The organism is Streptomyces sp. NPDC037301, from assembly GCF_055602785.1.
Map to the genome: position 1 here is coordinate 369,063 of NZ_JBVJWD010000002.1, position 56,345 is coordinate 425,407.

The following is a 56,345-nucleotide window of genomic DNA, read 5'->3' on the forward strand; positions in this document are numbered from 1 at the left end:
CGCACCCTCAGTCCGGCTTCGACCAGGGCCACTTGGGGCTGTGCCGCACACGGCCCTCCGGGGCGTACTCGTACACCCAGCCCCGCGGAATCCCCAGCCGTTTGGAGTGACCGGCCGGCACCCGGCGGTACGCGTACACGGTGGCGGGCCCGCCGTCCGCGGCCGGCACCGGGACCTCGTACCACTTGGGCGGATGTCCGGTCGGACCGACGAGCACGGGCAGGACCCGCCCGTCCAGGGGACCGCCGGTGAAGGGGGTGTTCTCGCTTCTCACCGCCCCAGTCTGACCGATCAGCCCTCGGGCAGCAGATGGGCCGCCCCGCCGACCACCGGGATCAGCCGTTCCGCCAGCCGCCCGGCCGGACCTGCGGCGTTCTCCAGAGGCAGCAGCTCCGCCACCGCCGACGCGGTCTCCGGGTCCGTCGCCGCCGTCGCGGCCAGCAGCGCGATCAGCTGGTCGACCAGCCAGTCGCGCAGATCGGCCGCGGCGGGCCGCTTCCCCTCGTCCAGCCATATCAAGGACGCCGCTTCGACGGCCGCGATCCAGGTGCGCACCATCATCCGCAGCCGCGGTCCGGGCTCGGCCCCCGCATCCGCGCCGCCCCGGCCCAGGTGCAGCAGGATCTGCTCGGCCGCCGCCCGCCGCACCTCGTCGACGATCGCGGTCGTACGGGAGGTCTCGACGACGCTCCCGCCGCGCAACAGTGCGCTGAAGCCGGCGTCGTGCTCGTCCACGAAGGCGAGATAGCGGTCGAGCACCCGCAGCACCCGCTCGGTGGGCGGCCCGACGGGCGGCTCGCTGAAGCACAGGATCAGTTTCTCGGCGGCGGACCTCAGCGCCGTCTCGTACAACTGCTGCCGCCCGCCCGGGAAGTAGCGGTACACGAGCGGGCGGGAGACCCCGGCGACCGTCGCCACCTCGTCGAGCGAGACCTCGTCGGGGGCCCGGTGTGCGAACAGAGTGAGCGCCGCACCGAGGAGCTGGGCGCGGCGCTCCTCGACGCTGAGCCTTCGGTACGCACGGGTCGGCGGCGCGGCAGTGGTCATGCCATGAAGCCTAAGCGCTCCGCCCGTACGGGCAACGGGGCGTCGGCTCAGGCGAGCAGGCCGGCGCTCTTCCACAGCCTGCGTCCCACCCCGTTGAGCACCCCGATGTCGTCCAGGAAGTCCGTCAGCCGTTTCGCACCGGTCTGCATGATCTCCGCCCGGTGACCGCTCGCCTTCACCTGGGCGACGGCCTCGCGGCGGTCCAGGCCGACGTTCTCGTACACCATCGGGTTGATGAAGCAGACGGAGAAGACACGGGCCGCCTCGCCGCAGCTCACCCGGGTGAACTCGCGCTCCCAGCGCGGGGCGGTCACCATCTGGCGGCGCAGCTCCTCGCGGGCGTACCGGACGTGCCGCGCCTCCTCGACGACATGGATGCGGGTCACACCGCGCACCAGCGTCTGGACGCGCTCGTCCGGGAACGTCAGCCGCTGCATCCAGTCGAGGATCTCCTCGCCCAGCAGGGTCGCGGCGAACGAACCGGGCGTGGTGGACATGGTCTTCAGCACGCGTGCGAGGTTGTGATAGACGCGCGGTACGGGGTAGTCGGGCGACCCGCTCCACTTGATCATGCGGCCGAACATCATCGAGTGCCGGCACTCGTCGGCTATCTCGGTGAGCGCGTAGCGGACGTGGTTGCTGGTCACCGGCTTGTCGTAGATGTGCCGGACCAGCAGCTGCATGAGGATGATCTCGAACCAGATGCCCAGGGAGGCCAGCGACGCCGCCTCGTGCCTGGCCAGGTCCGACCGCTGCTCCTCGGACATCCTCCGCCACAGCGGGGTGTCGTAGAGCGAGACGAGCTCGGGCGGCCAGAACCACTTGCCTTCCTCGACCGCCGATTCCCAGTCGAGCTCCTTGTCCGGATCGAAGGAGTGCTTGGCCGAGGATTCGAGCAGCCGCTCGGCGATCTGCTCGCGGTCCCGGAGCGGGCCGAGTGCGTCGCGAAGCAACTGCACGTCGCGTTCGGTCACTGTCGTCATGGCTGGAGGCACCTCACACATGGGTTACCGGCGGTCACTTCTTATGAGACTCTCCGTCAGCAAGGCCGTCAATCCCTTGCGTGCGACTTGTTGACCCGGCGTCTAGCAACGTGTGAACCTGCCAACTGACGCAACCGCCAAGGAACTTATCGGAGCACGCAAGGCGAGAAGGAGCCGTCCGTGTCGACACACGACCTCTACACCACTGCCCCCGACACACCGCTGTGGCAGGTGCCCGCCTCCGGCGCCGCCCGCTTCAGCTGGGACTACGACGACGGCCGCGAACGCCTGCTCGCCCTCTACCAGAAGGGAAAGGACAAGCAGTGGGACGGCAACAAGCGCATCGACTGGTCCCTGGAGGTCGACCCCGTCGACCCGCTCGGTACCCCGGACGACGTCCTCACCCTGTACGACACACCGCACTGGGTGAAGATGACCGACAAGGACCGTGGCGAGCTGCGCAAGCACTACACCGCCTGGCAGTTCAGTCAGTTCCTCCACGGTGAGCAGGGCGCCATGGTCTGCGCCGCCAGAATCGTGGAGTCCGTCCCCGACCTGGACGCGAAGTTCTACTCCGCGACCCAGACCATGGACGAGGCCCGGCATGCGGAGATATACAGCCGGTTCCTGCACGAGAAGGTCGGGATGCTCTACCCGGTCAACGACAACCTTCAGGGCCTGCTCGGCGACACCCTGCGCGACTCCCGCTGGGACATGCCCTACCTCGGTATGCAGGTCCTCATAGAGGGCCTCGCCCTAGCCGCGTTCGGCATGATCCGCGACACGACGGCCAAGCCGCTGCCCAAGCAGATCCTCGCGTACGTCATGCAGGACGAGGCCCGGCACGTCGCCTTCGGGCGGATGGCGCTGCGCGACTACTACAAGCAGCTGAGCGACGCCGAACTGCGCGAACGCGAGGAGTTCGTCATCGAGGGCTGCTATCTGATGCGCGACCGGCTCAGGGGCATCGAGGTGCTGGAGAACTTCGGCATCGGCAGGCAGGAGGCCGAACAACTCTCCGAGCAGTCACCGTTTCTGCGGCTCTTCCGCAAGCTGCTGTTCAGCCGGATAGTGCCGTGCGTCAAGGACATCGGCCTGTGGGGCGAACGGCTCCAGAAGGCCTACGTCGACATGGGCGTCTTCGAGCTCGGCGACTCCAACCTGGACCTGCTGATGGCCCAGGACGAGGAACTGGCCGAACAACTGGACAAGGACCGTTTCGCGGCGGAGGAGCAGGCCAGGGTCGCGGAGGTCGAAGAGGCGATAGCGCAGGGCGGGAGCGGCCCGTCCGGAGACTGAGAACAGAGCGATCGTCCGGCGGGGGACCCGGGGGACCCGGGGGACCCGGGGGACTCACAGCCGGGCGACGAATCCCCGCACCAGCTCGGCCACCTGCTCCGGCACCTCCAGCAGCATCGCGTGCGTCGCCCCGATGCCCTGGACCGTGACGCCCGCCCGCTCCGCCGCCAGCTCCGCCAGATCCCGGGCCAGGCCCTGCCCGTACGCCTCCAACAGCTCGTCCAGCCATTCCAGGCCGGGCGTCGGCGGCACCCGGTGCAGGGCCCGTACCAGCAGCAGCGGGCAGGGGACGCGGCGGAACAGCGCGAACAGATCGAGGGCGTCCAGAGCATCCAGCATCTCCAGTGCGCACTCCCGCTCCGGCAGCAACTGCCAGCCGCCGTGGTCGAGTTCCCGCACACTCGCGCGGAACGACGTCTCGGCCCGCTCGTAGGGGATGCCCAGCCCCATGCTGTACGTGGCCTGCTGCTCGACGTAATCCGCAGGCATCCGCTGTCCCGCCGACGCCCGGGCCATGTCCCCGATGTCGGCCAGCCGCCGCGCCACCTCGTCCGGGTTCAGCCCCGGGTACTGCGCGGGCGTGCCCCACCAGAAGCCGTCCAGGTTCACCGCCCCCGGCACCCGGTCCGGCCGCTCGGCGGCGTACAGCGCGGCGACCATCCCGCCCAGCGAATGCCCGACGGGGACCACGGCGCCCGTGACCCCCAGGGTGGCGAGGGTCTCGTCCAGGTCGCCCAGCACCGCGTCGAACGACCACGACGAAGCGGTGCTGAGGCCGTGGCCGGGCAGGTCGACGGCGAGCATCCGGTGGCCGGCGGTGAGGTGCGGGGCGACGGCGTCCCAGTCGGCGAGGGAACGCGAGGCCGCATGGAGCAGAAGAAGGACCGGCCGGCCACCGTCGTCGGGGCCGCCGTGGTCGCGTACGTGAAGAACGGTCATGGAGTCACGGTAGGGCGCGAAAAGCAGCTCAAGATCATTCGACAGCACGACGGAACGGGGCACCTTCCTGGGCCATAATGGATGTACGCCGTCCGCCGGTCCCGGGAGGATGGCGCGCATGACGACTCCGCCCCCGCCCCTCACCGCAGGCTCCGCAGCCGCCCGCCGAAGCCTTGAAGGACTGGCCCTGGGCGATGCGTTCGGCGAGCGGTGGTTTCCTCTCTTCCGCGAGCCCCGGCAAGCATTCGACGAGATCAGGGCGCGTCGCACCCCCGAGGAGCCGGTCTGGCACTGGACCGACGACACCGCCCTGGCCCGCGCCCTGCTGCGCGTCATCGACGAGCACGGCCGGGTCGACCAGGACCGCCTCGCGCTCTGCTTCGCGCTCGCCTTCGAGGCCGACCCGGCCCGCGGCTACGGCCACGGCATGCACATCCTGCTGCCCGAACTGCTGACCTCACCGGCCGACTGGCGCACGCTGGCGCCCGAACTCTTCGAGGGCGGCAGCCTCGGCAACGGTGCCGCGATGAGGGTCGCACCGCTCGGCGCGCACTTCCACGAGGACGTCCCTCACGCCGCCGAGCAGGCCGCGCTGCAGGCCGCCGTCACCCACGCACATCCGGAGGGCATCGCGGGCGCGGTGGCCGTCGCGGTTGCGGCGGCGCTGTCGGTGCGCGGCGAGTTCACCCTGGCCGCGGTCGCCGACCGTACCCCGGAGGGGCTCGTACGCGACGGCCTGCACCGGGCCCTGGACGTGCCCTTCGCCACCGAGCCGTGGAAGGCTGCCGATCTGCTGGGCAACGGACAGCGCATCCGCGCCGACGACACGGTCCCGTTCGCCCTGTGGACCGCGGCCCGGCACCCGGACGACCTGGAAGCGGCCCTCTGGGCAACGGCCGAGGGCTTCGGCGACGTCGACACGACCTGCGCCATCACCGGCGGCGTCGTCGGCGCGGCCACCGGGGTCGACGGAGTGCCCGCACAGTGGCTGCAACGCCGGGAGCCGCTGAACTGAGCCGTCAGCCCTTCGCGGCCGGCGCCGCCCGACCGCCCGGTCAGCCCGTCGCGGCAGGTGCCGGGTAGGACTTCCGCAGAGTGAACGCCCGCTCCGTGGGCCCGTGTTCACGCAGATGGAGCAGGCGCTCCTCGGCGTCCTGCACCGTTGGGCGCACGCCCGCCGGTACCCACCACAGGGCCGTCATGGCCTCCTCCACCCGCTCGAACCACTCGCGCCGCCGCGCCAGCAGCTCGCGGTGCTGCCCTTGGTACATGAACGCCGTCAGTGCGTCCGTGTCGCGCCACACCGACATGTTCACGATCAGCCAGGTGTCCCCGAAGATCGGTACGTCGGTGGCGTTGCCGGTTTCGCTCTGCAGCCGCCAGACGAAGCCGGCGGCCTTGTCGGCGACCGCGTTCACCGGGTCGAGGGCGTCGACGAAGTCGTTCAGCTCGGGGGAGTCCAGGGGGAATCTGAGGCGGGCTGTGTTCACCTGGGCCAGTTCATGGCCGGCCTGTCGGTCGCTGTGTGTCATGGCCGCACGGTAGTCAGCACTTTCTCCACCGCAAGGGCCATTCCGAGCAGTGAGACGTCCGCCCCGCGCTCTGCGGCCAACTGGAGCCCGACCGGGCAGCCGTCCGCCGTGAACCCGGCGGGCACACTCGCGGCGGGATGCCCGCTGAGATTGAACGCCCAGGTCAGCGCGGTCGAGTAGAGATCGCCCGGACCGTCGTGGCCGTGCGGACGGTTGGGGGTGGTCGGGGTGAGCAGCAGAGGGGTACGGGAGAACAGGGCGTCGAGCCGGAGGTCGTTCTCGCGGCGGATCTCCGTGGCGGCCCGGGACGGCTCCCCGCTCCGGACCGCCTGCCATGCCTCTCGCGGGTCGAGCAGCTCGCACGTACGGTCCACGAGCCGCACCACCCCGCCCGCCACGAGCCGCCCCACCGCGCGCCGGACGACCGACTCGACTTCCGGGTCGACCTCCGCGTACCCCAGATCGGGGCTGAAGGCAGCGGGGATCGGAAGGTCCGCCGTCGCCGGTTCGCAGCCGCCCAGGACACAGTGCAGATAGGTCTGGGCCCGGGCCGCCGAACGGGTCAGCACCCCGGCGGAAGCGAGCCCGGACCGGTCGGGGGAGGGCAGCAGGCCGTTCGTCGTCTTCAGGCCGAACACCCCGCACCACGCTGCCGGAATCCGTACCGACCCGGCCCCGTCGCTGCCGGTCGCCAGCTCCACCAGATCCGCCGCGACCGCCACCGCCGAGCCCGCCGAGGAACCGCCGGGTGTGCGCTCGGGGTGCCACGGGTTGACCGTACGGCCGTGGGCGCCCAGCCCCCAGGTCTGCCAGGGCGTGCCGGGGCCGGGCACCGAGGTCGCGCCGACCGGGACGCCACCGGCCGCGACCAGTCGCCGGGCCGCGTACGACCGGATACCGGCCGGCCCCTTGACCGCGAACGGCATACCGGCCAGCGGCAGCTGACGGGCCCGATCCTCGTCGGCGAGCGCCCTCTCGGGCCACACCTCGATGAACGCGCACAGGCGCGGATCCTCCCGCCCGATCCGCTCCAGAGCCCGGCCCACCTCGCCCGCATCCGTCACGCGGTCATTTTCCCAGAGCCGCCTGCATGACGGAACGGGCGATCGGGGCCGCGCTGCCGCCGCCGCTGATGTCGGCCCGGTTCGCGGCCGCGTCCTCGACGACCACGGCGACCGCGACGGCCGGCTGCGCCGAGTCCGGCGCCTGCGCCCAGGAGATGAACCAGGCGTAGGGCCTGCCCGAGTTGTCGATGCCGTGCTGTGCGGTGCCGGTCTTGCCGCCGACCTTCACCCCGTCGATCGCGGCGTTGGACCCCGTGCCCTGCTCCACGACGTCGACCATCATCCGCCGCAACTGCACGGCCGTCCGAGGGCTCATCGCCTGGTGGTAGGTGTGCGAGCCGTTCCGGTGGACGGTCGAGCCGCTTCTCGTGGTCGTACGGTCCACCAGATACGGGTACTTCAGGTCGCCGCCGTTCGCCACTGCCGCAGCGACCATCGCCATCTGGAGTGGTGTCGCCGTCGTGTCGAACTGCCCGATCGACGAGAGCGCCAGCTGGTCGTCGGACATCTCGGTGTCGAAGTTGCTCTTCGCCACCCCCGACGGGATCTTCAGCCCGGTGTCGTTGAAGCCGAACTTCCGCACCGCGTCCACCATGCCCTTCAGCCCGACCCGTACCCCCAGCTCCGCCATCACGGTGTTGCAGGAGACCCGGATCGCTTCGGCGAGCGAGGCGTTCTCGCAGCCTTCCGCCTCATTGGGGAGCGTGGTCGACGTACCCGGCAGCACATAGGGGGACGGGGTGTCGGTCTCGTCGTCGGGGTCGGTGACGACGTCCGCGTCGAGGGCGGCCGCCGCTGTCACGATCTTGAAGGTGGAGCCCGGCGGATAGGTCTGCCGGATCGCCCGGTTGAGCATCGGCTGGCTCTTCGCCGCGTTCAGCTGCTGCCAGGCGTCGGTGACCGGCGAACCGGTGCCGGAGAGCCGCCCGGGATCGTACGAAGGGGTCGAGACCAGCGCCAGGATCCTGCCGGTCGACGGCTCGACGGCGGCGACCGCGCCCCGCCGCCCGCCGAGCCCGTCGTAGGCGGCCCACTGCATCGAGTCCTTGATGGTCGTGACGACATTGCCGCCGGGCTGCTGGCTGCGGGTGATCTCGTTCCACAGGGGGAACGGGGCGAGCATCGAGTCGGTGCCGGAGAGGATGCCGTCCTCGGCGTTCTCGATCAGGGTCGTGCCGTACGTCTGCGAGGCGTAGCCGGTCACAGGTGCGTACAGCGGGCCGTATCTGTACGTGCGCTCGAACTTGAGCTGCTCGCCGGTGTCCTTGGTGCCGGTGACGGACTTGCCGCCGACCAGGATGTTGCCGCGCGGCTGGCTGTAACGGGCGATCGTGAGGCGGCGGTTGGCGGGATTGTTGTCCAGGCTGTCGGCATCGAGGACCTGGATGCGGGCGGCGTTCAGCAGCAGCGCCACGAGCAGCAGCAGACAGAGCGCGGCGGCCCGGCGGATGTAGCGGATCACGGCCTGGCCTCCGGGGCTCGCGGCGGGTACGGGACCACAGTTCGCGGGGGCGGGATCACCGCTCGTCCTCCGCCACCGGCGCGATGACTCCGGTCTCCACATGGCCGGGACGGGGTCTGCGGGCCTGGTCGCTGACCCGGATCAGCAGCGCCACGATGATCCAGTTGGTGACGACGGACGAACCGCCCTGGGCGAGGAACGGCATCGCCATGCCCGTCAGCGGGATCAGCCCCATCACCCCGCCCGCGATCACGAACACCTGGAGCGCCAGGATCGAGGCGAGACCGATCGACAGCAGCCGCCCGAAGGGATCGCGCAGGGCGAGGCCGGCCCGGTAGCCGCGGGCGACGAGCAGCGCGTACAGCAGGAAGACCGCGGTCAGTCCGGTCAGGCCGAGCTCCTCGCCCGCGGTCGCCAGGATGAAGTCGGACTTGGTGGCGAAGCCGATGAGGATGGAGTGGCCGAGCCCGAGCCCGGTGCCGAGCATCCCGCCCGCGGCGAACGCGAACAGCGACTGTGCCAGCTGGCTGGGGCCCCGGCCGGCGTCGATGGATGCGAACGGGTCGAGCCAGTCCTGGACCCGGCTGTGCACATGCGGTTCGAGGGAGCCCACGACGAACGCGCCGACGGCGGCGAGCAGCAGACCCACCGCGATCCAGCCGGTCCGGCCGGTCGCCACGTACAGCATGATCACAAAGAGGCCGAAGAAGAGCAGCGAGGTGCCCAGATCGCGTTCCAGGACCAGCACACCGACGCTGAGCAGCCAGATCGCCACGATCGGGCCGAGCACCCGGCCGGTGGGGAGCTGGAGCTTCCAGATCCTGCGGCCGGTGTGGGCGAGGGCGTTGCGGTTCGCGGCGAGATACGCGGCGAAGAACACGGCGAGCAGGATCTTGGCGAACTCGCCCGGCTGGAAGGAGAATCCGCCGACCCGGATCCAGATCTTGGCGCCGTTCACCGCGGGGAAGAAGATCGGCACGATCATCAGGACCAGGGCGGCGGCGACCGAGAGATAGGCGTATCGCTGGAGCACCCGGTGGTCGCGCAGGAAGACGACCACCGCGATGAAGAGCGCCACGCCGAGCGTGGACCAGATCAGCTGGGTGGGGGCCGCCTGGTCCTTCGGGGTCTCCAGGTCGAGCCGGTAGATCAGCACCAGGCCGAGCCCGTTGAGCAGTACGGCGATGGGCAGCAGCAGCGGATCGGCGAACGGGGCACGGAAGCGGACCGCGAGATGGGCGAGGAGGGCGAGCAGCCCCAGGCCCGCGCCGTAACCGGCCACATCGGGCGGGACCGCGTCGTTCCTGGCCAGGCCGACGGCGGCGTAGCCGTAGACGGAGATGAGGACGGCCCCGACGAGGAGCAGCAGCTCGACTCCGCGCCGCTTGGGCAGACGTAGATCGGGCGGGGGTGCGTCCGCCGTCGTTGCGGTCATGCCACGCAACGTAGCAAGAGGTGGTGTCTATTTCCCTTATGTCATAGCAGGTATGTCCACAGACGTGTTCATGAGAGTCTGCCCGGCGGGCAGGTGTCGGCGGGTGTATGGCTGACGCCCCCTCACTCCTTGTGATGCGGTCCGGATTCCGGATCGTCCCGGCTTTCCCCCACCTCGTCGTCCAGCCGTACGTACTCGGGGAGCGTCAGCCGGGCCACCGCCCCGCCGTCCTGGGCGTTGGAGAAGGTGAGGCCGGCGCCGATCGCCTCCGCCTGCCCGACGGCGATGGTCAGCCCGAGACCGTGTCCCTTGCCGCCCCGCTCGGTACGGAACCGCTGCGGGCCGTCGTCCAGCAGATAGTCCGGAAAACCCGGCCCGTGATCGCGTACGGTCACCACTGGCCCATCGACCGTCAGTACCACCGGGGGGCGGCCGTGCTCGTGCGCATTGGTGATCAGATTGCCCAGCACCCGCTCCAGGCGCCGCTTGTCGGTCTCGACCTGTACGTGCTCCTGCGGTCGCCCTGCGGCGGTTCTTTCGGAATGGATCTCGGTCTCCGTTCCGGATGCGCGCACCACGCGTTCGACGAGCGGCGCCAGTTCGTGGACATCGAGATCGACCTGCTCCGTACGGGCGTCCAGCCGGGAGATCTCCAGCAGATCCTCCGTCAGCCCCCTCATCGTCCGGACCCGGTCCCGTACCAGTTCGGACGGCCGCCCCGGCGGCAGCAGTTCGGCGGCGGCCGAGAGGCCGGTCAGCGGGGTGCGGAGCTCGTGCGCCACATCGGCGGTGAACCGCTGCTCGGTCAGCAGCTTGCGCTGGAGCGTGGACGCCATCGTGTCCAGCGCACCGGCGACGATCGCCACCTCGTCCTGCGGGCGCGAAGGGTCCGCCGTGCGCGGGTCGCCGACGCGGGCGTCGAGGTCGCCCGCACTGATCCGGCGGGCCACCTGGGCCGTCTGGTGCAGCCGCCGGGTGACCCGGGTGACGGCGAACGCGCCGACGAGCAGGGTGGCGCCGGTGGCCAGCAGGGAGGAGCCGACGATCGCCCCGTCGAGATCGTTGATCGTGCGGGCGCTCTGGCTGTAGTCCACCTCCGTGGCCAGCGCGCGGCCGTCGGCCGGAGCCGCCGCCCACATGACCGGATGCCCGTTGTGATGGGCGACGAGCGTGCCGCGGTTGCCGCCCACGGCCAGTGCGCGCAGGGAGGCGGGCAGCCCCGGCGGATCGATGCCGGAACCTGGCGGGAGCGCCTCGCCCGTCTCGTACGCGATGGTGACGTCCTCCAGCCGGGACAGCGCCTGTTCGCGGGCCTGGCGGACGGTCTGACGGGTCACCTCGGTGTGGACCAGCACGCTCAGCAGTGCGGCGAGGGCGCAGCACATCACGGTGATGAAGACGGCCGACTTCCAGGTGAGCGTCGCGGTCCAGGCAGGCGCGCGCAGCCCGCGCCGCTTCGTTCCGTGCCGCCTCATCGGCGCTCCGCGGAGAAGCCGACGGACGGTGTGGCGGTGGGTCCGGCGGTCGTGGATCCGGTTGTCGGACGGGCGGTCGTGGGGTGCGGCTGCGGGGCCCGGGACGCCGGCATCCGCAGGATCTCGTCCCGGGTGGGCAGCATCGCGCGCTGCCTGCCGTCCCAGGACCAGGCGGTGCGGTACTCGTACCCGGTGATGGCCGACGGCACCCGCATGATCAGATCCCGCCCGGCCAGGTCGACGCTGATCACGGCGTCCGCGGTGGACAGGATCCGGGTCAGCCCGCCCGCCTCCGGCATATAGACCCGCACGGAGAGCTGGCGGCCGGGCAACCGGACGCCGAGCACCATCTCGTCCTTGCCGTCGCCCGTCAGATCACGGAAGTAGGGCTGCAGCACGGGACAGGAAGCCGGCTCGGTATGGCACGCGACGATGTGGCGGACTGTGCCGGCGGGGAGGGCGGCCGTGCCGGTGGACCGGTTGGGCCGGGCCTTCAGGCCCGCCTGCACCACCGCCACCGGATCCAGACGGTGCACATCGCCGTCCGGCACCTCGATCCCCGGGATGCGTGCGGTCTCGCCCTCGCCGTAGTCGTACGGAGCGGCGGAGGCGGGCGGCAGCTCGGGCCAGAGCCGGGCGGGCCCGATGGCGGTCGGGGCCGCTCCGGCGCTCCGCAGCCCCCCGCCGGCGCCGCAGCCGGCCAGCAGCACTGCGCCGACGACGGCCCCGAGGGCCGCCGCCGTGCGGCGCTGCACCCGGCGATGCGAACGCATGACACCCTCCCTTCCCGCGGTCTGTGCCTCATAGACCTTATTCGGAAGGAAGTCATTTTTGTCTATTTAGTGCCTGTTGGAGCGCTGTTTGGGATGCTGCTTCAGCGCTGGTAGGGGTTCTGTCCCTGTCCGCCCGGCGCGTATCCCGGCTGTCCCTGTCCCTGCCCCTGTCCCTGCGCCTGCCCGAACGGATTGCCGTCCTGCGAGGCGGCGTGCTGCGCCAGCAGCTGTTCGGCCTGCTCCTTCGGGATCTGCTGCTCCCCGCCGCAGAACGTGCACTGCGTCGCGAACTTCGTCGAGAACGGGAACAGCGGCACGAAGAACAGCGTGAACTTCGTGACCCGCTTGCGCAGCGTGTGCGCGGCCGGATTGCCGCACCAGCCGCAGACCATCGTCAGGATGGCCAGTTGGTACAGATAACCCCGCGTACCGAAAATGATCATGTTGTGGGTCCCTTCCCCGTATTACCCGGAAGCGCCTGCCGGCAGAGCGCCAGCAGCTTTTCGTCCTCGTATGTGTCGTGGCTGCCGTATCCACCGTCCATCGCGTTGTGACGGCGTACGGAGGCGAGCTCGGCGCGCAGCACATGTGCCACGTCCGACCCTGCACCAGCGACACCCGTCCGCGCCAGACATTCCGCCACCCGGACGCGGACATGACGGTTCTTCTCCCAGGCCGCCAGGAGCACGGGTACGGACTCCTCGGCCCGCCCGGACACGTCCCACAGTGCGATCGCCGCGTCCACCCGCAGCCACAGCTCCTCGTGCCCGAGCAGTGCGCGCAGCCGGGGCGCCGTCACCGCCGCCCGCGTCCCGAGCCTGCTCAGCGCGTTCACCGCCGAGCGCCGTTCGTGGGCCCGCTCCGCCTGCAGGCCCTCGATCAGCACCGGCAACACGGCGTCGGCGTCCCCGGCCACCGCCCACAGGGCCTCCGCGACCTCCGTCGCCGAGGTGCTCCCGGGGCGGCGCAGCAGAACACGCAGCTCCGGTATGGCACCCTGCGCCGCGGGCCCGAACGAACCGAGCGCCCGCAGTGCCGCCGTACGCAGCCACTCGCCCCGGTACTCCGGCGCGCCGCGCAGCACCCGCAGCACCTCCGGCATCGCCTCGTCCGCCCGTAGCGCGGTCAGCCCCGTGAGCAGCGGGCTCGCTTGGTCGTACGCCCCCTCGTCGAGACGGACCTCGCCGAGCCTGCGGCGCAGCAGAGCGGTCAGCGGGGCCGCTGCCGCCCCCAGACAGCCGATGGCGAATCCCACATCGTGCGGCACCTCGGGCCGCTCCAGCGCGGCGGCCAGCGCGGGCACGGCACGGGCATCGCCCAGCCTGGCCAGCGCCTTCACCGCGCTGCCGAGCCCCGGAGGCCCGCTCGGCCAGTCCTGAACCCAGGCGCCGGGGTCCGCCGCCACCCGAGCCGCCAGCGCATCGGCGGCGGGCGCGGCGAGCCCGAAGAGCTCCTCCAGCACATGCGCGGCGGCCTCGGCCAGCCGTGGCTCGGGGGTGGCGAGCTGCTCACCCACCAGCCGGACCAGCTCCTCGTACGAGCCGCGCCAGGCCCGGATCAGCCCGCTGCTCATCCGGAGCGCATCGATCCGCTGCTGGTGGTCGGGGCTGCGCAGCTGATACGTCAGCAGCGCCGTCCGCTCGGCGACCCGGTCGTCGAGCCCGACATGCAGCGTCCGCAGCAGGTCCGCCGTCCAGGGGGCGGTGTGACCCGAAGTCTCCTCGTCGGACAGCGCCCGCAACTGCCCCACCAGGGTCACGGGCGCGGCCCGCTCCTCGACGGGCGGCTCCCCGGTCCCGGCCGCCTCGGAGTGAGCGTCGACGGCTGCGACCGCCTCGGCCGGACCGGCCTGCGCATCGACCGCGGGAGTCGCCCCGACCCGGCGCACGGGCTCCGAGCGCAGCTGCCGCAGCAGCCCCGTCACCACTCGTACGACATCGCCCGGCAGCGCATCCGGCGCGCACCGCGCCAGCTGGGCCAGCGCGGCGAGCCGCAACCCCGGCGGGAACCCCTCACCGGTCAGCCGGGTCAGCCAGCCGGCCGCCTGTCCGGCCAGCGCACGATGCCGCAGAGCGACCCGCCCCGCGGCCTCGACCAGCGCGAGCCGTACCTCCTCGGCCGGCTCCACCGGCAGCCGCTCCCGCAGCAGCGCGAGGACCCGCACGGGTTGGCTGTGGAGCGTAGCGAGTGCCAGGGGCGCGGAGAGCCGCGCGCCCGGGTCCTCGTCGGCCATCAGCTCGAAGAACACCCCGGCACCCGCGGTGACGGCGGTCGCCGCCATCGCGTAGTTCGCCGCGCCCTCGATCTCGTCCTCGTCGATCTCGTCCTCGTCGTCCCCGTCCAGATCGATACCGCCGATGCTGGTGAGCAGCTCGACGATGCTGCCCCGGTCCTGAATGCCCGGATCCACGACCAGCTCGAAGAGAAACGGAATGCAGGCCAGCGTGCAGGCGTACACATCACCCTGGTGGTGAACGGCCCCGTACATGCCGTCCAGCGCCGCCTCGCGCTCCGCCGGATCGGCGGATGCGAGACCCCGCAGCATCGCCGGCACATCATCGGCAGGCCCGTAGGCATGCTCCATCGAGGCCCAGTCGACCTCGTCGATTCCTGCGAACACGCCATCGCCTCCCCACACAATTCCACGAAGCAGTGTCTGCGAGGAGTGTGCACCACGGTTCGGACGCTACGCCCTCCGCATGCGGTCTTTTCCTGAGGACATGACAAGATCGTCCGCTATGCGCTATGCGCTCCGGGGCGAATTCCGGACGCGTCGATCGACCGATGAGGGCAGCCCGTCCGGCGATCGAGGACAGGACGGCGGCCATCCCGACCCGGCCCCGCCCCTACCGCGCGGCCGGCAGTCGCCCTGCCCGGTTCGGATCGATGAGCGGCCCCAGCAGATCCCCGTACCGCTCCAGCCGCGCCCCCATGTCACCGGCCAGAAAGACCAGCTTCCCCGGCGCCCGGCACTCCTCGATCTCCGCCCAGGTGACGGGCGCCGAGACAGTCGGTTCGGGCCGGGCGCGCAGCGTATAGGGCGTGGCGGTCGTCTTCGCCGCCGCGTTCTGGCTGAAGTCGACGAACACCTTTCCCGGCCGCAACGCCCGCGTCATCCGGTGCACGACCAGCTCCGCAAGCTCCTGCTCCGCCTCGACGGCCAGCCCTCTCGCGTACGCCGACACCCGATCGGCGGGGGTGGGCTCCAGCGGTACGAGCAGATGCAGCCCCTTCGACCCCGAGGTCTTCCCGTACGCGAGCAACCCGTCCGCCGCCAGCCGCTCGCGCAGCCACAGTGCCACCGTGCAGCACTCCACCACGGTCGCGGGCGCACCGGGGTCCAGGTCGAACACCATCCGGTCGGCGATCCCGGGCGCGTCGGCCTGCCACTGCGGAGTGTGGAATTCCACCACCAGATTGGCCGCCCACATCAGCGAGGCCAGATCCTGCACGACCACCTGTCTGGCCTGCTTGTCCTCACCGTGCGGCACGGCGGTGGTCCGTACCCAGGACGGCGTACCCGGCGGCGGATTCTTGGTGAAGAAGCGCTGCCCGTCCGGCCCGTCCGGATAGCGCAGGAAGGACACGGGCCGGTTGTACAGATGCGCGAGCAGGGCACCCGCCGCGGTGGCCGCGTAGTAGTGGAGCACCTCGCCCTTGGTGGTTCCGGTGGCCGGATACAGCACCTTGTCGAGATTGCTGAGCGCCAGCCGCCGCCCCTCCACCTCTGTGATCGGCGTCATACGATAAGAATCACACGTTTCCCGGATCTATAGGTATCTATATGAACACAAGGGGTGAACAGTGCGGTCCATTTGGAACGGCGCCATCGCCTTCGGGTTGGTCAGCATCCCGATCAAGCTGGTCAACGCCACCGAGAACCATTCGGTCTCCTTCCGTCAGATCCACCTCGCCGACGGTGGCCGGATCCGGTACCGGAAGGTCTGCGAGATCGACGAGCAGGAGGTCACCGCCGCCGACATCGGCAAGGCGTACGAGGACGCCGACGGCTCGGTGATCCCGATCACCGACGAGGACCTCAGCTCCCTCCCGCTCCCCACCGCCAAAACGATCGAGATCGTCGCCTTCGTGCCGGCCGCCTCTATCGACCCGCTCCAGATGGACGCGGCGTACTACCTCTCCGCCGACGGAGTCCCGGCGGCCAAGCCGTACACCCTGCTGCGTGAGGCGCTGAAGCGGAGCCAGAAGGTCGCCGTGGCGAAATACGCGCTGCGCGGCCGCGAACGGCTCGGCATGCTGCGGGTGGTCGACGATGTGATCGCCATGCACGGCCTGCTCTGGCCGGACGAGATCCGCAGCCCCGAGGGCGTCGCCCCACAGGCCGAGGTCACGGTCCGCGATGCCGAACTCGATCTGGCAGACGCGCTGATGGCCACCCTCGGTGAGGTCGACATGGACTCGCTCCACGACGACTACCGCGAGGCGGTCGAGGAACTCATCGCGGCGAAGGCGGACGGCCGGACCCTGGAGCCGGCGGAGGCGGACGCCTCGGGCAGCGGCAAGGTCATCGACCTGATCGCAGCGCTGGAGAACAGTGTCCGGGCCGCGAAGGAGGCCCGTGGCGAGGAGCCGGAGACCGCCGGGGAATCGGCAGGCGCGCCAGTCGCCAAGGTCACCTCGCTCACCGGCCGCAAGAAGTCGGGCGGAACCGGAGCGAAGAAGAAGGCCACGGCGTCAACCAAGAAGACGGCCACGAAGAAGTCGACGCCGAGCAGGGCACCCGCCAAGAAGACCGCCGCGCGGTCGACGGCGAAGTCGTCCGCCAAGACGACGGCGAAGAAGACCACCGCGAAGTCGGACACGAAGTCGACGACGAAGAAGGCGGCCCCTCGCAAGCGCGCCTCGGCCTGAGATACGGGTGCGCGGCACGAACCCGGGCCCACGCACGACCGACGGCCGCCCCGGAGCGGGGGCCCCGGGACGGCCGTCGACGTATACCAACCGCTACGTCAGTGCCGGCGGTACGAGTTCACGTATCCGGCCGCCGGAGTCCCGACACCCGTCACGTCGTCGTACCCCTTCACTGCCTTGAGCGAGGCGTCCTTGCCGAGGCTCCGTACCGACGTCAGCACGCCGTCCGCCGCGTCGACGCTGTTGGCGAAGTCGACCCTGGCCACCGCGAGGTCGCGGTTCGGGCCCAGCGGGTGGTCGGTGACGTCGTGGTACGCCTTCGAGCCGTACCGGGCGTAGATCGCCGGGTTGGCGAAACCGATCGGCAGGCCGTGCCGGGCCTGCTGCGCGAGCGCCTGGACACCGGCGATGACCGGCGCGGCCAGTGACGTACCACCGATGCGGTACTCGTCGTAGCCGAGCGATCCGTCGGGCAGCGTCTGGGTCTGGCCGACCAGGAAGCCGGTGTTCGGGTCGGCGACGGCCGCGATGTCCGGGGCCGTGCGCATCCGCGTCTTCCCGTTCGCCCGCGCGAGCGAGTCCGGGACGACTCCGCGCTGGTAGAACGGCTGCTTCACGGACGAGCTGGTGCCGCCGCCCGCGCCGGAGGTGTACGCGCCCGGGAAGCCGGTCCAGGTCTTGCCGTCGTCGGCGAGGCTCGCCTTCAGCGTGCCCCAGCCGGTCTCCCACTGGTACGTGTCGTTCTTGCCGACGGCCAGCGCGGTGCCGCCGACCGAGGTCACCCAGGCGGAGTTGGACGGGACGTCGATCTGCTTCGTACCCGTGGACGCGACGTTGTCGCCGTCGTCGCCGGACGAGAAGTAGAAGCCGATGCCCTCGATCGCGCCCATCTTGAAGACCTGGTCGTACGCGGCCGCGACGTCCGGGGTCTCATTGGCCTCGATGTCGCCCCAGGAGTTGGAGACGATGTCCGCGAGCCGGTGGTCGACGACCTTGTTCAGCGAGTCCAGCAGATCGGCGTCGTAGCAGGAGGCGCCACCCACGTACACGATGTCGGCGGCGGGCGCGACCGCGTGCACGGCCTCGACGTCGAGGGTCTCCTCGCCGTACCAGCCGGAGGCCCCGCACTCCTCGGTCTTCGTGTAGTCGGCCGGCAGCACCTGGCTGAGCTGCCCACGGCGGTACGGGGCGTCACCATTGCGCCTGGCGTACTCGGCGGCGTCCTTCGCGATGGTCGGCGAGGCGTACGCGTCGGTGATCGCGACGGTGACGCCCTTGCCGGTCCAGTCGCCCGCCCCGTAGGCGGCGCGCAGCTGCTTTCCGGTGTAGCCCTTGACCGCGTACGGCACCTTGGACCCGTAGGCGCTCGGCAGCGTCGACGCGGTCTTCGAGCCGTAGTACGAGGAGAAGGGGCCGGAGTTGCGGAACACCGCGTCCGGCGGCGGCAGCGTCTCGTCGTGGCTCGACTTGTGCGGCGCGTTGTCCAGGCCGGAGACGGCGAGAACGGCATCGCTCAGCCCGGCGGGCACGGAGGCGGTGGAGGCCGGGGCCCGGTAGGTCCGGCTGCCCTTGCGGTAGTTGCGCAGCTGGGTGCCGAACGCCTTCTCGGCGGCGGCGACATCACCGGTGGCCGAGACGTAGTGCCGGTTGGCGCCGGTGACGGTCAGCCCGTTCGACTTCAGCCACCGGCCGACCTGGTCGATCTGCTGCTGAGTGGCCCCGAACCGGGCCTGCGCCTGCTCGGCACTCAGGTACTTCCCGTACGAAGCGGACTGCGGGTTGGACACGGCGGCGGCGTAGGCGGCCAGCCCCTTCGCGTCCCGTCCGGCCAGATGGACCCGGACGCTGACCTTGTTGCTGTCGGACGTGGCCCCCCGGTCGGCCTTGGCGGTCGCCCAGACAGGCTTGGTGCCCTGCAGCGCGTTCCGCCCGCTCGGTGCGGAGTCCGCGCTGGCGTTCGGTATCCCGAGGGCGAGCGCACCGGCAAGCAGCGGCAGCGTCGCTGCCATGCTCAGCGCGGCGCGACTTCTCGCGCGGCTGGTTCTCATGTAACCCCCTGCGATGTGGTTCTTCGCGTGTGGAGCATGCGCCGGATGATGTGCACATGTAATGCGCCACTCTGGCGAGGGACGCCTCATGCAGGGGGCATGCATTCACCAAGAATCGACCAAGTGGCCGTGGTGATGGGGTAGTTCACGGAGAATCTGCGGAAATGCGCCCTCAGGTGTTCGAAGCCGAGTCCGTCGGGCCGGTGCCGAGCGAGGTCGAACTGGTCACATACGTGCAGCCGGTGTACCGATATCCGGGCTGGATCTTCGAACTCGTTGCCGATGGGCGGTCACCTCACGCACGGCTGGGGCGTCTCGGCCACCGGCGCCTGGTTCCGCGGGGTGCAGTACGGCGTACGCCGCGACACCAGCCGCAGCGACCTGGACGAGGTACGCGACCTGGCCCTCGCCGAGCGTCCCGGGCTGATCTTCTGCGGCGGAACGGCCGTGCCCAGGACGATCGACTTCGCGGGCTTCGCCGAGATCGCCGAGAGGTCGGCGCGGTCCTGGTCGCCGATGTCGCCCACATCGCCGGCCTGATCGCAGGAGGCGCACACCCCTCGCCCGCTCCGTACGCCGACGTGGTCTCCACCACCACCCACAAGACCCTGCGAGGCCCGCGCGGCGCGATGCTGCTGAGCAGGGCGGAACACGCACGCGCCATCGACCGCGCCGTCTTCCCCGGCCTCCAGGGCGGCCCCCACAACCAGACGACGGCAGCGATCGCGGTCGCCCTGAAAGAAGCCGCCCGCCCCGACTTCAGCGCCTACGCCCACCAGGTGGTCGCCAACGCCCGGGCCCTGGGTGAGGAGTTGGCCTCCCGCGACTTCGACCTGGTCTCCGGCGGCACGGACAACCACCTCCTGCTGATCGACCTGACCTCCCGCGGCGTCCCGGGCAAGATCGCGGCGAAGGCCCTGGGCCGAGCCGGAATCGTCGTCAACCACAACACCGTCCCCTACGAACCCCGCAAGCCCTTCGACCCCTCCGGCATCCGCATCGGCACCCCGGCCCTGACCTCCCGTTCCATCCCGGCCTCGGAGATGGGAACGGTCGCGGAATGGATCACCCGCGTGGTCGAGGCGGCCCGCACGGGCGACGAGTCGGCCGTCGCGAAGGTGCGCGCGGAGGTGAAGGACCTGATGGACGGGTATCCGGCACCGGGGTTGCCGGTGAGCTGACGCGGGGGCCGGAAGGGCTGCCGGGCTCCCCGACGTTGTCGTCACCGCCGCAGGTGCCGCTAAGCCGCCTCTTGCCCGACAGATCCGATGGCTCGGTCTTCGACGGGCTGAGCCGACGCTGAGGAGAGCGATCCCGGATTCACTCGTTCCTGCGGCCCGAGGACGACGGAGGACAGGGCGGTGACGGCGATGAACAGCGTCAGGGGCCCGAGCGGCATCACGACGTCCGGCCGGTCGCTGAGCTGATCGATGTAATGGCCGACGGTGAAGAACCAGCCGACGGTGCCGACGGCCACGATCAGATACACGCGACGCTCCCGCAGCAGTCGCATGCCCGCCCACAGCACGGCGGGCATGGCCAGCATCGTGTTGACGACCGCCGCCGAGAACGCGGTGCCCCCGGAACCCCCGAGATCACCGCCCACGTTCGTCGCCGCCTGCTGCCACTGGGACAGCGACAGGCCGTCGGACAGCAACAGATGGGACAGGGCGGCGGCGATCACGGTCACGACCAGCGCCTTACCGATCCGTGAAGCTAAATGCGCCATATGCATGGCGTCACGATAGGGCGCGTACGAATCCGGGCCGGAGCGGGGCCCCAAGATGTCTCCCCCGGACACCCCCGACTTCACCGGCCGGCTGAGCTGCCGAGGCCCGCCATCCGGCTCGCGAGCACGGACATCACGCGGCGGCGGACACCCTGGGCTTGCGCAGCGCCAGATAGAGGGCCAGAACCCAGCCCACCAGAGTCGCGCCGAAGACAACATTGATGACCAGGACCAACCACCGGTCCCCGCTGCTCCGGTTGAAGGCGATCAGCGACGGCAGCAGGTAGAACGCTGTGCCGATCACAACGACTATCACGGTCAACACCGAGTCCATGAGGTTCCTTTGATCGAAGTACCGGGGCCGGTCACCGTACAAGGCCGAGGTGCCCTGCAGCCGCGTCCCCTGTACGAGAGCACGCTTGGCCCCTTGCGGTTCCCCGGACCGACCCCGGACCGACCCCGGACCGACCCCGGACCGGCGGAGGCACGAAGGCACGAAAGACCGACCGGCCGCCGGTCGCAGTGGACCGCGCCTATGCTCACTGGATGGAGCAGAGCGAAGTGGTGAAGCGTGTCGTGGGAATCCTCACGGAGGCGGGCGAGATCCGCCGGCTCCTCGAAGAGAACGTGGACCGCGAAGATGTGGAGACCGATCCGAGCGTGGTGACCGCGCTCCTGAACGAGACGATGCCCCGGATCACGATCCCCGAGGACGCCTCGATCGAAGAGGTCGCGGTCCTTGTCGGCCGGGAGGTCGGCGGCGCGGTGGAGCAGCTGGTCGGCGCGTTCACCCTGGCCTTCGCGATGCTGGCCCAGGTGCACGACTCCGGGCAGACGGACGTGACCTCCGCCGACGTACTGCAGGACCTGGCGCTGCGAGCGGAGCAGATCGGTTCCGGCGGTTCGGAGGACATGGACCCGTAGACCGCACGGCCCGAGCCGACCGGCAGTCGTTCGTCCGTCGCATCAGACTGAGGTATGCCGTCCTCCGTGTCCACAGGTGTTCGTGCGGCTGAGGGATCACAAGCCGTGCTGGTCGAGCAGCCGCATGAGATTCCGCTTGCGTCGCTGGGCGGCTCGCAGGGCAGCGACGTACGACTTGAACTCGTCCTCGGTGCCCAGGCGGCGGTGGCAGTCGCGGCTGCTCAACAGCAGGCTGGTCAGCTGCTCGTAGATCGCGTTGCCGGTCTGCTTCGTGAGAGGTTCGGCCAGGCGCAGGTAGACGCGGAGCGCGTCGGAGGGACGAGCGGCGCGTGTCTGGTCGGCGAGGGCGAGCCACTGCCGGTCGTGGGCGCCGGTCTCGGCCGCGGCCTGCCAGGCGGTGGCGATGTCTTCGTCGTCGAGCAGGGCGTCGATCAGGACAGGCCCGCCGTACCAGGACTGCTGCCGCTGTTGCGCATCGGCCCGCAGCAGCGCGAGAGCTCGCTCACGCTCCGCCTGCCAACAGCCGACCGCCTGCGCGGCCGCACGCAGCTGCTGGTATGCGGCCAGGGAACGGCGGGCGGCGAGGGTGTCGCGGCGCAGGGCGACGACGTCGGAGAGCCGATCCGCGCGGGTGTAACGGTCGCAGAGGTAGTCCACCAAGGCGATGTCGGGGGCAACGGGGCCGGACGCTTCCTCGATGCCGCGCTCCGCCCACCGGAGGGACTCGTCGGGACGGCCCGCGGTGTCCAGTTCGCGGGCGATGACCAGGTGGGTGCTGCCGTCAGGTGCGAGGTCTGCCGCGTGAACGGCGACCACGGTGTCCACATCATTGCCCGCCCTGGCCAGCCGCTCCAGCAGGTACTTCTCCGCCCACCCCGTGCGGTTGCCGCGCCACGCCTCGACAGCCAACTGCCGTACGGTGACCATGCCTTGCTCTCCGAGGACATCCGCGTAGTCGAGCGGGTCGATGTCCGTCAGGTCGTCCAGGTCACTGAGCACATGCCGGACGAGCCACCGCCCGGTCTCGTCCGGGTCCGGCCGAGCCGTACGGCACGCGTCGAGATGGGCTTCGGCGAGAGCGGCCCCGACTTCGCTCAGCTGCCCGTCGGAGTCGTCGATGCCGTCCTGCACCTCGCTCAGCAGCCGCATCGCCTCCCGCGACAGGTGGATCGCGTCCTCGGCCCGCCCGGTGGAGGTCAGCGCGGTGATCGCGGACACCGCCTGCGCGGCTTGTTCGCCATACGCGCGGGCATCGGCGTACTCGACGTATCCGTACTGCGCGAAGGGGGTGATATCGAGGAGTTCACGGATCCGGGTACGGACCTCGGCCAGGTCGCCGCGGGCGCTCGCCGCCCGCAGTTCCAGGCGGCGGCGTACCTGCCGGTCCTCGGCGATCTGTTCCCGGACAAGGGCGAGGAGTTCGTCCCTGGAGAGTCCGGCCAGCCACACGTCCAGCTTCTGCCCACGACTCCGGGCTCGGCTGCGCTGCCGCGGCAGCTCAGCCGCCTCGCCGAGCGCGGTCAGGCCGAGTGCGACCAGGTGCTTGCAGAAGTTGCCTTCCACGCCGTACGGGCAGTCGCACTCCCCACCCAGCCTGCCGGGTCCGCCGAGGGACAACTCCACCGCGTACGCGTCCGTCCCATGAACCGTGGCCGTGATCCAGCCGTCGCCCACTTCCATGGCGGTCACCGCATCCACGTATCCCTGGCCTCGCTCGAAGGAGCGCGGACCGGCCAGCGCGCGCAGATCGGTCTCGTCGAATCCCGTGTTCCGTGTCACACGGTCATTCAACCGGAGGGCGGGAGTATCGCTCTGCGGCATCCAGGAATCCCGGTGGTGTTGCCGGTAGAGGTCGGCCTCTTCGCTGGTGGGTGCGCTGAGGCGCTCCGGGGAGGGTGACGCCTCTGTGGCCCATCGGTCTCGGTGGATGTGAGCACAGCAACTGGCAGAGGGCCGACATGTAGCCACACCATGTCGTGGAGAGCGCCGGGTCAGACCTTGATGACGGTGATGCGTCCGCCGCACAGAGCGGTGAGGTCCTCCGGGCCGGATGTGAGCACCGTGACCGACCCCGGGGCGGCGAGCGCGGTAGCGCCGAGCATGGCGTCGATGGCGTACTTGTGGCCGCGCGGACCGGCGTCGGCCAGGAGGGCGGCGGCGTGACGGGCGATCGGCTCGGTGACCGGTTCGACGACGAGGCGCGAAAGGGTCCACTCCAGGGCCGGCCGATTGATCCGGGGATGGACCACCCCCACGAGGGTGGCCGCAGACGTGATCACCCGCAGATCGTCTGCGCGGGCGAGGGCGAGCCATGCGGTAACCGTGCGGTCCCGCAGGACGGCCTTGGCCAGTCCTTCGCTGTCAAGGACGAGAGTGCCGCCCGGAGCGGCGGCGGGGGAACGGGTCACGCGGCGTTCGTCCCGCCCAGTCCGATGCTCCAAGATCCTGTCCACAGCTCGTCCACGGACCTCGGCATACGGCCGCTCCGGGCGGCATACGTCTGCGCATACGCGAAGACCCCGGCTTCAGCGTTTCCGCTGATGACGGGGTCTTTAGGCACTTCAAACGAAGTGCCCCCGGCAGGATTCGAACCTGCGCACACGGCTCCGGAGGCCGATGCTCTATCCCCTGAGCTACGGGGGCGTATCGCTGCGTTACGCGGCGACGGGGGAAACACTACCAGCTTCCGCAGGGTGTCCGTGAACAGGTATTTCCGCGCTGTCGGAGGCGGCGGCACGGGCCGCGCAGAGGGGCCGTAGAGGTGGTCCCGGGTACATTCGGCCACCCCCTGCGCCACTCGTCCGGGGTCGGAAATGGGCAAAACCCGGACGCAGCCCCTACACCCCGCCTACTCTCGGAGTGTGTCAGGGGCGTGTGGCCGCGTGCTTGTTGTCGACGACAACGAGGTCATCCGGCAGTTGATCAGGGTCAATCTTGAGCTTGAGGGCTTCGAGGTCGTGACCGCGGCCGATGGTGTCGAGTGTCTGGATCTGGTGCATCGGGTCTGCCCCGATGTGATCACGCTCGATGTCGTCATGCCCCGGCTGGACGGTCTGCAGACCGCCACCAGATTGCGCTCCGATCCGCGGACCAGACATCTGCCCGTGGCGGTCATCAGTGCGTGTACGCCTTACGAGGTGGACAGCGGGGTCGCCGCAGGCGTCGATGCGTTCCTGGCGAAGCCCTTCGAGCCGAGCGAGCTGGTGCGGCTCGTACGGCAGTTGATGGACAGGGCGGACCCGTCGTCGGTCGACGGCAGACACGGTGCCGGGAGGGCGGAGAGCGCCGCAGGGTGACCGCATGGCGAAACCGGGTCGCGGGGCGCCCCCCTTCCTCCCATACGCTTGTCCTGTGACCCCCGCCGATCTCTCCAGGACCGTGCTGCACGCCGTACGCCGCGCGGTCGACGAGGACGCCTTGCGTGCGCCCGTGCCCGCGCGCGTGCGGGTGGAGCGGACACGGCCGGGCGGGCGTGGGGACTACGCCACTGCCGTCGCCCTCCAGCTGGCCGGGCCCGCCGCGCTGCCGGCCAGGGATGTGGCCGAGATTCTTCGGGAGCGGGTGCAGGGGGCGCCGGGGATCAGTGGTGTCGAGGTCACCGGGCCCGGGTTCCTGAACTTCACCCTGGGCGGTGACGACGGCCTGGCCGCCCTTGTCGGCGCCATCGAGGCGAGCGGTACCGAGTACGGCCACGGGGACGCCCTCGCCGGTGTATCCGCCTCGTTCGTACCCGTCGAGGAGCTGCGCGCCCGTGTCGTCACCGAGACCGTCGAGCGGCTGCTCCGGTCTCAGGGGGCGGAAGTCGGGGCGCGGGCGGCCGGCGGGGAGGCGCTGCATGTGGTGCCCGCGCCCGCCGCGGACCGCGATCTCTTCGCGCGGCTCGGGAGCGACGCCGCGCGCTGGGCACTGCTGCGGGCCGCCCCGCACGACCGGGCCCGGTGCACAGGGAGCGATGAGCTCCTCGTGCAGCAGGAAAGCAATCCGTTGTTCCGGGTGCGGTATGCGTACGCCCGGACCCGGGCCTTGAGCCGGAACGCTCAGCAGCTCGGGTTCTGTGGCGCCTACGAGGAGAGTGTGGACGCGCCCGTGCTCGGTGCACTCCTCGCCGACCATCCCGGTGTGCTCGCCGCCGCCGCCCGCCACCGTCAGCCCGACCGGCTCGCCCGGCAGCTGGAAGCGGTCGCGCAGGCCTTCTTCGACTTCCACGACGGTGCCGCCCCGCTCCCCGTCGGTGACGAGAAACCCTCGGCCGCCCATCGCTCCCGGCTCGCCCTCGCCGAAGCCGCCGGGACGGTGCTGGCAGGCGGCCTGTCCCTGCTCGGCATCAGCGCGCCCGAAGTCCTCTGAGAGACCCGAGAGAGCAGAGCAACACGATGAGCCGATCCGCACACCCCGCCGGGCCCCGTCACGCCGATGTCATGACGGAGGGGCACTACACGGCCCCGCCTGCCGATCTCAACGTCCTGGACGAGAAGGTCTGGGCCCGTACCGTCGCCCGCAACGAGGACGGTGCGGTCACCGTCGGCGGAATCGAAGTGACGCGACTGGCCGAGGAGTTCGGCACCCCCGCCTACTTCCTCGACGAGAGCGACTTCCGGGCCCGCTGCCGGGCCTGGGCCGACGCCTTCGGACGGGACGCCGATGTGTTCTACGCCGGGAAGGCGTTCCTGTCGCGGGCGATCGTGCGCTGGCTCAAGGAAGAGGGGCTCAACCTCGACGTCTGCTCCGGGGGAGAGCTGACCTGCGCACTGGACGCCGGGATGCCCGCCGAGCGCATCGCCTTCCACGGCAACAACAAGACCGTCGCGGAGATCGAGCGGGCGGTCACCGTCGGCGTCGGGCGGATCGTGCTCGACTCCTTCCAGGAAATCGCCCGGGTCGCGCACATCGCGCAGCGGCTCGGCAAGCGGCAGCGCGTACAGATCCGGGTGACCGTCGGCGTCGAGGCGCACACCCACGAGTTCATCGCCACCGCACACGAGGACCAGAAGTTCGGGATCGCGCTGGCCGGGGGACAGGCCGCCGAGGCGGTGCGCCGGGCGCTCACCCTCGACGGGCTCGAACTCATCGGCATCCACTCGCACATCGGCTCGCAGATCTTCGACATGGCCGGCTTCGAGGTCTCCGCCCGGCGCGTGGTGCAGCTGCTCGCCGAGGTGCGCGACGAGCACGGCATCGAGCTGCCCGAGATCGACCTGGGCGGCGGGCTGGGCATCGCCTACACCTCCGAGGACGACCCGCGCGAGCCGCACGAGATCGCCAAGGCGCTCGGCGACATCGTCACCCGTGAGTGCGAGGCGGCCGGGCTCGCCACCCCGCGGATCTCCGTCGAGCCGGGGCGTGCCATCGTCGGCCCCACCGCGTTCACGCTGTACGAGGTCGGCACCATCAAGCCCCTGGAGGGGCTGCGTACGTACGTCAGCGTCGACGGCGGCATGTCGGACAACATCCGCACCGCGCTGTACGACGCCGAGTACAGCGTCGCGCTCGTCTCGCGCACCTCCGACGCCGAGCCGATGCTCGTGCGCGTCGTCGGCAAGCACTGCGAGAGCGGCGACATCGTGGTCAAGGACGCGTTCCTGCCGTCCGACCTGGCGCCCGGCGATCTGATCGCCGTGCCCGCCACCGGTGCGTACTGCCGCTCCATGGCGAGCAACTACAACCATGCCCTGCGCCCGCCCGTCGTCGCCGTGCGCGACGGGGAGGCGCGGGTGATCGTCCGGCGCGAGACGGAGGAAGATCTCCTGCGTCTCGATGTCGGCTGATGAAATAGATGTCTCAGGATCCGGACGAGTGACAGAAACTCCCGTCCGGTGAGTGAGACTGGTCCACACATCAGATGTAAAGGAAACGAGGTCGGATGATGCGTACGCGTCCGCTGAAGGTGGCGCTGCTGGGCTGTGGAGTGGTCGGCTCAGAGGTGGCGCGCATCATGACGACGCACGCCGACGACCTCGCCGCGCGCATCGGCGCGCCCATCGAGCTCGCCGGTGTCGCCGTGCGCCGGCCCTCCAAGGTGCGGGAGGGGATCGACCCCGCACTGATCACCACCGATGCGACAGCCCTGGTCAAACGGGGCGACATCGACGTCGTCATCGAGGTCATCGGCGGCATCGAGCCCGCCCGTACCCTCATCACCACCGCCTTCGAGCATGGCGCGAGCGTCGTCTCCGCCAACAAGGCGCTGCTTGCCGAGGACGGCGCCGCGCTGCATGCCGCCGCCGAGCAGTACGGCCGCGACCTCTACTACGAGGCCGCCGTGGCCGGCGCCATCCCGCTCGTACGGCCGCTGCGCGAGTCCCTCGCCGGTGACAAGGTCAACCGGGTCCTCGGCATCGTGAACGGCACCACCAACTTCATCCTCGACCGGATGGACACCAGCGGCGCCGGTTACTCCGAGGCGCTCGACGAGGCCACCGCCCTCGGATACGCCGAGGCCGACCCGACCGCCGACGTCGAGGGCTTCGACGCCGCCGCCAAGGCCGCGATCCTCGCCGGAATCGCCTTCCACACCCGGGTGAAGATCGGCGAGGTGCACCGCGAGGGCATCACCGAGGTCACCGCCGCCGACATCGCCTCGGCCCGCCGCATGGGCTGCACCGTCAAGCTCCTCGCCATCTGCGAGCGTGCCGCCGACGGACAGTCCGTCACCGCGCGCGTGCATCCGGCGATGATCCCGCTGAGCCACCCGCTGGCCTCTGTCCGTGAGGCGTACAACGCGGTCTTCGTCGAGGCCGAGGCGGCCGGGCAGCTCATGTTCTACGGTCCCGGCGCCGGTGGCTCGCCGACCGCCTCCGCGGTCCTCGGCGACCTCGTCGCGGTCTGCCGCAACAAACTCAGCGAGGCCACAGGCCCCGGCGAGTCCGCGTACACGCGCCTGCCGGTCAGCCCCATGGGTGACGTCGTCACGCGGTACCACATCAGCCTCGACGTGGCCGACAAGCCTGGCGTACTCGCCCAGGTCGCGACGGTCTTCGCCGAACAGGGCGTATCGATCGATACGGTACGCCAGCAAGGCCGAAATTCAGGCAGCGGCGACGAAGCCGCCATCGAGCAGGGTGGCGGCGGGCGACGGGCGGGCGGAGGCGGCGAGGCCTCCCTCGTCGTCGTCACCCACCGCGCGCCCGACGCCGCCCTCTCGGCGACCGTCGAAGCGCTGCGCAAGCTCGACACCGTGCGCGGTGTCGCCAGCATCATGCGTGTTGAAGGGGAGTAAGGACCCATGACCAGCAAGGGCACCCACCAGTGGCGCGGCATCATCGAGGAGTACCGGGACCGCCTTCCGGTCACGAGCGCGACGCCGGTCGTCACGCTTCGTGAGGGCGGTACGCCGCTCGTCCCCGCTCAGGTCCTCTCCGAGCGCACGGGCTGCGAGGTGCACCTCAAGGTCGAGGGCGCCAACCCCACCGGGTCCTTCAAGGACCGCGGTATGACGATGGCGATCACCCGGGCCAAGGAGGAGGGTGCACAGGCTGTCATCTGTGCCTCCACCGGCAATACCTCCGCCTCCGCCGCCGCGTACGCGGTGCGGGCCGGCATGGTCTGTGCCGTCCTCGTACCGCAGGGCAAGATCGCGCTCGGCAAGATGGGCCAGGCGCTCGTGCACGGCGCCAAGATCCTCCAGGTCGACGGCAATTTCGACGACTGCCTGACGCTGGCCCGCTCGCTCTCGGACAACTACCCGGTGGCGCTGGTCAATTCGGTCAACCCGGCCCGTATCGAGGGTCAGAAGACCGCCGCGTTCGAGATCGTCGACGCGCTCGGCGACGCCCCGGACATCCATGTCCTCCCGGTCGGCAATGCGGGCAACATCACCGCGTACTGGAAGGGTTACAAGGAGTACGCGGGCGACAGCATGTCCACGCACACCCCGCGTATGTGGGGCTTCCAGGCCTCCGGCTCCGCGCCGATCGTCCGCGGCGAGATCGTCAAGGACCCGGCGACCATCGCCACCGCGATCCGGATCGGCAACCCGGCCTCCTGGCAGTACGCGCTGGACGCCCGGGACGAATCAGGCGGTTTCATCGACGAGGTGACGGACCGCCAGATTCTGGCCGCCTACCGGCTGCTGGCCTCCCAGGAGGGCGTCTTCGTCGAGCCCGCCTCGGCCGCATCCGTCGCCGGTCTGCTGAAGGCCGCCGAAGAGGGCAAGGTCGACCCGGGTCAGAAGATCGTCTGCACGGTCACCGGCAACGGGCTCAAGGACCCCGACTGGGCCGTCGCGGGCGCTCCGCAGCCGGTCACGGTCCCGGTCGACGCGGCCACCGCCGCAGAGAAGCTGGGCCTCGCGTAAGCCCTGGGGCCGGTAGGCGGGAGCCGGGCTGATCGGCTGTCGGTGAGAGCCCGGCACCCCTGCCCGCGGGAGCCCGGCTCACCGTCGGCAGGAGCCCCGTTCATCTGTCGGCAGGAACCCAGCTCAACCGCCCCTTTTCGGGGCGGAGAGCGCATAGGAGGCGGGCGACACGCATCGTGCGCCTCCTGTGCGCCCTATGTCGCCACAGAACCTTCCTTCGATAAGCTGTACCCAACCAACCCGCCCCGCCGCATCTGCCGCGGTGCAAGGGCCGTTGTGGCCGTCGGGTTCCCCGGAATTCCACTCCCCGCCGCCACGACCTCCCGCCAGCATCGAGAAAACGCTTCACCACCCCCCGCTGTCTCACAAGGAGAGTCGTCTAAGCGATGGCCGGTCCCGCCTTCCGAGCCGCCGCCGTCCGGGTGCGCGTCCCTGCGACCAGCGCCAACCTGGGCCCGGGTTTCGACGCCTTCGGCCTGTCGCTGGGGCTGTACGACGACGTCGTCGTCCGCGTGGCCGACTCCGGACTGCACATCGACATCGCGGGTGAGGGCGCGGACACGCTGCCCCGCGACGAGAGCCACCTCCTCGTACGCTCCATGCGCACGGCCTTCGACCTGCTCGGCGGACAGCCCCGCGGCCTGGAGATCGTCTGCGCCAACCGCATCCCGCACGGGCGTGGCCTCGGCTCCTCCTCCGCCGCCATCTGTGCCGGCATCGTCGCCGCGCGCGCCGTGACGACCGGCGGTGACGCCCGGCTCGACGACGCCGCGCTGCTGGAACTCGCCACCGAGATCGAGGGCCACCCCGACAATGTCGCGGCCTGCCTGCTCGGTGGGTTCACACTTGCCTGGATGGACGGCGGATCCGCCCGCGCCATCAGGATGGATCCCGCAGATTCCATCGTTCCGGTGGTTTTCGTCCCCAGCAAGCCGGTCCTGACCGAGACCGCCCGCGGACTGCTGCCGCGCACGGTCCCGCATGTCGACGCCGCCTTCAACGCAGGCCGTTCCGCGCTCCTCGTCGAGGCCCTGACCAGACATCCCGAGCTGCTGCTCACCGCCACCGAGGACCGGCTGCACCAGGAGTACCGCGCTCCGGCGATGCCGCAGAGCGTGGAACTCGTGAACCGACTGCGCGCCGACGGCGTCCCCGCAGTCATCTCCGGTGCCGGGCCGACGGTGCTCGCACTGGCCGAGGACGGTGCGGCCGACAAGGTCGCACAGCTGGCGGGCGAGGGATGGGCGGCCAATCGGCTCACTCTCGACGCCCCGGGTGCGAGTGTGCTGCCGCTCGCCCCGTAGCCGAGAAGTGATTGCCGGTGAGTGAGAGGGGGAATGTTTGTTGGAGCCGGTAGTGTTAACCTCAAGTCTGCAACCGACGTCTATGTGGCGCGTTGCTTCGTGTCCCTTTCCGGGACCACCAATTCTTCCGGGAGCCTCCCCAACTGCCTGAGCAGCCTGCCTGAGCAGTTTCGTGCACGCTCCGGAACCGGCACGACACCCCTCGCTTGTCCAGGAGTGGGCCGAGCAGGGGGATGCTCGCGCCGGACCCTTGCACACCTTCATCTCTCCGCCGTACCCGGCGGACCACCGCCCCGGCACGGTCCGCGATCCGCAAGATCAAAGACCGCAGTCGGACAGCACAACCGGTCGCCGAGCCAGAAGGCCGACGTCCGCTCCAGGGAAGGACCCTTCGTGAGCGACACCACCGATCTGATGGGCGTGACTGCCGACAAGAGCGTCGACAGCGCTGCGCCCGCCGAAGGTGCTGCCACTGGCACCACCGCACGGCGCCGCCGCTCCGGCACCGGCCTTGACGGCATGGTCCTGGCCGAGCTGCAGCAGGTCGCGTCCGGCCTCGGCATCAAGGGCACTGCGCGGATGCGCAAGGGCCAGCTGATCGAGGTCATCAAGGAGGCGCAGGCCGGTAGCTCCGCCGCGCCCAAGGCCGCTGCGCCCGCCGCGGATGCCGAGACCAAGCCGAAGCGCCGTGCCACCTCCAAGGCGCGCACCGGGGACGAGTCCGCGGCCGCCGCGCCCGCCGAGAAGGCCGCCGCGCAGCAGCAGATCGACATCCCCGGCCAGCCCGCCAGCGACGACCAGCCCACGGGTGAGCGTCGTCGGCGCCGTGCGACCGCTCAGGCGGGCAGCCCGGAGAGCAAGCCGGCCGCCGAGGCCAAGGCGGAGACGCAGGCCGAGCCGAAGAGCGACGACCGCACCGACGCCAAGGCCGAAGCCGCCGCCGACACGGCCGAGGGCCGCCGGGGCGACCGCCAGGACCGCGGCCAGCGGGGCGACCGTCAGGAGCGCGGCGAGCGCGGGGAGCGCCGCGACCGTCAGCGCGACCGCCGCGGCAAGGGCGACGAGCAGGGCGGCGGCCAGGGCCAGCCGGGCGGCCAGCGCCAGCAGCGCCAGGGCCAGCCGGGCGGCGGCCCGCAGGACGACGGTTACGACGACGAGGCAGGCGGTCGTCGGGGTCGTCGCGGCCGCTACCGCGACCGCCGTGGCCGCCGTGGCCGCGAGGACTTCGCCAGCGAGGTTCCCGTCTCCGACGACGACGTCCTGATCCCCGTCGCGGGCATCCTGGACATCCTCGACAACTACGCGTTCATCCGGACCTCCGGCTACCTGCCGGGCCCGAACGACGTGTACGTCTCGCTCGCTCAGGTCCGCAAGAACGGCCTGCGCAAGGGTGACCACGTCACCGGTGCGGTGCGCCAGCCCAAGGACGGCGAGCGTCGCGAGAAGTTCAACGCGCTGGTCCGCCTCGACTCGGTCAACGGCATGGCGCCCGAAACCGGCCGCGGCCGCCCGGAGTTCCAGAAGCTGACCCCGCTCTACCCGCAGGACCGGCTCCGTCTGGAGACCGACTCCAACGTCCTGACGACGCGGATCATCGACCTGGTCGCACCGATCGGCAAGGGCCAGCGAGGCCTGATCGTGGCCCCGCCGAAGACCGGCAAGACCATGATCCTGCAGGCGATCGCCAACGCGATCACGGTCAACAGCCCCGAGTGCCACCTGATGGTCGTCCTGGTCGACGAGCGTCCGGAAGAGGTCACCGACATGCAGCGGTCGGTGAAGGGCGAGGTCATCTCCTCGACCTTCGACCGTCCCGCCGAGGACCACACCACCGTCGCCGAGCTGGCCATCGAGCGCGCCAAGCGTCTCGTCGAGCTGGGGCACGACGTGGTCGTCCTGCTGGACTCCATCACCCGCCTCGGCCGTGCGTACAACCTCGCGGCCCCGGCATCCGGCCGCATCCTGTCCGGTGGTGTCGACTCGACCGCGCTGTACCCGCCGAAGCGCTTCTTCGGTGCCGCGCGCAACATCGAGGACGGCGGTTCGCTGACCATCCTGGCCACCGCGCTCGTCGAGACCGGCTCGCGCATGGACGAGGTGATCTTCGAGGAGTTCAAGGGCACCGGCAACATGGAGCTCAAGCTCGACCGGAAGCTCTCGGACAAGCGCATCTTCCCGGCGGTGGACGTCGACGCGTCCAGTACCCGTAAGGAAGAAATCCTGCTCGGCAGTGACGAGTTGGCCATTGTCTGGAAGCTGCGCCGGGTGCTGCACGCGCTCGACCAGCAGCAGGCGATCGAGCTCCTCCTGGACCGGATGAAGAAGACCCAGTCCAACGCGGAGTTCCTGCTCCAGATCCAGAAGACGACGCCGGCTCCGGGCAACGGCAACGACTGACGTCGTACTCGGATCGGCTGAATCACAGGGCCGCCCTCGTCACTCCGGTGGCGGGGGCGGCCCTGCGTCGTAGGGCCCGCGAATGTGACGCAGTCGATTCGACCCTTTCGACCGATCCGAGACCTTCGCCACACAACCGCCACGACGACAGGGGTCACCACGATGCCTGTGCCTGGCAAGAAACCGCAGGTGAGCGCGGGATGACCAGCTGTTCATCAAGGTCGCCCGTCCCTTTTGTCCTCACGCGGCCGTGACAGGTCGCTGTGCAACCCTTCTTCGTGCCGCGACGTCGTACGAAGTGGCAACAAGTCGCCAAAGCCGACAAAACCAGTGCCCGGACACCGCTGCAGGGGCCAGGGCGATCAGGGCCGGACAGGCCCTGGCCGGGAGAAGCTGACGACAGAAGGAGACGGATGACCGAGCAGAGAGGGAGCGGCGGCCGAATACGCCCCACCGGCAAACGCCGGAAGAGGCCTTCCCGCCGCCGCAGGGCGACGGTGATCGCCGCCTGGACCCTGGCCGGTGCCGTGGTCGTCGGCGGCGGTGGGCTCGGATACGCCTACTTCAAGCTCAACGGCAATCTCAAGGCCGTCGACATCAACGCGGCGCTCGGAAAGAACCGTCCCGACAACGTCGACAACGGCTCCGAGGACATCCTCGTACTCGGCTCGGACTCCCGCTCCGGCGCGAACTCGAAGTACGGCGCCGACGAGGGCACAGCCCGTTCCGACACCGCGATGGTCGTGCACATCAACAAGGGCCACAAGAGCGCCTCCGTCGTCTCCATCCCGCGCGACACCCTCATCACCCGCCCCGACTGCACCAGCGACACCACGGGGCAGACAGCCGCGGGCGAGCAGCGCGCGATGTTCAACACGGCGTACGAGGTCGGCGGACCGGCCTGTGCGGTCAAGACCGTCGAATCCATGTCCGGCATCCGCATGGACCACTACCTCGAAGTCGACTTCACCGGCTTCAAGAAGCTCATCGACGAGCTGGGCGGAGTGAAGATCACCACCACCAGGGCGATCAACGACTCCAAGAGCCATCTGAATCTCGAACCCGGCACCCACACGCTCGACGGCGAGCAGTCGCTGGGCCTCGTCCGCACCCGCAAGAGCGTCGGCGACGGCAGCGACCTCGGCCGTATCCAGCTCCAGCAGGCGTTCATCAAGGCGCTGATGGAACAGGTCAAGAGCGTCGGGGTGTTCTCGAATCCGAAGACTCTCTTCGACCTCGCGAACACGGCGACAAAGGCCGTCACCACCGATTCCGACCTGGGTTCGGTCGAGCAGCTCACCGGCTTCGCGAACGGCCTCAAGGGGCTCGGCTCGAAGAACGTCCACATGGTCACCCTGCCCGTGCAGTACGACCCGGCCGACCCGAACCGGGTCGTACCGCTGGAGGAGTCCGCCCAGCAGGTGTGGACGGCACTCAAGCACGACAAGGCCATCCCCGCCTCCGCCACCGAGAAGTCGGCGGGCGACAAGGGCGTCGCGGGCGGCATCGTCCAGTGACAGGGCGGGCCGGGAATAGTTGCGGCCCGCCCCCGGTTTTGGGAGATACGGCCAGTCCTGGCAGACTGGTACGTCGGCCCCGGTTCACGGACGCGCAATCCGCGCGTACGACCCGGCGCCCTCCCGAACCTAGGAGAAACCCTTGAAGCGCGACATCCACCCCGAGTACGTCGAGACGCAGGTCAGCTGCACCTGTGGCGCGTCGTTCACGACCCGGAGCACCATCGACGGCGGCACCATCCGCGCCGACGTCTGCTCCGAGTGCCACCCGTTCTACACGGGCAAGCAGAAGATCCTCGACACCGGTGGCCGCGTGGCCCGCTTCGAGGCCCGCTTCGGCAAGGCTGCCGGCTCCGCCAGCAAGTAGCGAGCCACTGCGCCGGTTTTCGGCGCCCTCTTCCCGGGGGCGCCGAGACCGGCGTTTTTTTCCGGCCCGTGGTACGGGCCGTCCCCGTACCCGGGCCCGGACAGCATCACGCCGTCCAGCAGGCACGTTTGAGTGAAGAAACCAGGAGCCCGAAGATGTTCGAGGCGGTCGAGGAACTGATCGGTGAACAGGCCGATCTTGAGAAGAAGCTCGCGGACCCGGCGGTCCACGCCGACCAGGCCAACGCGCGCAGGCTCAACAAGCGCTACGCCGAGCTGACCCCGATCGTCGGCACGTACCGCTCCTGGAAGCAGGCCGGGGACGACATCGAGACGGCGCGCGAGTTCGCCGCCGACGACCCGGACTTCGCCGCCGAGGTCAAGGACCTGGAGAAGCAGCGCGAAGAGCTCACCGAGAAGCTCCGCCTCCTCCTGGTCCCGCGCGACCCCAGCGACGACAAGGACGTGCTCCTGGAGATCAAGGCGGGCGCGGGCGGCGACGAGTCCGCCCTGTTCGCCGGCGATCTGCTGCGGATGTATCTGCGCTACGCCGAGCGCGTCGGCTGGAAGACCGAGATCATCGACTCCACCGAGTCCGAGCTCGGCGGCTACAAGGACGTCCAGGTCGCCGTGAAGACCAAGGGCGGCAACGGCGCCACCGAGCCCGGCCAGGGCGTGTGGGCCCGGCTGAAGTACGAGGGCGGGGTGCACCGCGTGCAGCGGGTGCCGTCCACCGAGTCCCAGGGCCGTATCCACACCTCGGCCGCCGGTGTGCTCGTCACACCCGAGGCCGAGGAGGTCGACGTCGAGATCCACGCCAATGATCTCCGTATCGACGTCTACCGCTCCTCGGGCCCCGGCGGCCAGTCCGTCAACACCACGGACTCGGCGGTCCGCATCACACACCTGCCGACCGGCGTCGTCGCCTCCTGCCAGAACGAGAAGAGCCAGCTCCAGAACAAGGAGCAGGCCATGCGTATCCTGCGTTCGCGACTGCTCGCGGCCGCCCAGGAAGCCGCCGAGCAGGAAGCTTCGGACGTACGACGCAGCCAGGTGCGTACGGTCGACCGTTCCGAGAAGATCCGTACATACAACTTCCCGGAAAACCGGATCTCGGACCACCGCGTCGGCTTCAAGGCGTACAACTTGGACCAGGTGCTCGACGGCGACCTGGATTCCGTGATCCAGGCCTGTGTCGACGCCGACTCCGCCGCCAAGCTCGCCGCCGCATAAGACCGAGCCCGCCCCGCCCGTAACCCCGTACGGAGAACCGCGATGAACCTGCTGCTCGCCGAGGTGGCCCAGGCCACCCAGCGGCTGGCCGACGCCGGTGTCCCTTCACCGCGATTCGACGCGGAGGAGCTCGCCGCGTTCGTGCACGGCGTCAAGCGGGGCGAGCTGCACCATGTGCCGGACGCCGACTTCGACGCCCGCTACTGGGAGGCCATCGCCCGCCGCGAGGCCCGCGAACCGCTGCAGCACATCACCGGACGCGCCTTCTTCCGCTACCTGGAGCTCCAGGTCGGACCCGGTGTCTTCGTCCCCCGCCCGGAGACCGAATCGGTCGTCGGCTGGGCGATAGACGCCGTCCGCGCGATGGATGTCGTCGAGCCGCTCATCGTCGACCTCTGCAGCGGATCGGGCGCCATCGCCCTGGCCATGGCGCAGGAGGTTCCCCGCTCGCGCGTGCACGCGGTCGAGCTCTCCGACGACGCCGTGAAGTGGACCAGGAAGAACGCCGAGGGGTCGCGGGTCACCGTCCACCACCAAGACGCGCTCACGGCCCTTCCCGAGCTCGACGGCCAGGTCGACCTGGTCATCTCCAACCCGCCCTACATCCCGCTCACCGAATGGGAGTACGTGGCACCCGAGGCCCGTGACCACGACCCGGAGATGGCCCTCTTCTCCGGCGAGGACGGCCTCGACACCATCCGCGGCATCGAACGCACCGCACACCGCCTGCTGCGCCCCGGCGGCCTCGTCGTCATCGAGCACGCCGACACCCAGGGCGGCCAGGTGCCGTGGATCTTCACGGAGGAACGCGGCTGGGCCGATGCGGCCGACCATCCCGACCTGAACAACCGGCCGCGGTTCGCCACGGCCCGCAAGGCCATGCCGTGACCGGCGGCCACCGCCCGCACGACCCGTACCCGTCATACCCGTACATGCTTGAGGAGGCCGGCTGATGGCACGGCGATACGACTGCAACGACGCGATCGACCGTACGACGGGTCTGCGTGAGGCCGCGTCGGCCGTCCGCCGCGGCGAACTGGTCGTGCTGCCCACCGACACCGTGTACGGGATCGGTGCGGACGCCTTCAGTTCCGAGGGCGTCGCCGACCTGCTGGACGCCAAGGGCCGCGGACGCAATATGCCGACGCCCGTCCTGATCGGCTCCCCGAACACCCTGCACGGACTGGTCACCGACTTCTCCGAGCAGGCCTGGGAGCTCGTCGACGCCTTCTGGCCCGGCGCCCTCACGCTCGTCGCCAAGCACCAGCCGTCGCTGCAGTGGGACCTCGGGGACACCCGCGGTACCGTCGCGATCCGGATGCCGCTGCACCCGGTCGCCATCGAGCTGCTCACCGAGGTCGGCCCGATGGCCGTCTCCAGCGCCAACCTCACCGGACACCCGGCCCCCGAGGACTGCGACGCCGCCCAGGAGATGCTCGGCGACTCCGTCTCCGTCTACCTCGACGGCGGCGCGACGCCCGGCATCGTGCCCTCGTCGATCGTCGATGTGACCGGCAAGGTTCCCGTACTGCTGCGCGCCGGCGCGCTCTCCGTCGAGGAACTCCGCAAGGTGGTACCCGACCTCGAGGTGGCCAATTGACCGCCCCTGAGGGGCGTGGCATAGCGGGGCGGGCCGACACTTTCCGCATCCTCCACGTCAGCACCGGCAATGTCTGCCGCTCACCGATCACCGAGCGGCTGACCCGGCACGCCCTGGTGGACCGCCTCGGCGATTCGCTCAGCGGCGGACTGATCGTGGAGAGTGCGGGCACCTGGGGCCACGAAGGCGCCCCCATGGAGGCCAACGCCGAGATCGTCCTCGCCGACTTCGGCGCCGACACCACCGGCTTCGTCGGCCGGGAACTGCTCGACGAGCACGTGATCCGTGCCGACCTGGTGCTCACCGCCACCCGCGACCACCGGGCACAAGTGATCTCGATGGGTCACTCGGCCGGCCTGCGGACCTTCACCCTCAAGGAATTCACCCGGCTGGTCCGGGCCATAGACCCCGCCACGCTGCCCGACCCGCGCGACGAGGGTGTGGTCGAGCGCGCCCGCGCACTGGTCCGTGCCGCGGCTGCGCTGCGCGGCTGGCTGCTGGCCCCCACCGCCGAGGCCGACGAGGTGTACGACCCGTACGGCGCCCCGATCACGTTCTTCCGGTCCGTCGGCGACGAGATCAACCAGGCCCTCGACCCGGTCGTCACCGCACTGACCGGCGTACCCGCCCCGCACTGAAGCTTGCGCCTGCGCCACTCTGACGGCCGTACACGCGGGCCAGGTACCAGGGGGCCCAACGGGTGTACGGTATCGCCGCACAGCAGGCAGGGAGCCCGTCACGGGCCTACATTGGAGCTGACGTCAGCGCACCCCTCCCCAGGCCCGGAGCCGTCAGATGCCGGTCACCACTCCTGCCGCACCCACCTTCGCCGCCCAGGCCGCCCTGCCGCAGGATTTCGGCGCCCTGCTCCGGGAGGACCCGGAGATCGCCGCCGTGCTGCTGGAGGAGCTGCACCGGCAGTCGAGCACCCTGCAGCTGATCGCCGCCGAGAACTTCACCTCGCCCGCGGTCCTCGCCGCCCTCGGCTCACCGCTCGCCAACAAGTACGCCGAGGGCTACCCCGGCGCCCGCTACCACGGCGGCTGCGAGCAGGCCGACGCCGCCGAACGCATCGCCTGCCGGCGGGCCACCTCGCTCTTCGGCGCCGAACACGCCAACGTCCAGGCGCACTCCGGCTCCTCCGCCGTCCTCGCCGCATACGCGGCCCTGCTGCGCCCCGGCGACACGGTGCTCGCGATGGGACTCCCGTACGGCGGGCATCTCACCCATGGCTCGCCCGCCAACTTCTCCGGCCGCTGGTTCGAATTCGTCGGCTACGGGGTGGACTCCGAGAGCGGCCTGATCGATTACGAGCAGGTGCGCACCCTGGCCCGTGCGCACCGCCCCAAGGCGATCGTCAGCGGCTCGATCTCCTACCCCCGCCATCCCGACTACGAACTGTTCCGGGAGATCGCCGACGAGGTGGGCGCGTATCTCATCGCCGACGCCGCGCATCCGATGGGGCTGATCGCCGGGGGAGCGGCGCCGAGCCCCGTCCCGTACGCCGACGTGGTCTGCGCGACCACGCACAAGGTGCTGCGCGGTCCGCGCGGCGGGATGATCCTGTGCGGTGCGGAGCTGGCCGAGCGGATCGACCGGGCGGTCTTCCCGTTCACCCAGGGCGGCGCGCAGATGCACACGGTCGCCGCGAAGGCCGTCGCGTTCGGGGAGGCGGCCACTGAGGCGTTCGCGGCGTACGCCCATCGGGTGGTGGCACATGCCCGGGTGCTGGCCGCAGGTCTGGAGGCCGAGGGCTTCGAGGTCACCACGGGCGGCACGGACACCCACCTGATCGTCGCGGACCCGGCTCCGCTGGGCGTCGACGGACCCACTGCCCGCACCCGGCTGGCAGGGGCGGGCCTGGTGCTGGACACCTGCGCGCTTCCGTACGGGGACGCCCGGGGCATCAGACTCGGAACCGCGGCCGTCACCACCCAGGGCATGGACGACGCCGACATGGCACGGCTGGCCGTGCTCTTCAAAGCGGCGGTACGTGAGGAGGGCGACATCCGCGCGGAGGTCCAGGAACTGGCCCGGAAATATCCGCCCTATCCGGGGTAGACGTGGTCCGTGCAACCATCGGCCCGGCCTCCGTGTCCTCAACCACGAGCCCGACGTAGTTAAAGTGTGGGCTGAGATGGCCGGCGAAATCTATGGGGCAGCCCGTGCGTGATTACCTGCTGACGCTCTGTGTCACGGCCGCGGTTACCTATCTGCTGACCGGCCCGGTGCGCAAGTTCGCCATCGCGGTCGGGGCGATGCCCGCGATCCGTGCGCGTGACGTCCACCGAGAACCGACACCGAGGCTCGGTGGCATCGCCATGTTCGGCGGACTGTGCGCCGGACTGATCGTCGCGGACCATCTGTTCAACCTCGACAGCGTCTTCCAGCTCTCCAACGAACCGCAGGCGCTGCTCTCCGGGGCCGCGCTGATCTGGCTGATCGGTGTTCTGGACGACAAGTTCGAGATCGACGCACTGATCAAGCTCGGCGGACAGATGATCGCCGCCGCGGTCATGGTCATCCAGGGCCTGACGATTCTGTGGCTGCCGATCCCCGGCGTCGGCACCGTCGCGCTCACCCAGTGGCAGGGAACGCTGCTCACGGTCGCCCTGGTCGTCATCACCATCAACGCGGTCAACTTCGTCGACGGCCTGGACGGTCTCGCGGCGGGCATGGTGTGCATCGCCTCCGCCGCGTTCTTCCTGTACACGTACCGGCTCTGGTACGGGCACATGATCGAGGCGGCGGCCCCCGCGACGCTCTTCACGGCGATCCTGATGGGCATGTGCCTGGGCTTTCTGCCGCACAACATGCATCCGGCCCGGATCTTCATGGGCGACTCGGGTTCGATGCTGATCGGTCTGGTGCTCGCGGCCGGTGCGATCTCGGTCACCGGGCAGGTCGACCCGGACACGATGAAGCTCTTCGCCGGCAGCGAGCGCGAGGCCACCCACGCGATGCTGCCGGTCTTCATCCCGCTGCTGCTGCCGCTGACCATCATCGCGATCCCGGCCGCCGACCTGGTGCTGGCGATCGTGCGGCGTACGTGGAACGGGCAGTCGCCGTTCGCGGCGGACCGCGGCCATCTGCACCACCGGCTGCTGGAGATCGGCCATTCGCACAGCAGGTCCGTGCTGATCATGTACTTCTGGTCGGCCCTGATCGCCTTCGGCGCGGTCGGCTACTCCGTGCACTCGGCGTCCCTGTGGATCGTGCTGGTGGTCATGGGGCTGAGCGCGCTGGGCCTCGTACTGCTGCTGATGCCCCGCTTCACCCCGCGTGCGCCGTACTGGGCGGAACGCTTCGTACCGCCCCGCTACCGCCGTCGCCGCAGCAAGGGCGAGGTGCCCGAGGCGGAACCCTCATCCGCGGACGAGGCCCAACGGGGGCGGATGGAAACGCAGATGGGGCAGGAGGGGCACGAGCTCCAGGAGCGGGCCCCGATCGTCGTGGGAGTCTCCGGCGTCAACGGGGCGACTGCCATCGGCCCCCGTTCGCGCTTTTCGGACAGAGATAGGGCCGATTCCGCGCGCTGACGATTCGGTCATCAAGGGGCAATACCAGACAACACATTGAGTTGTCTTGCTCACACGTGCAACTTCACTCTCACGTGTGACAGTGAGCACACTTTCTTGGTAAAGACCTCATCAAATAGTTTGTGATACCGTTCACGAAGCCCGGTGACGGAGTTGAAGGACCTGAGTACCACGGTCTATCGGCCCGAGGCATCGACTCGGACCGGGCCTACGCTCGTCCATGACGACACCACTGCCCACCCACTGCAAAGCGGAGTTACCGCCATGCCGTACAACGACGCCCGGACTCTCCTCCAGACCGCTGTGCCCACCGCTGCCGCCGGCGCTGTTGCCGTCGCCGTCAGCGCCGTGGTCGCGGGCGGCAAGGGAGCGGTCGGCGCGGTCGTCGGGACGCTGGTCGTGATGCTCTTCATGGGCGTGGGGCTGGTCGTACTGGAACGTACCGCGAAGTCAATGCCGCATCTTTTCCAGGCAATGGGACTCGTGCTGTACACGACGCAGATCCTGTTGCTTTTCGTCTTCCTCGCCGTGTTCAAGAACACGACGCTGTTCAACCCGAGGGCCTTCGCCATCACCTTGGTCGCCACGACGATCGTGTGGCTCGCCGCGCAGGTGCGCGCGTATCTGAAGGCCAAGATCCTGTACGTCGAACCGGAGTCCTCCAAGGGCAACAAGCCCGAGAAGACCGGCTCTTCGACGTGAAGGGTAGGGCCGGGATAAGGAGGCATTCGAGATCCTGCTATCGTCCGGTGCCAACTGCGGCACTGCGGGCGCGGGCATCGGAGCTGACGCCTGTTCCATCGCGAGGCTCATTGCCTGACAGTCGCCCCCACATCCGTATTACCAGTCCAGTGCCGACCAGCGGCTGCTCGCCGCGCCGACACAACGAGGTTGCCGTACCTATGCGCCACGCTGAAGGAGCCCGCGGTGAGTGCTGACCCGACGACGGTGCTCGCCTTCGAGACCGATTGCCACATCTTCAACGGATGCGGCTTCCCGGCTCCCGGCCTGCATTCCTTTCTGTTCAAGCCGCTGTTCACCGTCAACGGCATCGAGATCAACAAGCCGATGCTGCTGGTTGCGTTGACCACGATCATCGTTGTCGGCTTCTTCTGGGCGGCCTTCAATAAGCCGAAGGTCGTGCCCGGAAAGCTTCAGATGGTGGCCGAGGCGGGTTACGACTTCATCCGTCGCGGCGTCGTCTACGAGACGCTGGGCAAGCGCGAGGGCGAGAAGTACGTCCCGCTGATGGTCTCGCTGTTCTTCTTCATCTGGATCATGAACATCTGGGCGATCATTCCGGTCGCACAGTTCCCGGTGCCCTCGGTCATCGGCTATCCGGTGGCCCTCGCGGCAATCGTCTACGTCCTCTGGCTGAGCATCACGTTCAAGCGCCACGGCTTCGTCGGCGGATGGAAGAACATCGCGGGCTACGACAAGTCGCTCGGCCCGGTCCTTCCGGTAGTCATGCTGATCGAGGTCTTCTCGAACCTGCTGATCCGCCCCTTCACGCACGCGGTACGACTCTTTGCGAACATGTTCGCCGGGCACGTACTGCTGCTGATCTTCACCATCGCGAGCTGGTACCTCTTCAACGGCATCGGCATCGCCTACGCCGGCGTCTCGTTCGTGATGACCATCCTGCTGACTGCCTTCGAGCTGTTCATCCAGGCGCTGCAGGCTTACGTCTTCATCCTCCTGGCTAGCAACTACATTCAGGGCGCTCTCGCCGAGCACCACTGAATCAGCCAGCCCCATCCCGACAGTCGTCCGGTGGCCAACCCCCACCGGTTCGTGAAAGAGAAGGAAGAAACGGCATGTCCGCTCTCCAGACCCTCGCCGCCACCCACATCACCGGCAACCTCGGCTCGATCGGCTACGGTCTCGCCGCCATCGGCCCCGGTGTCGGCGTCGGTATCATCTTCGGTAACGGCACCCAGGCACTGGCCCGCCAGCCCGAGGCCGCCGGTCTGATCCGTGCGAACCAGATCCTTGGCTTCGTCCTCTGTGAGGCGCTCGCCCTGATCGGTCTCGTCATGCCGTTCGTCTACCCGGTCAAGTAATCGCGGCATACACCACTGCCCCGATTCGACGAAAGGCAATGAAGTGATCGCCTTCCTAGAGCTGGCGCAAGAGGGAGAGCCTCAGAACCCCCTCATGCCGGCGATCCCCGAGATCGTCATTGGCCTGATCGCCTTCGCCATCGTCTTCGGTTTCCTCGCGAAGAAGCTCCTCCCGAACATCAACAGGGTTCTGGAAGAGCGTCGCGCGGCCATCGAAGGCGGCATGGAGCAGGCCGAAGCCGCCAAGTCCGAGGCGCAAAGCGTTCTTGAGCAGTACAAGGCCCAGCTTGCCGAGGCCCGTCACGAGGCCGCGCGCCTGCGCCAGGAGGCGCAGGAGCAGGGCGCCGTGATCCTGCAGGAGATGCGGGCGGAAGGCCAGCGGCAGCGCGAGGAGATCATCGCTGCCGGCCACGCCCAGACCGAGGCCGACCGCAAGGCTGCGGCTTCCGCGCTGCGTCAGGACGTGGGCAAGCTCGCCACCGACCTGGCCGGCAAGCTCGTGGGCGAGTCCCTCGAGGACCACGCCCGGCAGAGCGGCACCATCGACCGGTTCCTCGACGAGCTCGAGGCGAAGGCCGAGGCTGTCCGATGAACGGCGCGAGCCGCGAGGCACTGGCTGCCGCACGTGAGCGTCTCGACGCGCTGACCGACCACACGTCGGTCGACGCGGCGAAGCTCGCCGAGGAGCTGGCCGCCGTGACGGCGCTGCTCCAGCGCGAGGTCTCACTGCGGCGGGTCCTGACCGACCCGTCGCAGGCCGGCGAGGCCAAGGCCGAGCTGGCCGGACGACTGCTGCGCGGTCAGGTGGGCGGCGAGACCGTCGACCTGATCTCCGGCATGGTCCGCTCCCGCTGGTCGCAGTCGCGTGACCTGGTCGACTCGGTCGAGGAACTGGCGAACACCGCAGACCTCACCGCCGCCCAGCGCAGCGGAGACCTCGACGACGTCGAGGACGAGCTGTTCCGGTTCGGCCGGATCGTCGCCTCCGACAAGGAGCTGCGCGCCGCTCTCACCAACCGGTCCGCGTCCACCGCCGCCAAGAGGGAGCTGCTGCACAGCCTGCTCGGCGGCAAGGCACGGCCCACCACCGAGCGCGTCGTCGTGCGGCTTGTCACCCAGCCGCGTGGACGTAGCCTGGAAGCGGGACTCGAGTCCCTCTCCAAGCTTGCCGCGGAGCGCCGGGACCGCATGGTCGCCGTGGTCACCTCGGCAGTGCCGCTGAGCGATCAGCAGAAGCAGCGTCTCGGTGCCGCACTGGCGAAGATCTACGGACGGCCGATGCACCTGAATCTCGATGTGGACCCCACGGTCCTCGGCGGGATCGCGGTGCGGGTCGGTGACGAGGTCATCAACGGCACCATCGCGGAGCGCCTCGAAGAGGCGACCCGTCGCATGGCCGGCTGACGAACACAGCGCAGCAACAGAACAGAGCAAGACCAGCGGCCCGGTTGGGCCGTGCAGAAATTGCAGAAGATTCCTGGGGGTCGGCCCCCAGACCCCCTTAAGAAACTTCGGGCCCAACAAGGAGAGCAGGGAACCCAGATGGCGGAGCTCACGATCCGGCCGGAGGAGATCCGGGACGCGCTGGAGAACTTTGTCCAGTCGTACAAGCCGGACGCGGCCTCGCGCGAGGAGGTCGGTACGGTCAGCGTTGCCGGCGACGGCATCGCGAAGGTCGAGGGTCTTCCCTCGGCCATGGCGAACGAGCTGCTGAAGTTCGAGGACGGAACACTCGGTCTCGCCCTCAACCTCGAGGAGCGCGAGATCGGTGCGATCGTTCTCGGCGAGTTCAGCGGAATCGAAGAGGGCCAGCCGGTGCAGCGCACCGGTGAGGTGCTCTCCGTCGGCGTCGGCGAGGGCTACCTCGGCCGCGTCGTCGACCCGCTCGGCAACCCGATCGACGGTCTCGGCGAGATCGCGACCGACAGCCGCCGCGCCCTCGAGCTGCAGGCCCCTGGCGTCATGGTCCGTAAGTCGGTGCACGAGCCGATGCAGACCGGCTACAAGGCCGTCGACGCCATGGTGCCGATCGGCCGCGGCCAGCGTCAGCTGATCATTGGTGACCGTCAGACGGGTAAGACCGCTCTGGCCGTCGACACGATCATCAACCAGCGCGACAACTGGCGCTCGGGCGACGTGAACAAGCAGGTGCGCTGCATCTACGTCGCCATCGGTCAGAAGGGTTCCACCATCGCCTCCGTGCGTGGTGCCCTGGAAGAGGCCGGCGCGCTCGAGTACACGACCATCGTCGCCGCCCCGGCGTCCGACCCGGCCGGCTTCAAGTACCTGGCGCCGTACACCGGTTCGGCCATCGGCCAGCACTGGATGTACCAGGGCAAGCACGTCCTGATCATCTTCGACGACCTCTCGAAGCAGGCCGACGCCTACCGCGCCGTATCGCTTCTGCTGCGCCGTCCGCCGGGCCGCGAGGCCTACCCGGGCGACGTCTTCTACCTGCACTCGCGTCTGCTGGAGCGCTGCGCGAAGCTCTCCGACGAGATGGGCGCCGGTTCGATGACGGGCCTCCCGATCGTCGAGACCAAGGCGAACGACGTGTCGGCGTTCATCCCGACCAACGTCATCTCCATCACCGACGGCCAGTGCTTCCTTGAGTCCGACCTGTTCAACGCCGGCCAGCGTCCGGCCCTGAACGTCGGTATCTCGGTCTCCCGTGTCGGTGGCTCCGCCCAGCACAAGGCCATGCGCCAGGTCTCCGGCCGACTCCGTGTCGACCTCGCCCAGTACCGCGAGCTGGAGGCGTTCGCCGCCTTCGGTTCCGACCTGGACGCGGCTTCGAAGGCGTCGCTGGAGCGCGGTAAGCGCATGGTCGAGCTGCTGAAGCAGCCGCAGTACGCCCCGTTCCCGGTCGAGGAGCAGGTCGTCTCCATCTGGGCCGGTACCAACGGCAAGATGGACGACGTCCCGGTCGAGGACATCCGTCGCTTCGAGAGCGAGCTGCTGGAGTACCTGCGCCGTGAGCGCAAGGACCTCCTGACCAGCATCGCCGAGGGCGCCAAGATGTCCGACGACACGCTGCAGGCGATTGCCGACGCGGTCGCCGCCTTCAAGCAGCAGTTCGAGACCTCGGACGGCAAGCTGCTGGGCGAGGGCTGATCGATGGGCGCTCAGCTTCGCGTTTACAAGCGCCGCATTCGCTCCGTCACCGCCACGAAGAAGATCACCAAGGCGATGGAGATGATCGCCGCTGCGCGCATCGTCAAGGCGCAGCGCCAGGTGGCGGCGTCGACGCCGTACGCGACCGAGCTCACACGCGCGGTGACCGCGGTGGCGACCGGCTCCACCACCAAGCACCCGCTGACCACCGAGGCCGACGCTCCGGCGCGGGCCGCGGTCCTGCTCGTCACGAGCGACCGCGGCCTGGCCGGCGGTTACTCCTCCAACGCCATCAAGGCCGCGGAGCGACTGACCGAGCGGCTCCGCGGTGAGGGCAAGGAGGTCGTCACGTATGTGATCGGCCGCAAGGGTGTCGCCTACTACGGATTCCGCGAGCGCAAGATCGAGGATTCGTGGACGGGCTTCACCGACAGCCCGACGTACGCGGATGCGAAGCGGGCCGCGGCCCCGCTGATCGAAGCGGTCACCAAGGAGACCGCCGAGGGCGGCGTGGACGAGCTGCACATCGTCTTCACGGAGTTCGTGTCGATGATGACGCAGAACCCGGTGGACAACCGGATGCTGCCGCTCAGTCTCGACGCCACGAAGAAGGAGGACGGCAAGGGAGAGATCCTGCCGCTCTTCGACTTCGAGCCGTCGGCGGAGGACGTCCTCGACGCCCTGCTTCCGCGGTACGTCGAGAGCCGGATCTACAACGCGCTGCTGCAGGCCGCTGCTTCCGAGCACGCTGCCCGCCGCCGCGCGATGAAGTCGGCCACCGACAACGCCGGTGAGCTCATCAAGAGCCTCTCCCGGCTTGCCAACGCGGCCCGCCAGGCCGAAATCACCCAGGAAATCAGCGAGATCGTCGGTGGTGCCAGTGCGCTGGCCGACGCGACCGCGGGGAGTGACAAGTAATGACGACCACAGTTGAGACGGCCGTTGCCACGGGCCGCGTCGCCCGGGTCATCGGCCCGGTCGTCGACGTGGAGTTCCCCGTCGACGCGATGCCGGAGATCTACAACGCGCTGACCGTCGAGGTGGCCGATCCGGCCGAGGACGGCAAGCTCAAGAAGCTGACGCTCGAGGTCGCCCAGCACCTCGGTGACGGCGTGATCCGCGCGATCTCGATGCAGCCCACCGACGGTCTGGTCCGCCAGGCCCCGGTGACCGACACGGGCGCCGGTATCACGGTTCCCGTCGGCGACATCACCAAGGGCAAGGTGTTCAACACCCTTGGCGAGATCCTGAACAAGCCCGAGGCCTCGGCCGAGATCACCGAGCGCTGGCCGATCCACCGCAAGGCGCCCAGCTTCGACCAGCTCGAGTCCAAGACCGAGATGTTCGAGACCGGCGTCAAGGTCATCGACCTTCTCACCCCGTACGTCAAGGGTGGAAAGATCGGTCTGTTCGGTGGTGCCGGTGTCGGCAAGACCGTTCTGATCCAGGAAATGATCTACCGCGTCGCCAACAACCACGACGGTGTGTCGGTGTTCGCGGGCGTCGGTGAGCGTACCCGTGAGGGCAACGACCTCATCGAGGAAATGTCCGACTCGGGCGTCATCGACAAGACAGCGCTTGTCTTCGGTCAGATGGACGAGCCGCCGGGCACGCGTCTTCGTGTGGCGCTGGCCGGCCTGACCATGGCGGAGTACTTCCGCGATGTGCAGAAGCAGGACGTGCTCTTCTTCATCGACAACATCTTCCGGTACACCCAGGCCGGCTCCGAGGTGTCCACCCTGCTCGGCCGTATGCCGTCCGCGGTGGGTTACCAGCCGAACCTGGCCGACGAGATGGGTCTGCTGCAGGAGCGCATCACGTCGACCCGTGGTCACTCGATCACCTCGATGCAGGCGATCTACGTCCCCGCGGACGACCTGACCGACCCGGCCCCGGCCACCACCTTCGCCCACCTCGACGCGACGACGGTTCTCTCCCGTCCGATCTCCGAGAAGGGCATCTACCCGGCCGTGGACCCGCTGGACTCCACGTCCCGGATCCTGGACCCGCGTTACATCGCGCAGGACCACTACGACACCGCCATGCGGGTCAAGGGAATCCTGCAGAAGTACAAGGACCTCCAGGACATCATCGCCATTCTCGGTATGGACGAGCTCGGCGAGGAGGACAAGCTCACGGTCTTCCGCGCCCGTCGCATCGAGCGCTTCCTGTCCCAGAACACCCACGTCGCCAAGCAGTTCACGGGCGTGGACGGTTCGGACGTTCCGCTCGACGAGTCGATCGCCGCGTTCAACGCGATCGCCGACGGTGAGTACGACCACTTCCCGGAGCAGGCGTTCTTCATGTGCGGTGGCATCGAGGACCTCAAGGCCAACGCCAAGGAGCTCGGCGTCTCCTGAGCCCATGGCTCACCGAGGGGGACGGGTGCGTCCCGTCCCCCTCACCACGCCCCGTAGAATTGACCCAACACCCGGCATGAACGGCCGGGTGGTGACCCGAGGAGCCACCCTTGGCTGCTGAGCTGCACGTCGAGCTGGTCGCCGCGGACCGCAGTGTCTGGTCCGGCGAGGCCACCCTGGTCGTCGCGCGCACCACGTCCGGCGACATCGGCGTCATGCCCGGTCACCAGCCGCTTCTGGGTGTGCTGGAATCGGGCCCGGTGACGATCCGTACGAGCGATGGCGGGACCGTGGTCGCCGCTGTGCACGGCGGTTTCATCTCGTTCGCGGACGACAAGCTCTCGCTGCTCGCGGAGATCGCGGAGCTGGCGGACGAGATCGATGTCCAGCGCGCCGAGCGTGCGCTGGAGCGTGCGAAGTCGGACACGGACGCCGCCTCCGAGCGGCGCGCCGAAGTGCGACTGCGTGCGGTGGCGGTGCGCTAACGCACCGCGACACGTAGCTTTACCCTCAGCCGCGGCCCGAGCTGGAGACCACTCCAGACCGTGCCGCGGCTGAGGCGATGCAGGTGCAGGTGCGGTTCTGGCGGTATCCGTTACTCGACGACGCGAGGAGGTCGGTGGAGATGTACCTCGCGCTGTGGGTGGGCGGGCTGGTCGTCGCACTGATCGCGGTTGGTCTCTTCGTCTTCGGTCTGCGCCGGCGGCTGATTCAGCGCTCCGGTGGGACCTTCGACTGCAGCCTGCGATGGAATGTGCCGGAAGAACCCGATCTCTCGGGCAAGGGCTGGGTGTACGGGGTCGCCCGGTACAGCGGCGACCGGATCGACTGGTTCCGGGTCTTCTCGTACGCTCCCCGCCCGCGCCGGGGCCTGGAGCGTTCCGCGATCGAGGTGGTCGCCCGTCGGCTGCCCGAGGGCGAGGAGGAACTGGCGCTCCTGTCCGACGCCGTGGTGCTCGGCTGTCTCCATCGTGGGACCCGCCTGGAGCTGGCCATGAGCGAGGACGCGCTGACCGGATTCCTTGCCTGGCTGGAGGCGGCTCCGCCCGGCCAGAGGGTGAACGTGGCCTGAGCCCGAGGTCCGTACGACGTGGCCTCGGGCCTGTACGGCAGCCGACGAAAAACCGGGGAGACAGGGGGCGGACCTGTCTCCCCGGCTGCTTTCCGGGGTTGTGCGGGGTACTGAGTGGGGTTACTTCAGACCGTTGTCGATCGCGCTGACGAGTTCACCGCCCGCGGTGTCACCGCTGAACTCCCAGAAGAACGCGCCTCCCAGGCCCTGGCCCTTCGCCCAGGTCATCTTGGACGCGATGGTGGCCGGTGTGTCGTAGCTCCACCAGTTGGTGCCGCAATGTGCGTACGCCGTACCGGCGATCGTGCCGGTGGCCGGGCAACTGGTCTTCAGGACCTTGTAGTCCTCGATGCCCGCTTCGTACGTACCGGGGGCTGCTCCGGTGGCGGTGCCGCCGGGCGCGTCCTGGGTGACGCCGGTCCAGCCGCGACCGTAGAAGCCGATGCCGAGCAGCAGCTTCGAGGCCGGTACGCCCTGGGCCTTCAGCTTGGCGATGGCGTCGGCGGAGTTGAAGCCGGCCTGCGGGATGCCGCTGTAGGAGGTGAGCGGGGAGTGCGGGGCGGTCGGGCCCTTCGCTTCCCAGGCGCCGAAGAAGTCGTATGTCATCACGTTGTACCAGTCCAGGGACTGGGCGGCGCCTGCGTAGTCGGTGGCGTCGATCTTGCCACCGGTGGAGGCGTCGGCGGTGATGGCGGCCGTCACCAGGTTGTTGCTGCCGAACTTCGTGCGCAGCGCCGAGGTGATGCCCTTCAGGGCGGCCGGGCCGCTGGTGTCGCAGGTCAGACCGCAGGCGTTGGGGTACTCCCAGTCGATGTCGATGCCGTCGAAGACATCGGCCCAGCGGGGGTCCTCGACCAGGTCGTAGCAGGATTGTGCGAACGCGGCCGGGTTCTTCGCCGCCTCACCGAAGCCGCCGGACCAGGTCCAGCCGCCGAAGGACCACAGGACCTTGATGTTCGGGTACTTCGCCTTGAGCTTGCGCAGCTGGTTGAAGCTGCCGCGCAGCGGCTGGTCCCAGGTGTCGGCGACGCCGTCGACGGACTTGTCGGCGGTGTACGCCATGTCGTAGTCGGCGTAGGCGTCACCGATCGCGCACTTGCCGCCGGTCACATTGCCGAAGGCGTAGTTGATGTGCGTGATCTTCGCGGCCGAACCCGAGGTGTCCAGGTTCTTGACGTGGTAGTTCCGGCCGTAGACACCCCAGTCGGTGAAGTAACCGAGTTTGACCTTGCCGCCGGTGCCCGGGTCGGGGTTGCCGCCGCCACCGGTGGTGTGGACCTTGACTGCGCCACTGGCCGGGCCGGTCTGGTCGGCGGTGTCACGGGCCTGCACGGTGTACGAGTAGTCGGTGCCCGCGGTGAGACCGGTGTTGGTGTACGTCGTACCGGTGACCGTGGCGACGACGGCGCCGTCGCGCAGGACGTCGTAGTTCTTGATGCCGTTGTCGTCGGTCGCCGCGGTCCAGCTCAGCTTGGCCGAGGTGTCGGTGATGGAGCTCGCGGTGGGGGTGCCCGGCGCCGAGGGGGCGTTGTCGCCGGGGATGCTGCCGCCGTCGCAGGAGGCGCCGTTCAGCTTGCAGCCGGTGGGGGCGCCGGAGCCGGTGCCGTTGAAGCCGAAGGAGACGCTGGCGCCCGGTGCGACCGAGCCGTTCCAGCCGACGTTCTTGGCGGTCCAGTGGGTTCCGGACTTGGTGACGGTGGCGTCCCAGGCGGAGCTGACCGCAGTGCCCGAGGGGAAGTCCCACTCGATGGTCCAGGAGGAGAGGGCGGTGGTGCCGGTGTTCTTCACCGTCCACTGGCCCTCGAAGCCGCTGCCCCAGTCGGACTTCTTGAGGTACGTGGCGGTTGCCGAGGTGGCGGCCTCGGCGGGGGAGGCCAGGCCGACCATCGCGGCGAGCGGGAGAAGCAGTGCGGTGAGGCCCGCGACCGCTCTGGATCTGGTGGCTCTTCCGGTCCCGAGTCTGAATCGGGGCCGGCGTAGGGGGGTTTCAGCGCTCAACGGTGCTCCTCGGGTGAGGTCCGGACAAAGGGGGGTGGTCCGTGGACTGCTGACCCTGCGCCGCCCTGAGTGCGCTTTGTCATGGCGCACTCACCGCAGTGTGCTCGGTGAGATTAGGAAGGTCTGGACCAATCGTCAAGAGGTCCAGACCAGAGTTCCGAGCTAAACCTCAGATACCCAACTCCTGGGCAAGTACTGCCGCCTGGACCCGGTTGCGCAGCTCCAGCTTGCCCAGCAGTCTGCTGACGTGCGTCTTCACGGTCGCCTCGGCCATCGAGAGGCGGACCGCGATCTCGGCATTCGACAGCCCCGCGCCGAGACAGCCCAGCACCTCCCGCTCCCGCCGGGTGAGTGCATGGAGCACCGCAGGGTCGGGCGCGTTCGCAGGCTGTACTGGGGTGGTCCCGGCGAACTCCGCGATCAGACGGCGCGTCACGGCCGGGGCGATCATCCCCTCGCCGCGCGCCACCGTGCGCACCGCTTCGAGCAGATCGCGTGCATCGGCGTTCTTCAGCAGAAACCCCGCCGCTCCCGCCCGCAGCGCGCCGAAGACGTACTCGTCCAGATCGAACGTCGTCAGCACCAGCACATCCGCGAGCTGCTCGGCCACCACCTGTCCGGTCGCCGACACCCCGTCCAGGCGCGGCATCTGAATATCCATCAGCACCAGATCCGGCCGCAGTTCGCGGGCCAGGCGCACCGCCTCCTCGCCGTCCCCGGCCTCGCCGACGACCTCGATGTCCGGCGCACTGCGCAGAATGAGCACCAGCCCCGCACGGACGGCCGACTGGTCCTCGGCGACCACAACCCGGATCGTCATGCCTTCACGGTCCCTTCCTCCACGGGCAGTTCGGCCCGTACCCGCCAGATCTTCGTCCGGTCGCCGGCGCTCACCGGACCCGCCTCGATCTCTCCGCCCAGCAGCGCCACTCTCTCCCGCATCCCCACAAGGCCGGCCCCCGACCCGGGCGCGCGCGGCCCCGGACGGTCGCCGTACACACTGCTGACCTCCACCGTGAGCAGCTGCCCGGCCCGCCCGAGCCGTACCACGACCGGCCCGGGAGCGGCATGCTTGAGCGCGTTCGTCAGGGACTCCTGGACGATCCGGTACGTGGCCAGCTCGACCGGCGCGGGCAACGGGCCCTGATCGCCGCGGGTGTCCTCGAAAGTGCAGGTCAGTCCGCTCGACGCGGCGTTCGTGCGGGTCTGCTCGACCAGTGCGTCCAGCGAGGCGAGCGTCGGCGAGGCGCTCGGTTCCGGGTTGGCGCCGCCGGTGCGGAGCAGCCCGATCAGCCGGCGCATCTCGGCGAGACCGTCGACGCTGTTCTCCCGGATCACCCCCAGAGCCTCGCGCGAGGTGCCCGGGTCGTCGATGGAGAGGGCGGCGGTGGAGTGGATGGCGATTGCGGAGAGATGGTTCGCCACCATGTCGTGCAGCTCACGGGCCATCCGGGTGCGCTCGGCGGTCACCGCCTGGGTACGGTCCATCTCGGCCAGCAGCGCGGTCTGATCGGCGCGCAGCCTGGCGGTCTCGGCGGCGTCGCGGTGGTTGCGGACGCTGACCCCGGTGATGGCGGGCCCGAACGAGACCACCCCGGTGATGACGCCGATAAGCAGCGCCTGGGGATTGCGGAACCACGCCAGGAACCCGATCGTGACCGCCACGGTGATCAGGAACGTGGTCACCGGGATACGGCGGGCGGCGGACGGTGTCCCGTACAGCACGGCCGCGTACATCAGATCCGTGAACATCATGACCGTCGCCAGATTGCCGACCGTGAACTGGTCCGCGACCAGTGCGAGCGTGCCGATGACCAGCGCCGTCTGCGGGGCGGTCCGGCGGACCAGTTCGAGCGCCGAGACGACGGCGAGCGGCAGCAGGGAGATCCAGGGGGCGACGAAGGTCCGGTTGCCCTGCATCTGCAGCCCAAGCATCCACAGGAACAGACCGCCGCAGAGACCGGTGGCAGCGATGAGCACGTCGTGGCGGTGCGGGCGGGCGTAGGGGAGCACCCTCCTATCCAACACGGCGGCGTCCCCGCGGACCTCCGTACCGGGGGCGAGGTGCGAGTACATCGAAGTATGCAGTCACGGTTCGTCACTGCCGACGACGATTCCGGGTACCTCGGCCGGAAGGCTGGAGGGAACGGGAAGGAGAAGTGCCGTGATCGTCACGCTGATCGTGCTCTGCGAAGTCGCCTTCTGGGTGCTGCTGGCTGCGGGGCTCGCACTGCGGTACCCGGCGAAGAGGCCGCGGCTGGGTGCGGCAGTGCTGCTGTGCGAGCCGCTGCTGGAGGTCGTGCTGCTGGTGGTGACGGCCATCGACCTGAAGAACGGGGCCGAGCCCGACTGGAAGCACGGGCTCGCCGCGGTCTACATCGGCTTCACGGTGGGGCTCGGCCACTCCACGATCCGTTGGGTCGACGCCCGGGTGGCCCACCGCTTCGCGGGCGGGCCGCCGCCGGTGAAGCCGCCGAAGTACGGCATGGAGCGCGCGGCGCACGAGTGGCGGGTCGCGGCGCGGTGGACGGTCGCGGCCGTGACGGCGATGGCGCTGCTGCAGGCGGCGATCTGGTACGTGGGCGGGGACGGGGATGTGACGTCGCTGCGGTCGTGGCAGCAGAAGATGCTGTTCGTGATCGGGATCAACGTGGTCGTCGCGGGGAGCTACACGGTGTTCCCGAAGCGGGAGGGGGCGGGGCGCTGAGAGGTCGGACGGGCTTGATCCTCAAGCCCGTCCGGCGCTTGACGACAACAACCGCTACCGCTCGCCGCCAGGTACCCACAGCACGTCGCCGACCTCCTTGTTCGCCGTCCTCGCGAGGATGAACAGCAAGTCGGAGAGGCGGTTGAGATACGTCGCCGTCAGCGCGTTCATCACCTCACCGTGCACCTCCAGGGCCGCCCACGTGGACCGCTCCGCACGCCGGACCACCGTGCACGCCTGGTGCAGCAGCGCCGCCCCCGGCGTACCGCCCGGAAGGATGAAGCTGCGCAGCTTCTCCAACTGCTCCAGGTAGTGGTCGCAGTCCGCCTCCAGCTTGTCGACGTAACTCTGCTCGACCCGCAGCGGCGGGAACTTCGGGTCCTCGACGACCGGGGTCGACAGATCCGCGCCCACGTCGAACAGATCGTTCTGCACGCGGACGAGGACCTTGACGACATCCTCGGAGAGCTGCCCGAGCGCGATCGCCGTACCGATGACGGCATTGGCCTCATTGGTGTCGGCGTACGCGGAGATCCGCAGATCGGTCTTGGCGGTCCGGCTCATGTCGCCGAGGGCGGTGGTGCCCTGATCGCCGGTGCGGGTGTAGATACGTGTCAGATTGACCATGTGGCCAGCCTAGTTACGCACCGGCCCTGTGGAAGACGCGTGTGCCCACCGTCACGGCGAGTGCCGCGAAGCCGAGGGCGGCCAGGACGCCGTACAGCATGGAGGCGGTGGCGTACTGACCGATGTACGCGTCCCGGATCGCGTCCACCGGATAGCGCAGCGGCATGAAGTGGGAGAGGACGTCCAGCCAGCCGGGGGCGAGGGCCATCGGCAGCATCAGGCCCGACAGCAGCATCGACGGCATGGAGACCGAATTCACGATCGGGCCGAACTCCTGCGGCCGCTCGACCTTCAGCGCCACCGCGTACGACAGGGAGCCGAGAGAGACGGTCAGCAGGGCGACGAACGCGAACCCGACGAGCACCCCGGCAAGTGGCGCCCGCAGGCCCACGAGCAGCGCGGCGAGAACCAGCAGCACCGCCTGGAAGACGAACAGAGCGGCATCCCGCAGCACCCGGCCCAGCAGCAGCGCGAGACGGCTGACGGGTGTGACGCGCATCCGTTCCACGACCCCGTAGTTCTTCTCGACGATGATCGAGAATCCCGAGAACAGGGCGCCGAACAAGCTGAGTT

The 56,345-nt window shown here is 69.5% G+C and carries 53 protein-coding genes, 1 tRNA gene and 1 pseudogene (1 of these 55 only partly in view); 31 read left to right on the plus strand and 24 right to left on the minus strand.

Going from position 1 to position 56,345, the window contains the following annotated elements; all coding sequences use genetic code 11:
- Positions 1-7: 7 nt before the first annotated feature.
- Genes ACZ7IB_RS05005 through ACZ7IB_RS05015 form a run of 3 tightly spaced genes read right to left on the minus strand, consistent with a single transcriptional unit; the run spans position 8 to position 2,030 of the window.
- Positions 8-274, minus strand: a complete 267-nt coding sequence (locus ACZ7IB_RS05005) for a hypothetical protein (RefSeq protein ID WP_093894423.1) — start codon at positions 272-274, stop codon at positions 8-10.
- Between the two features lie 17 nt (positions 275-291).
- Positions 292-1,047 carry a TetR/AcrR family transcriptional regulator gene (locus ACZ7IB_RS05010; RefSeq protein ID WP_470909232.1) on the minus strand — a complete coding sequence of 252 codons (756 nt, stop codon included), beginning with the start codon at positions 1,045-1,047 and terminating at the stop codon, positions 292-294.
- A gap of 47 nt (positions 1,048-1,094) precedes the next feature.
- Positions 1,095-2,030 (minus strand): AurF N-oxygenase family protein, encoded by a 936-nt coding sequence (locus ACZ7IB_RS05015; RefSeq protein ID WP_470909234.1) that lies wholly within the window; start codon positions 2,028-2,030, stop codon positions 1,095-1,097.
- Positions 2,031-2,210: 180 nt separating this feature from the next.
- Here ACZ7IB_RS05015 and ACZ7IB_RS05020 point away from each other — a divergent pair, with 180 nt between their 5' ends.
- On the plus strand, positions 2,211-3,329 hold the full coding sequence (locus ACZ7IB_RS05020) for a ferritin-like domain-containing protein (protein WP_470909235.1): 1,119 nt from the start codon (positions 2,211-2,213) through the stop codon (positions 3,327-3,329).
- Positions 3,330-3,383: 54 nt separating this feature from the next.
- Here the strand turns inward: ACZ7IB_RS05020 and ACZ7IB_RS05025 are convergent, their stop codons facing one another.
- Positions 3,384-4,268, minus strand: coding sequence for an alpha/beta fold hydrolase (locus tag ACZ7IB_RS05025; protein WP_470909237.1), 885 nt, complete (start codon positions 4,266-4,268; stop codon positions 3,384-3,386).
- Positions 4,269-4,386: 118 nt separating this feature from the next.
- On the opposite strand from ACZ7IB_RS05025, the gene ACZ7IB_RS05030 reads away from it, so the two are divergent.
- Positions 4,387-5,283, plus strand: a complete 897-nt coding sequence (locus ACZ7IB_RS05030) for an ADP-ribosylglycohydrolase family protein (protein ID WP_470909239.1) — start codon at positions 4,387-4,389, stop codon at positions 5,281-5,283.
- 40 nt (positions 5,284-5,323) lie between these two features.
- Here the strand turns inward: ACZ7IB_RS05030 and ACZ7IB_RS05035 are convergent, their stop codons facing one another.
- The 9 genes from ACZ7IB_RS05035 to ligD all read right to left on the minus strand — a co-directional run bounded on the left by ACZ7IB_RS05035 (position 5,324) and on the right by ligD (position 15,752).
- Positions 5,324-5,800 (minus strand): DUF3291 domain-containing protein, encoded by a 477-nt coding sequence (locus ACZ7IB_RS05035; RefSeq protein WP_470909240.1) that lies wholly within the window; start codon positions 5,798-5,800, stop codon positions 5,324-5,326.
- Positions 5,797-6,864 carry an amidase family protein gene (locus tag ACZ7IB_RS05040; RefSeq protein WP_470909242.1) on the minus strand — a complete coding sequence of 356 codons (1,068 nt, stop codon included), beginning with the start codon at positions 6,862-6,864 and terminating at the stop codon, positions 5,797-5,799. The genes ACZ7IB_RS05035 and ACZ7IB_RS05040 overlap by 4 nt, the downstream gene beginning before the upstream one ends.
- Before the next feature lie 4 nt (positions 6,865-6,868).
- A complete protein-coding gene (locus ACZ7IB_RS05045) occupies positions 6,869-8,326 on the minus strand; it encodes a penicillin-binding transpeptidase domain-containing protein (protein WP_470909244.1) in 1,458 nt (485 codons plus the stop codon).
- A 55-nt stretch (positions 8,327-8,381) separates the two neighbouring features.
- Positions 8,382-9,761, minus strand: coding sequence for an FtsW/RodA/SpoVE family cell cycle protein (locus tag ACZ7IB_RS05050; RefSeq protein WP_470909246.1), 1,380 nt, complete (start codon positions 9,759-9,761; stop codon positions 8,382-8,384).
- Between the two features lie 122 nt (positions 9,762-9,883).
- Positions 9,884-11,236, minus strand: a complete 1,353-nt coding sequence (locus tag ACZ7IB_RS05055; protein ID WP_470909248.1) for an ATP-binding protein — start codon at positions 11,234-11,236, stop codon at positions 9,884-9,886.
- Entirely contained in the window at positions 11,233-12,009 is a 777-nt protein-coding gene (locus ACZ7IB_RS05060; RefSeq protein WP_470909250.1) for a hypothetical protein, read from the minus strand. The genes ACZ7IB_RS05055 and ACZ7IB_RS05060 overlap by 4 nt, the downstream gene beginning before the upstream one ends.
- 101 nt (positions 12,010-12,110) lie before the next feature.
- Positions 12,111-12,452, minus strand: a complete 342-nt coding sequence (locus ACZ7IB_RS05065; protein WP_382221283.1) for a zinc ribbon domain-containing protein — start codon at positions 12,450-12,452, stop codon at positions 12,111-12,113.
- The gene (locus ACZ7IB_RS05070; protein ID WP_470909251.1) at positions 12,449-14,629 is read right to left on the minus strand and encodes a HEAT repeat domain-containing protein; all 2,181 of its coding nucleotides are present in this window, start codon (positions 14,627-14,629) and stop codon (positions 12,449-12,451) included. The genes ACZ7IB_RS05065 and ACZ7IB_RS05070 overlap by 4 nt, the downstream gene beginning before the upstream one ends.
- Positions 14,630-14,855: 226 nt before the next feature.
- The gene (gene ligD, locus ACZ7IB_RS05075; RefSeq protein WP_470909252.1) at positions 14,856-15,752 is read right to left on the minus strand and encodes a non-homologous end-joining DNA ligase; all 897 of its coding nucleotides are present in this window, start codon (positions 15,750-15,752) and stop codon (positions 14,856-14,858) included.
- A gap of 61 nt (positions 15,753-15,813) precedes the next feature.
- Here ligD and ku point away from each other — a divergent pair, with 61 nt between their 5' ends.
- Positions 15,814-16,881 (plus strand): non-homologous end joining protein Ku, encoded by a 1,068-nt coding sequence (ku, locus tag ACZ7IB_RS05080; RefSeq protein WP_470909254.1) that lies wholly within the window; start codon positions 15,814-15,816, stop codon positions 16,879-16,881.
- Between the two features lie 98 nt (positions 16,882-16,979).
- On the opposite strand, the gene ACZ7IB_RS05085 is transcribed toward ku, so the two are convergent.
- Entirely contained in the window at positions 16,980-18,929 is a 1,950-nt protein-coding gene (locus ACZ7IB_RS05085; protein WP_470909255.1) for a S53 family peptidase, read from the minus strand.
- Positions 18,930-19,202: 273 nt separating this feature from the next.
- On the opposite strand from ACZ7IB_RS05085, the pseudogene ACZ7IB_RS05090 reads away from it, so the two are divergent.
- Positions 19,203-20,110 (plus strand): annotated as a pseudogene (locus ACZ7IB_RS05090) (serine hydroxymethyltransferase); the annotation flags it as partial.
- A gap of 59 nt (positions 20,111-20,169) precedes the next feature.
- Here ACZ7IB_RS05090 and ACZ7IB_RS05095 read toward each other — a convergent pair.
- Together ACZ7IB_RS05095 and ACZ7IB_RS05100 are read right to left on the minus strand one after the other, a co-directional pair.
- Entirely contained in the window at positions 20,170-20,664 is a 495-nt protein-coding gene (locus ACZ7IB_RS05095; RefSeq protein WP_470909257.1) for a hypothetical protein, read from the minus strand.
- Positions 20,665-20,791: 127 nt separating this feature from the next.
- Complete coding sequence (locus ACZ7IB_RS05100) at positions 20,792-20,992, minus strand: superinfection immunity protein (RefSeq protein ID WP_470909259.1); 201 nt, start codon at positions 20,990-20,992, stop codon at positions 20,792-20,794.
- Between the two features lie 212 nt (positions 20,993-21,204).
- Between ACZ7IB_RS05100 and ACZ7IB_RS05105 the strand changes: the two genes are divergently transcribed.
- Complete coding sequence (locus tag ACZ7IB_RS05105) at positions 21,205-21,582, plus strand: hypothetical protein (RefSeq protein ID WP_327272909.1); 378 nt, start codon at positions 21,205-21,207, stop codon at positions 21,580-21,582.
- Between the two features lie 96 nt (positions 21,583-21,678).
- On the opposite strand, the gene ACZ7IB_RS05110 is transcribed toward ACZ7IB_RS05105, so the two are convergent.
- The 3 genes from ACZ7IB_RS05110 to ACZ7IB_RS05120 form a co-directional block, all read right to left on the minus strand.
- Positions 21,679-23,262, minus strand: coding sequence for an SWIM zinc finger family protein (locus ACZ7IB_RS05110; protein ID WP_470909529.1), 1,584 nt, complete (start codon positions 23,260-23,262; stop codon positions 21,679-21,681).
- A gap of 311 nt (positions 23,263-23,573) precedes the next feature.
- Complete coding sequence (locus tag ACZ7IB_RS05115) at positions 23,574-23,990, minus strand: type II toxin-antitoxin system VapC family toxin (RefSeq protein WP_470909261.1); 417 nt, start codon at positions 23,988-23,990, stop codon at positions 23,574-23,576.
- A 163-nt stretch (positions 23,991-24,153) separates the two neighbouring features.
- Positions 24,154-24,225 (minus strand) — tRNA-Arg (locus tag ACZ7IB_RS05120).
- 239 nt (positions 24,226-24,464) lie between these two features.
- Here ACZ7IB_RS05120 and ACZ7IB_RS05125 point away from each other — a divergent pair.
- The 25 genes from ACZ7IB_RS05125 (at position 24,465) to ACZ7IB_RS05245 (ending at position 50,440) form a co-directional block, all read left to right on the plus strand.
- Complete coding sequence (locus tag ACZ7IB_RS05125) at positions 24,465-24,878, plus strand: response regulator (protein ID WP_470909263.1); 414 nt, start codon at positions 24,465-24,467, stop codon at positions 24,876-24,878.
- Positions 24,879-24,933: 55 nt separating this feature from the next.
- A complete protein-coding gene (gene nrtL, locus ACZ7IB_RS05130; protein ID WP_470909265.1) occupies positions 24,934-25,929 on the plus strand; it encodes an ArgS-related anticodon-binding protein NrtL in 996 nt (331 codons plus the stop codon).
- A 26-nt stretch (positions 25,930-25,955) separates the two neighbouring features.
- On the plus strand, positions 25,956-27,347 hold the full coding sequence (lysA, locus tag ACZ7IB_RS05135; protein WP_383959686.1) for a diaminopimelate decarboxylase: 1,392 nt from the start codon (positions 25,956-25,958) through the stop codon (positions 27,345-27,347).
- Between the two features lie 95 nt (positions 27,348-27,442).
- Positions 27,443-28,798: a homoserine dehydrogenase gene (locus ACZ7IB_RS05140; protein ID WP_470909267.1), complete on the plus strand. Its 1,356-nt coding sequence runs from the start codon at positions 27,443-27,445 to the stop codon at positions 28,796-28,798.
- A 6-nt stretch (positions 28,799-28,804) separates the two neighbouring features.
- Entirely contained in the window at positions 28,805-29,875 is a 1,071-nt protein-coding gene (thrC, locus tag ACZ7IB_RS05145; protein WP_470909269.1) for a threonine synthase, read from the plus strand.
- Between the two features lie 386 nt (positions 29,876-30,261).
- Positions 30,262-31,179 (plus strand): homoserine kinase, encoded by a 918-nt coding sequence (thrB, locus tag ACZ7IB_RS05150; protein WP_351256340.1) that lies wholly within the window; start codon positions 30,262-30,264, stop codon positions 31,177-31,179.
- 393 nt (positions 31,180-31,572) lie between these two features.
- Positions 31,573-33,576, plus strand: a complete 2,004-nt coding sequence (gene rho, locus ACZ7IB_RS05155; protein ID WP_470909271.1) for a transcription termination factor Rho — start codon at positions 31,573-31,575, stop codon at positions 33,574-33,576.
- A gap of 413 nt (positions 33,577-33,989) precedes the next feature.
- The gene (locus ACZ7IB_RS05160; RefSeq protein WP_470909273.1) at positions 33,990-35,093 is read left to right on the plus strand and encodes an LCP family protein; all 1,104 of its coding nucleotides are present in this window, start codon (positions 33,990-33,992) and stop codon (positions 35,091-35,093) included.
- Positions 35,094-35,235: 142 nt separating this feature from the next.
- Positions 35,236-35,460 (plus strand): 50S ribosomal protein L31, encoded by a 225-nt coding sequence (gene rpmE, locus ACZ7IB_RS05165; RefSeq protein ID WP_019764351.1) that lies wholly within the window; start codon positions 35,236-35,238, stop codon positions 35,458-35,460.
- A gap of 155 nt (positions 35,461-35,615) precedes the next feature.
- Positions 35,616-36,692, plus strand: a complete 1,077-nt coding sequence (prfA, locus tag ACZ7IB_RS05170) for a peptide chain release factor 1 (RefSeq protein WP_266357936.1) — start codon at positions 35,616-35,618, stop codon at positions 36,690-36,692.
- Positions 36,693-36,734: 42 nt separating this feature from the next.
- Positions 36,735-37,580 (plus strand): peptide chain release factor N(5)-glutamine methyltransferase, encoded by an 846-nt coding sequence (prmC, locus tag ACZ7IB_RS05175; protein ID WP_114246669.1) that lies wholly within the window; start codon positions 36,735-36,737, stop codon positions 37,578-37,580.
- 64 nt (positions 37,581-37,644) lie between these two features.
- A complete protein-coding gene (locus ACZ7IB_RS05180) occupies positions 37,645-38,292 on the plus strand; it encodes an L-threonylcarbamoyladenylate synthase (protein ID WP_470909276.1) in 648 nt (215 codons plus the stop codon).
- Positions 38,289-38,930, plus strand: a complete 642-nt coding sequence (locus ACZ7IB_RS05185; RefSeq protein ID WP_470909278.1) for an arsenate reductase/protein-tyrosine-phosphatase family protein — start codon at positions 38,289-38,291, stop codon at positions 38,928-38,930. The genes ACZ7IB_RS05180 and ACZ7IB_RS05185 overlap by 4 nt, the downstream gene beginning before the upstream one ends.
- Positions 38,931-39,087: 157 nt before the next feature.
- A complete protein-coding gene (locus ACZ7IB_RS05190; RefSeq protein WP_470909279.1) occupies positions 39,088-40,353 on the plus strand; it encodes a serine hydroxymethyltransferase in 1,266 nt (421 codons plus the stop codon).
- Positions 40,354-40,445: 92 nt separating this feature from the next.
- Positions 40,446-41,831: an MraY family glycosyltransferase gene (locus tag ACZ7IB_RS05195; RefSeq protein WP_470909281.1), complete on the plus strand. Its 1,386-nt coding sequence runs from the start codon at positions 40,446-40,448 to the stop codon at positions 41,829-41,831.
- Positions 41,832-42,095: 264 nt separating this feature from the next.
- Positions 42,096-42,533: a hypothetical protein gene (locus tag ACZ7IB_RS05200; RefSeq protein ID WP_470909282.1), complete on the plus strand. Its 438-nt coding sequence runs from the start codon at positions 42,096-42,098 to the stop codon at positions 42,531-42,533.
- 225 nt (positions 42,534-42,758) lie between these two features.
- The gene (atpB, locus tag ACZ7IB_RS05205) at positions 42,759-43,574 is read left to right on the plus strand and encodes a F0F1 ATP synthase subunit A (protein WP_383073078.1); all 816 of its coding nucleotides are present in this window, start codon (positions 42,759-42,761) and stop codon (positions 43,572-43,574) included.
- 74 nt (positions 43,575-43,648) lie between these two features.
- Positions 43,649-43,894, plus strand: a complete 246-nt coding sequence (locus tag ACZ7IB_RS05210) for an ATP synthase subunit c family protein (RefSeq protein ID WP_383073080.1) — start codon at positions 43,649-43,651, stop codon at positions 43,892-43,894.
- 46 nt (positions 43,895-43,940) lie between these two features.
- Positions 43,941-44,486: a F0F1 ATP synthase subunit B gene (locus ACZ7IB_RS05215; RefSeq protein ID WP_383073164.1), complete on the plus strand. Its 546-nt coding sequence runs from the start codon at positions 43,941-43,943 to the stop codon at positions 44,484-44,486.
- Positions 44,483-45,298 carry a F0F1 ATP synthase subunit delta gene (locus tag ACZ7IB_RS05220; protein ID WP_470909284.1) on the plus strand — a complete coding sequence of 272 codons (816 nt, stop codon included), beginning with the start codon at positions 44,483-44,485 and terminating at the stop codon, positions 45,296-45,298. The genes ACZ7IB_RS05215 and ACZ7IB_RS05220 overlap by 4 nt, the downstream gene beginning before the upstream one ends.
- 138 nt (positions 45,299-45,436) lie before the next feature.
- Complete coding sequence (gene atpA / locus ACZ7IB_RS05225) at positions 45,437-47,008, plus strand: F0F1 ATP synthase subunit alpha (protein WP_383039329.1); 1,572 nt, start codon at positions 45,437-45,439, stop codon at positions 47,006-47,008.
- A gap of 3 nt (positions 47,009-47,011) precedes the next feature.
- A complete protein-coding gene (locus tag ACZ7IB_RS05230) occupies positions 47,012-47,926 on the plus strand; it encodes a F0F1 ATP synthase subunit gamma (protein ID WP_401990536.1) in 915 nt (304 codons plus the stop codon).
- Positions 47,926-49,368: a F0F1 ATP synthase subunit beta gene (atpD, locus tag ACZ7IB_RS05235; protein WP_351256312.1), complete on the plus strand. Its 1,443-nt coding sequence runs from the start codon at positions 47,926-47,928 to the stop codon at positions 49,366-49,368. The genes ACZ7IB_RS05230 and atpD overlap by 1 nt, the downstream gene beginning before the upstream one ends.
- 110 nt (positions 49,369-49,478) lie before the next feature.
- Positions 49,479-49,853: a F0F1 ATP synthase subunit epsilon gene (locus tag ACZ7IB_RS05240; RefSeq protein WP_093898532.1), complete on the plus strand. Its 375-nt coding sequence runs from the start codon at positions 49,479-49,481 to the stop codon at positions 49,851-49,853.
- A gap of 140 nt (positions 49,854-49,993) precedes the next feature.
- Positions 49,994-50,440 carry a DUF2550 domain-containing protein gene (locus tag ACZ7IB_RS05245; protein WP_470909530.1) on the plus strand — a complete coding sequence of 149 codons (447 nt, stop codon included), beginning with the start codon at positions 49,994-49,996 and terminating at the stop codon, positions 50,438-50,440.
- 120 nt (positions 50,441-50,560) lie between these two features.
- Here the strand turns inward: ACZ7IB_RS05245 and ACZ7IB_RS05250 are convergent, their stop codons facing one another.
- The 3 genes from ACZ7IB_RS05250 to ACZ7IB_RS05260 form a co-directional block, all read right to left on the minus strand.
- Positions 50,561-52,438, minus strand: coding sequence for a glycosyl hydrolase family 18 protein (locus ACZ7IB_RS05250; protein ID WP_470909286.1), 1,878 nt, complete (start codon positions 52,436-52,438; stop codon positions 50,561-50,563).
- Positions 52,439-52,607: 169 nt separating this feature from the next.
- A complete protein-coding gene (locus ACZ7IB_RS05255) occupies positions 52,608-53,258 on the minus strand; it encodes a response regulator (RefSeq protein ID WP_470909288.1) in 651 nt (216 codons plus the stop codon).
- Positions 53,255-54,451, minus strand: a complete 1,197-nt coding sequence (locus ACZ7IB_RS05260) for a sensor histidine kinase (protein WP_470909531.1) — start codon at positions 54,449-54,451, stop codon at positions 53,255-53,257. The genes ACZ7IB_RS05255 and ACZ7IB_RS05260 overlap by 4 nt, the downstream gene beginning before the upstream one ends.
- 151 nt (positions 54,452-54,602) lie before the next feature.
- Between ACZ7IB_RS05260 and ACZ7IB_RS05265 the strand changes: the two genes are divergently transcribed.
- Positions 54,603-55,145, plus strand: a complete 543-nt coding sequence (locus tag ACZ7IB_RS05265; protein WP_470909290.1) for a hypothetical protein — start codon at positions 54,603-54,605, stop codon at positions 55,143-55,145.
- A gap of 54 nt (positions 55,146-55,199) precedes the next feature.
- On the opposite strand, the gene ACZ7IB_RS05270 is transcribed toward ACZ7IB_RS05265, so the two are convergent.
- Positions 55,200-55,772, minus strand: coding sequence for a cob(I)yrinic acid a,c-diamide adenosyltransferase (locus ACZ7IB_RS05270; protein WP_470909292.1), 573 nt, complete (start codon positions 55,770-55,772; stop codon positions 55,200-55,202).
- Positions 55,773-55,785: 13 nt separating this feature from the next.
- Positions 55,786-56,345 carry the 3' portion of an ABC transporter permease gene (locus ACZ7IB_RS05275; RefSeq protein ID WP_470909294.1) on the minus strand. The gene runs 190 nt beyond the window's last position, so 560 of the gene's 750 nt are visible here — the last part of the coding sequence; the start codon falls outside the window, past its right edge — the gene reads right to left on this strand; its stop codon occupies positions 55,786-55,788.

Coding starts and splice junctions, on each gene's coding strand:
- ACZ7IB_RS05190 (WP_470909279.1), top strand. CDS start 39,088: ATGCCGGTCACCACTCCTGCCGCACCCACCTTCGCCGCCCAGGCCGCC.
- ACZ7IB_RS05030 (WP_470909239.1), top strand. CDS start 4,387: ATGACGACTCCGCCCCCGCCCCTCACCGCAGGCTCCGCAGCCGCCCGC.
- lysA (WP_383959686.1), top strand. CDS start 25,956: ATGAGCCGATCCGCACACCCCGCCGGGCCCCGTCACGCCGATGTCATG.
- ACZ7IB_RS05095 (WP_470909257.1), bottom strand. CDS start 20,664: ATGCATATGGCGCATTTAGCTTCACGGATCGGTAAGGCGCTGGTCGTG.
- ACZ7IB_RS05015 (WP_470909234.1), bottom strand. CDS start 2,030: ATGACGACAGTGACCGAACGCGACGTGCAGTTGCTTCGCGACGCACTC.
- ACZ7IB_RS05110 (WP_470909529.1), bottom strand. CDS start 23,262: ATGGAAGTGGGCGACGGCTGGATCACGGCCACGGTTCATGGGACGGAC.
- ACZ7IB_RS05255 (WP_470909288.1), bottom strand. CDS start 53,258: ATGACGATCCGGGTTGTGGTCGCCGAGGACCAGTCGGCCGTCCGTGCG.
- ACZ7IB_RS05050 (WP_470909246.1), bottom strand. CDS start 9,761: ATGACCGCAACGACGGCGGACGCACCCCCGCCCGATCTACGTCTGCCC.
- ACZ7IB_RS05245 (WP_470909530.1), top strand. CDS start 49,994: ATGTACCTCGCGCTGTGGGTGGGCGGGCTGGTCGTCGCACTGATCGCG.
- prfA (WP_266357936.1), top strand. CDS start 35,616: ATGTTCGAGGCGGTCGAGGAACTGATCGGTGAACAGGCCGATCTTGAG.
- thrB (WP_351256340.1), top strand. CDS start 30,262: ATGGCCGGTCCCGCCTTCCGAGCCGCCGCCGTCCGGGTGCGCGTCCCT.
- ACZ7IB_RS05065 (WP_382221283.1), bottom strand. CDS start 12,452: ATGATCATTTTCGGTACGCGGGGTTATCTGTACCAACTGGCCATCCTG.
- ACZ7IB_RS05180 (WP_470909276.1), top strand. CDS start 37,645: ATGGCACGGCGATACGACTGCAACGACGCGATCGACCGTACGACGGGT.
- ACZ7IB_RS05010 (WP_470909232.1), bottom strand. CDS start 1,047: ATGACCACTGCCGCGCCGCCGACCCGTGCGTACCGAAGGCTCAGCGTC.
- ACZ7IB_RS05160 (WP_470909273.1), top strand. CDS start 33,990: ATGACCGAGCAGAGAGGGAGCGGCGGCCGAATACGCCCCACCGGCAAA.
- prmC (WP_114246669.1), top strand. CDS start 36,735: ATGAACCTGCTGCTCGCCGAGGTGGCCCAGGCCACCCAGCGGCTGGCC.
- ACZ7IB_RS05270 (WP_470909292.1), bottom strand. CDS start 55,772: ATGGTCAATCTGACACGTATCTACACCCGCACCGGCGATCAGGGCACC.
- ACZ7IB_RS05055 (WP_470909248.1), bottom strand. CDS start 11,236: ATGAGGCGGCACGGAACGAAGCGGCGCGGGCTGCGCGCGCCTGCCTGG.
- ACZ7IB_RS05025 (WP_470909237.1), bottom strand. CDS start 4,268: ATGACCGTTCTTCACGTACGCGACCACGGCGGCCCCGACGACGGTGGC.
- ACZ7IB_RS05195 (WP_470909281.1), top strand. CDS start 40,446: ATGGGGCAGCCCGTGCGTGATTACCTGCTGACGCTCTGTGTCACGGCC.
- ACZ7IB_RS05035 (WP_470909240.1), bottom strand. CDS start 5,800: ATGACACACAGCGACCGACAGGCCGGCCATGAACTGGCCCAGGTGAAC.
- thrC (WP_470909269.1), top strand. CDS start 28,805: ATGACCAGCAAGGGCACCCACCAGTGGCGCGGCATCATCGAGGAGTAC.
- atpA (WP_383039329.1), top strand. CDS start 45,437: ATGGCGGAGCTCACGATCCGGCCGGAGGAGATCCGGGACGCGCTGGAG.
- ACZ7IB_RS05200 (WP_470909282.1), top strand. CDS start 42,096: ATGCCGTACAACGACGCCCGGACTCTCCTCCAGACCGCTGTGCCCACC.
- ACZ7IB_RS05105 (WP_327272909.1), top strand. CDS start 21,205: ATGGAGCAGAGCGAAGTGGTGAAGCGTGTCGTGGGAATCCTCACGGAG.
- ligD (WP_470909252.1), bottom strand. CDS start 15,752: ATGACGCCGATCACAGAGGTGGAGGGGCGGCGGCTGGCGCTCAGCAAT.
- ACZ7IB_RS05100 (WP_470909259.1), bottom strand. CDS start 20,992: ATGGACTCGGTGTTGACCGTGATAGTCGTTGTGATCGGCACAGCGTTC.
- ACZ7IB_RS05210 (WP_383073080.1), top strand. CDS start 43,649: ATGTCCGCTCTCCAGACCCTCGCCGCCACCCACATCACCGGCAACCTC.
- ACZ7IB_RS05140 (WP_470909267.1), top strand. CDS start 27,443: ATGATGCGTACGCGTCCGCTGAAGGTGGCGCTGCTGGGCTGTGGAGTG.
- ACZ7IB_RS05230 (WP_401990536.1), top strand. CDS start 47,012: ATGGGCGCTCAGCTTCGCGTTTACAAGCGCCGCATTCGCTCCGTCACC.
- ACZ7IB_RS05220 (WP_470909284.1), top strand. CDS start 44,483: ATGAACGGCGCGAGCCGCGAGGCACTGGCTGCCGCACGTGAGCGTCTC.
- ACZ7IB_RS05060 (WP_470909250.1), bottom strand. CDS start 12,009: ATGCGTTCGCATCGCCGGGTGCAGCGCCGCACGGCGGCGGCCCTCGGG.
- atpD (WP_351256312.1), top strand. CDS start 47,926: ATGACGACCACAGTTGAGACGGCCGTTGCCACGGGCCGCGTCGCCCGG.
- ACZ7IB_RS05085 (WP_470909255.1), bottom strand. CDS start 18,929: ATGAGAACCAGCCGCGCGAGAAGTCGCGCCGCGCTGAGCATGGCAGCG.